This window comes from Gammaproteobacteria bacterium (assembly GCA_021647245.1).
Classification (GTDB): Bacteria; Pseudomonadota; Gammaproteobacteria; order RBG-16-57-12; family RBG-16-57-12; genus JAFLJP01.
Window position 1 is genome coordinate 1 of the sequence record JAKIVC010000024.1, and the last position, 52,593, is coordinate 52,593.

General features: G+C 49.6%; 58 protein-coding genes, 1 tRNA gene and 2 pseudogenes. 40 read left to right on the forward strand and 21 right to left on the reverse strand.

The window, feature by feature from the left end; genetic code table 11:
• The first annotated feature begins 289 nt into the window (after nucleotides 1-289).
• The 15 genes and pseudogenes from L3J94_08175 to L3J94_08245 all read left to right on the forward strand — a co-directional run bounded on the left by L3J94_08175 (nucleotide 290) and on the right by L3J94_08245 (nucleotide 12,574).
• On the forward strand, nucleotides 290-1,702 hold the full coding sequence (locus tag L3J94_08175; protein ID MCF6218717.1) for a form I ribulose bisphosphate carboxylase large subunit: 1,413 nt from the start codon (nucleotides 290-292) through the stop codon (nucleotides 1,700-1,702).
• A 33-nt stretch (nucleotides 1,703-1,735) separates the two neighbouring features.
• Nucleotides 1,736-2,083 (forward strand): ribulose bisphosphate carboxylase small subunit, encoded by a 348-nt coding sequence (locus L3J94_08180; GenBank protein ID MCF6218718.1) that lies wholly within the window; start codon nucleotides 1,736-1,738, stop codon nucleotides 2,081-2,083.
• Nucleotides 2,084-2,170: 87 nt separating this feature from the next.
• The gene (locus L3J94_08185; protein MCF6218719.1) at nucleotides 2,171-4,105 is read left to right on the forward strand and encodes a carboxysome shell protein; all 1,935 of its coding nucleotides are present in this window, start codon (nucleotides 2,171-2,173) and stop codon (nucleotides 4,103-4,105) included.
• Between the two features lie 140 nt (nucleotides 4,106-4,245).
• On the forward strand, nucleotides 4,246-5,718 hold the full coding sequence (locus tag L3J94_08190) for a carboxysome shell carbonic anhydrase (GenBank protein MCF6218720.1): 1,473 nt from the start codon (nucleotides 4,246-4,248) through the stop codon (nucleotides 5,716-5,718).
• Nucleotides 5,718-5,969, forward strand: a complete 252-nt coding sequence (locus L3J94_08195; protein MCF6218721.1) for a carboxysome peptide A — start codon at nucleotides 5,718-5,720, stop codon at nucleotides 5,967-5,969. Before L3J94_08190 ends, L3J94_08195 begins: the two co-directional genes overlap by 1 nt.
• Nucleotides 5,969-6,259 (forward strand): carboxysome peptide B, encoded by a 291-nt coding sequence (locus tag L3J94_08200; protein ID MCF6218722.1) that lies wholly within the window; start codon nucleotides 5,969-5,971, stop codon nucleotides 6,257-6,259. Before L3J94_08195 ends, L3J94_08200 begins: the two co-directional genes overlap by 1 nt.
• 54 nt (nucleotides 6,260-6,313) lie before the next feature.
• Nucleotides 6,314-6,616: a BMC domain-containing protein gene (locus tag L3J94_08205; GenBank protein MCF6218723.1), complete on the forward strand. Its 303-nt coding sequence runs from the start codon at nucleotides 6,314-6,316 to the stop codon at nucleotides 6,614-6,616.
• 43 nt (nucleotides 6,617-6,659) lie between these two features.
• The gene (locus L3J94_08210; protein ID MCF6218724.1) at nucleotides 6,660-6,953 is read left to right on the forward strand and encodes a BMC domain-containing protein; all 294 of its coding nucleotides are present in this window, start codon (nucleotides 6,660-6,662) and stop codon (nucleotides 6,951-6,953) included.
• 103 nt (nucleotides 6,954-7,056) lie between these two features.
• Complete coding sequence (locus tag L3J94_08215; GenBank protein ID MCF6218725.1) at nucleotides 7,057-7,500, forward strand: bacterioferritin; 444 nt, start codon at nucleotides 7,057-7,059, stop codon at nucleotides 7,498-7,500.
• 35 nt (nucleotides 7,501-7,535) lie between these two features.
• Nucleotides 7,536-7,811, forward strand: a complete 276-nt coding sequence (locus L3J94_08220) for a 4a-hydroxytetrahydrobiopterin dehydratase (protein MCF6218726.1) — start codon at nucleotides 7,536-7,538, stop codon at nucleotides 7,809-7,811.
• Nucleotides 7,812-8,256: 445 nt separating this feature from the next.
• The gene (locus L3J94_08225; GenBank protein MCF6218727.1) at nucleotides 8,257-9,297 is read left to right on the forward strand and encodes a sodium-dependent bicarbonate transport family permease; all 1,041 of its coding nucleotides are present in this window, start codon (nucleotides 8,257-8,259) and stop codon (nucleotides 9,295-9,297) included.
• A 37-nt stretch (nucleotides 9,298-9,334) separates the two neighbouring features.
• The gene (locus L3J94_08230) at nucleotides 9,335-9,649 is read left to right on the forward strand and encodes a DUF190 domain-containing protein (GenBank protein ID MCF6218728.1); all 315 of its coding nucleotides are present in this window, start codon (nucleotides 9,335-9,337) and stop codon (nucleotides 9,647-9,649) included.
• A gap of 40 nt (nucleotides 9,650-9,689) precedes the next feature.
• The gene (locus L3J94_08235; GenBank protein ID MCF6218729.1) at nucleotides 9,690-10,724 is read left to right on the forward strand and encodes a LysR family transcriptional regulator; all 1,035 of its coding nucleotides are present in this window, start codon (nucleotides 9,690-9,692) and stop codon (nucleotides 10,722-10,724) included.
• A gap of 32 nt (nucleotides 10,725-10,756) precedes the next feature.
• The gene (locus tag L3J94_08240; protein ID MCF6218730.1) at nucleotides 10,757-11,398 is read left to right on the forward strand and encodes a BMC domain-containing protein; all 642 of its coding nucleotides are present in this window, start codon (nucleotides 10,757-10,759) and stop codon (nucleotides 11,396-11,398) included.
• An 82-nt stretch (nucleotides 11,399-11,480) separates the two neighbouring features.
• A pseudogene (locus L3J94_08245) lies at nucleotides 11,481-12,574 on the forward strand (hypothetical protein).
• A gap of 115 nt (nucleotides 12,575-12,689) precedes the next feature.
• On the opposite strand, the gene L3J94_08250 reads toward L3J94_08245, so the two are convergent.
• Nucleotides 12,690-14,048, reverse strand: coding sequence for an IS1182 family transposase (locus L3J94_08250; protein ID MCF6218731.1), 1,359 nt, complete (start codon nucleotides 14,046-14,048; stop codon nucleotides 12,690-12,692).
• 80 nt (nucleotides 14,049-14,128) lie between these two features.
• Between L3J94_08250 and L3J94_08255 the strand changes: the two genes are divergently transcribed.
• Nucleotides 14,129-15,337, forward strand: coding sequence for a hypothetical protein (locus tag L3J94_08255; GenBank protein ID MCF6218732.1), 1,209 nt, complete (start codon nucleotides 14,129-14,131; stop codon nucleotides 15,335-15,337).
• 30 nt (nucleotides 15,338-15,367) lie between these two features.
• Here L3J94_08255 and L3J94_08260 read toward each other — a convergent pair whose 3' ends face one another.
• Nucleotides 15,368-15,919, reverse strand: a complete 552-nt coding sequence (locus L3J94_08260; GenBank protein MCF6218733.1) for an NUDIX hydrolase — start codon at nucleotides 15,917-15,919, stop codon at nucleotides 15,368-15,370.
• Between the two features lie 221 nt (nucleotides 15,920-16,140).
• Between L3J94_08260 and L3J94_08265 the strand changes: the two genes are divergently transcribed.
• The 4 genes from L3J94_08265 to L3J94_08280 all read left to right on the forward strand — a co-directional run bounded on the left by L3J94_08265 (nucleotide 16,141) and on the right by L3J94_08280 (nucleotide 18,577).
• Nucleotides 16,141-16,938, forward strand: a complete 798-nt coding sequence (locus L3J94_08265; protein ID MCF6218734.1) for a ParA family protein — start codon at nucleotides 16,141-16,143, stop codon at nucleotides 16,936-16,938.
• Nucleotides 16,938-17,639: a chemotaxis protein CheW gene (locus L3J94_08270; protein MCF6218735.1), complete on the forward strand. Its 702-nt coding sequence runs from the start codon at nucleotides 16,938-16,940 to the stop codon at nucleotides 17,637-17,639. Before L3J94_08265 ends, L3J94_08270 begins: the two co-directional genes overlap by 1 nt.
• A 75-nt stretch (nucleotides 17,640-17,714) precedes the next feature.
• The gene (locus L3J94_08275; GenBank protein ID MCF6218736.1) at nucleotides 17,715-18,188 is read left to right on the forward strand and encodes a chemotaxis protein CheW; all 474 of its coding nucleotides are present in this window, start codon (nucleotides 17,715-17,717) and stop codon (nucleotides 18,186-18,188) included.
• Complete coding sequence (locus L3J94_08280) at nucleotides 18,188-18,577, forward strand: DUF2802 domain-containing protein (protein ID MCF6218737.1); 390 nt, start codon at nucleotides 18,188-18,190, stop codon at nucleotides 18,575-18,577. Before L3J94_08275 ends, L3J94_08280 begins: the two co-directional genes overlap by 1 nt.
• On the opposite strand, the gene L3J94_08285 is transcribed toward L3J94_08280, so the two are convergent.
• Nucleotides 18,574-18,777 (reverse strand): EscU/YscU/HrcU family type III secretion system export apparatus switch protein, encoded by a 204-nt coding sequence (locus L3J94_08285; GenBank protein ID MCF6218738.1) that lies wholly within the window; start codon nucleotides 18,775-18,777, stop codon nucleotides 18,574-18,576. The genes L3J94_08280 and L3J94_08285 overlap by 4 nt on opposite strands.
• A 318-nt stretch (nucleotides 18,778-19,095) precedes the next feature.
• Between L3J94_08285 and L3J94_08290 the strand changes: the two genes are divergently transcribed.
• The 4 genes from L3J94_08290 (at nucleotide 19,096) to L3J94_08305 (ending at nucleotide 22,764) form a co-directional block, all read left to right on the forward strand.
• Nucleotides 19,096-19,914: a ferritin-like domain-containing protein gene (locus L3J94_08290; protein ID MCF6218739.1), complete on the forward strand. Its 819-nt coding sequence runs from the start codon at nucleotides 19,096-19,098 to the stop codon at nucleotides 19,912-19,914.
• Nucleotide 19,915: 1 nt separating this feature from the next.
• Complete coding sequence (locus L3J94_08295) at nucleotides 19,916-20,584, forward strand: hypothetical protein (protein MCF6218740.1); 669 nt, start codon at nucleotides 19,916-19,918, stop codon at nucleotides 20,582-20,584.
• A gap of 21 nt (nucleotides 20,585-20,605) precedes the next feature.
• Complete coding sequence (locus L3J94_08300; GenBank protein ID MCF6218741.1) at nucleotides 20,606-21,334, forward strand: 16S rRNA (uracil(1498)-N(3))-methyltransferase; 729 nt, start codon at nucleotides 20,606-20,608, stop codon at nucleotides 21,332-21,334.
• 215 nt (nucleotides 21,335-21,549) lie between these two features.
• Complete coding sequence (locus L3J94_08305) at nucleotides 21,550-22,764, forward strand: patatin-like phospholipase family protein (protein ID MCF6218742.1); 1,215 nt, start codon at nucleotides 21,550-21,552, stop codon at nucleotides 22,762-22,764.
• Here L3J94_08305 and L3J94_08310 read toward each other — a convergent pair.
• On the reverse strand, nucleotides 22,761-23,126 hold the full coding sequence (locus tag L3J94_08310) for a DUF3307 domain-containing protein (GenBank protein ID MCF6218743.1): 366 nt from the start codon (nucleotides 23,124-23,126) through the stop codon (nucleotides 22,761-22,763). The genes L3J94_08305 and L3J94_08310 overlap by 4 nt on opposite strands.
• Before the next feature lie 309 nt (nucleotides 23,127-23,435).
• On the opposite strand from L3J94_08310, the gene L3J94_08315 reads away from it, so the two are divergent.
• Nucleotides 23,436-24,362, forward strand: a complete 927-nt coding sequence (locus L3J94_08315; protein MCF6218744.1) for a PEP-CTERM sorting domain-containing protein — start codon at nucleotides 23,436-23,438, stop codon at nucleotides 24,360-24,362.
• A 314-nt stretch (nucleotides 24,363-24,676) separates the two neighbouring features.
• On the forward strand, nucleotides 24,677-25,603 hold the full coding sequence (locus L3J94_08320) for a PEP-CTERM sorting domain-containing protein (GenBank protein MCF6218745.1): 927 nt from the start codon (nucleotides 24,677-24,679) through the stop codon (nucleotides 25,601-25,603).
• A gap of 60 nt (nucleotides 25,604-25,663) precedes the next feature.
• On the opposite strand, the gene L3J94_08325 is transcribed toward L3J94_08320, so the two are convergent.
• Nucleotides 25,664-26,860: a hypothetical protein gene (locus L3J94_08325; GenBank protein MCF6218746.1), complete on the reverse strand. Its 1,197-nt coding sequence runs from the start codon at nucleotides 26,858-26,860 to the stop codon at nucleotides 25,664-25,666.
• 75 nt (nucleotides 26,861-26,935) lie between these two features.
• Nucleotides 26,936-28,603: a gamma-glutamyltransferase gene (gene ggt, locus L3J94_08330; GenBank protein ID MCF6218747.1), complete on the reverse strand. Its 1,668-nt coding sequence runs from the start codon at nucleotides 28,601-28,603 to the stop codon at nucleotides 26,936-26,938.
• Between the two features lie 118 nt (nucleotides 28,604-28,721).
• Here ggt and L3J94_08335 point away from each other — a divergent pair, with 118 nt between their 5' ends.
• A complete protein-coding gene (locus tag L3J94_08335; protein MCF6218748.1) occupies nucleotides 28,722-29,270 on the forward strand; it encodes a thioredoxin family protein in 549 nt (182 codons plus the stop codon).
• Between the two features lie 57 nt (nucleotides 29,271-29,327).
• Here L3J94_08335 and L3J94_08340 read toward each other — a convergent pair whose 3' ends face one another.
• The gene (locus L3J94_08340; GenBank protein ID MCF6218749.1) at nucleotides 29,328-29,567 is read right to left on the reverse strand and encodes a DUF465 domain-containing protein; all 240 of its coding nucleotides are present in this window, start codon (nucleotides 29,565-29,567) and stop codon (nucleotides 29,328-29,330) included.
• Between the two features lie 141 nt (nucleotides 29,568-29,708).
• Entirely contained in the window at nucleotides 29,709-30,212 is a 504-nt protein-coding gene (greB, locus tag L3J94_08345) for a transcription elongation factor GreB (protein ID MCF6218750.1), read from the reverse strand.
• 78 nt (nucleotides 30,213-30,290) lie between these two features.
• On the opposite strand from greB, the gene L3J94_08350 reads away from it, so the two are divergent.
• Complete coding sequence (locus L3J94_08350) at nucleotides 30,291-31,055, forward strand: Hpt domain-containing protein (GenBank protein MCF6218751.1); 765 nt, start codon at nucleotides 30,291-30,293, stop codon at nucleotides 31,053-31,055.
• 38 nt (nucleotides 31,056-31,093) lie between these two features.
• On the opposite strand, the gene L3J94_08355 is transcribed toward L3J94_08350, so the two are convergent.
• From L3J94_08355 to purE, 3 genes are read right to left on the reverse strand one after another with little or no spacing between them, the layout of a single operon-like run.
• Nucleotides 31,094-31,582, reverse strand: coding sequence for a peptidylprolyl isomerase (locus L3J94_08355; protein MCF6218752.1), 489 nt, complete (start codon nucleotides 31,580-31,582; stop codon nucleotides 31,094-31,096).
• Nucleotides 31,583-31,641: 59 nt separating this feature from the next.
• On the reverse strand, nucleotides 31,642-32,718 hold the full coding sequence (locus tag L3J94_08360; protein MCF6218753.1) for a 5-(carboxyamino)imidazole ribonucleotide synthase: 1,077 nt from the start codon (nucleotides 32,716-32,718) through the stop codon (nucleotides 31,642-31,644).
• Between the two features lie 3 nt (nucleotides 32,719-32,721).
• Nucleotides 32,722-33,228, reverse strand: coding sequence for a 5-(carboxyamino)imidazole ribonucleotide mutase (purE, locus tag L3J94_08365; GenBank protein ID MCF6218754.1), 507 nt, complete (start codon nucleotides 33,226-33,228; stop codon nucleotides 32,722-32,724).
• A gap of 178 nt (nucleotides 33,229-33,406) precedes the next feature.
• Here purE and L3J94_08370 point away from each other — a divergent pair, with 178 nt between their 5' ends.
• Together L3J94_08370 and L3J94_08375 are read left to right on the forward strand one after the other, a co-directional pair.
• Nucleotides 33,407-33,709: a DUF3817 domain-containing protein gene (locus tag L3J94_08370; protein ID MCF6218755.1), complete on the forward strand. Its 303-nt coding sequence runs from the start codon at nucleotides 33,407-33,409 to the stop codon at nucleotides 33,707-33,709.
• Between the two features lie 12 nt (nucleotides 33,710-33,721).
• Nucleotides 33,722-34,501: a methyltransferase domain-containing protein gene (locus tag L3J94_08375; GenBank protein ID MCF6218756.1), complete on the forward strand. Its 780-nt coding sequence runs from the start codon at nucleotides 33,722-33,724 to the stop codon at nucleotides 34,499-34,501.
• 116 nt (nucleotides 34,502-34,617) lie between these two features.
• Here L3J94_08375 and ttcA read toward each other — a convergent pair.
• Nucleotides 34,618-35,460, reverse strand: a pseudogene (ttcA, locus tag L3J94_08380) (tRNA 2-thiocytidine(32) synthetase TtcA).
• 316 nt (nucleotides 35,461-35,776) lie between these two features.
• Here ttcA and L3J94_08385 point away from each other — a divergent pair.
• The 6 genes from L3J94_08385 to L3J94_08410 all read left to right on the forward strand — a co-directional run bounded on the left by L3J94_08385 (nucleotide 35,777) and on the right by L3J94_08410 (nucleotide 40,213).
• Complete coding sequence (locus L3J94_08385; GenBank protein MCF6218757.1) at nucleotides 35,777-36,082, forward strand: hypothetical protein; 306 nt, start codon at nucleotides 35,777-35,779, stop codon at nucleotides 36,080-36,082.
• Between the two features lie 312 nt (nucleotides 36,083-36,394).
• The gene (locus tag L3J94_08390) at nucleotides 36,395-36,826 is read left to right on the forward strand and encodes an NUDIX pyrophosphatase (protein ID MCF6218758.1); all 432 of its coding nucleotides are present in this window, start codon (nucleotides 36,395-36,397) and stop codon (nucleotides 36,824-36,826) included.
• An 18-nt stretch (nucleotides 36,827-36,844) separates the two neighbouring features.
• Entirely contained in the window at nucleotides 36,845-37,921 is a 1,077-nt protein-coding gene (mutY, locus tag L3J94_08395) for an A/G-specific adenine glycosylase (GenBank protein ID MCF6218759.1), read from the forward strand.
• Nucleotides 37,918-38,187 (forward strand): oxidative damage protection protein, encoded by a 270-nt coding sequence (locus L3J94_08400; protein ID MCF6218760.1) that lies wholly within the window; start codon nucleotides 37,918-37,920, stop codon nucleotides 38,185-38,187. The genes mutY and L3J94_08400 overlap by 4 nt, the downstream gene beginning before the upstream one ends.
• Before the next feature lie 93 nt (nucleotides 38,188-38,280).
• Nucleotides 38,281-38,356, forward strand: a tRNA-Phe gene (locus tag L3J94_08405).
• A gap of 594 nt (nucleotides 38,357-38,950) precedes the next feature.
• A complete protein-coding gene (locus L3J94_08410; protein MCF6218761.1) occupies nucleotides 38,951-40,213 on the forward strand; it encodes a transglycosylase SLT domain-containing protein in 1,263 nt (420 codons plus the stop codon).
• A 5-nt stretch (nucleotides 40,214-40,218) separates the two neighbouring features.
• Here the strand turns inward: L3J94_08410 and L3J94_08415 are convergent, their stop codons facing one another.
• Nucleotides 40,219-40,464: a YheU family protein gene (locus L3J94_08415; protein MCF6218762.1), complete on the reverse strand. Its 246-nt coding sequence runs from the start codon at nucleotides 40,462-40,464 to the stop codon at nucleotides 40,219-40,221.
• Between the two features lie 38 nt (nucleotides 40,465-40,502).
• Between L3J94_08415 and L3J94_08420 the strand changes: the two genes are divergently transcribed.
• Nucleotides 40,503-40,928, forward strand: a complete 426-nt coding sequence (locus L3J94_08420; protein ID MCF6218763.1) for a hypothetical protein — start codon at nucleotides 40,503-40,505, stop codon at nucleotides 40,926-40,928.
• Between the two features lies 1 nt (nucleotide 40,929).
• On the opposite strand, the gene L3J94_08425 is transcribed toward L3J94_08420, so the two are convergent.
• The 4 genes from L3J94_08425 to nadC all read right to left on the reverse strand — a co-directional run bounded on the left by L3J94_08425 (nucleotide 40,930) and on the right by nadC (nucleotide 45,082).
• On the reverse strand, nucleotides 40,930-41,478 hold the full coding sequence (locus L3J94_08425; GenBank protein MCF6218764.1) for a hypothetical protein: 549 nt from the start codon (nucleotides 41,476-41,478) through the stop codon (nucleotides 40,930-40,932).
• A 103-nt stretch (nucleotides 41,479-41,581) separates the two neighbouring features.
• On the reverse strand, nucleotides 41,582-43,294 hold the full coding sequence (locus L3J94_08430) for a proline--tRNA ligase (protein MCF6218765.1): 1,713 nt from the start codon (nucleotides 43,292-43,294) through the stop codon (nucleotides 41,582-41,584).
• A gap of 164 nt (nucleotides 43,295-43,458) precedes the next feature.
• A complete protein-coding gene (locus L3J94_08435; GenBank protein MCF6218766.1) occupies nucleotides 43,459-43,914 on the reverse strand; it encodes a hypothetical protein in 456 nt (151 codons plus the stop codon).
• A gap of 322 nt (nucleotides 43,915-44,236) precedes the next feature.
• Nucleotides 44,237-45,082 carry a carboxylating nicotinate-nucleotide diphosphorylase gene (gene nadC, locus L3J94_08440; protein ID MCF6218767.1) on the reverse strand — a complete coding sequence of 282 codons (846 nt, stop codon included), beginning with the start codon at nucleotides 45,080-45,082 and terminating at the stop codon, nucleotides 44,237-44,239.
• 175 nt (nucleotides 45,083-45,257) lie between these two features.
• Between nadC and L3J94_08445 the strand changes: the two genes are divergently transcribed.
• The 3 genes from L3J94_08445 to clpB all read left to right on the forward strand — a co-directional run bounded on the left by L3J94_08445 (nucleotide 45,258) and on the right by clpB (nucleotide 49,242).
• A complete protein-coding gene (locus L3J94_08445; GenBank protein MCF6218768.1) occupies nucleotides 45,258-45,752 on the forward strand; it encodes an ankyrin repeat domain-containing protein in 495 nt (164 codons plus the stop codon).
• 38 nt (nucleotides 45,753-45,790) lie between these two features.
• The gene (locus L3J94_08450) at nucleotides 45,791-46,468 is read left to right on the forward strand and encodes a 1-acyl-sn-glycerol-3-phosphate acyltransferase (protein MCF6218769.1); all 678 of its coding nucleotides are present in this window, start codon (nucleotides 45,791-45,793) and stop codon (nucleotides 46,466-46,468) included.
• Nucleotides 46,469-46,659: 191 nt separating this feature from the next.
• Nucleotides 46,660-49,242: an ATP-dependent chaperone ClpB gene (gene clpB / locus L3J94_08455; GenBank protein MCF6218770.1), complete on the forward strand. Its 2,583-nt coding sequence runs from the start codon at nucleotides 46,660-46,662 to the stop codon at nucleotides 49,240-49,242.
• Here clpB and rnt read toward each other — a convergent pair.
• The 4 genes from rnt to L3J94_08475 all read right to left on the reverse strand — a co-directional run bounded on the left by rnt (nucleotide 49,239) and on the right by L3J94_08475 (nucleotide 51,899).
• Nucleotides 49,239-49,877 (reverse strand): ribonuclease T, encoded by a 639-nt coding sequence (gene rnt, locus L3J94_08460; GenBank protein ID MCF6218771.1) that lies wholly within the window; start codon nucleotides 49,875-49,877, stop codon nucleotides 49,239-49,241. The genes clpB and rnt overlap by 4 nt on opposite strands.
• 10 nt (nucleotides 49,878-49,887) lie before the next feature.
• Nucleotides 49,888-50,919: a dihydroorotase gene (pyrC, locus tag L3J94_08465; protein MCF6218772.1), complete on the reverse strand. Its 1,032-nt coding sequence runs from the start codon at nucleotides 50,917-50,919 to the stop codon at nucleotides 49,888-49,890.
• A gap of 192 nt (nucleotides 50,920-51,111) precedes the next feature.
• Nucleotides 51,112-51,264 carry a hypothetical protein gene (locus L3J94_08470; GenBank protein ID MCF6218773.1) on the reverse strand — a complete coding sequence of 51 codons (153 nt, stop codon included), beginning with the start codon at nucleotides 51,262-51,264 and terminating at the stop codon, nucleotides 51,112-51,114.
• Between the two features lie 2 nt (nucleotides 51,265-51,266).
• Nucleotides 51,267-51,899 (reverse strand): ParA family protein, encoded by a 633-nt coding sequence (locus tag L3J94_08475; GenBank protein ID MCF6218774.1) that lies wholly within the window; start codon nucleotides 51,897-51,899, stop codon nucleotides 51,267-51,269.
• Between the last annotated feature and the right edge of the window lie 694 nt (nucleotides 51,900-52,593).

The window sequence follows — 52,593 nt, forward strand, 5'->3', positions numbered from 1 at the left end:
AAGAACAACGAGGGCGTTATTCTGCTTCTTTAGCTTGAGGGTGGGTGATAATCCACCACCCTCAGGCCAATAAGTGATCACTTTTTGGGGGGGTGATTTGCGGTATTCTTACTTGCAGGATTTAGGTAAGAAGTAAAAAGGTTTGCAAAATAGTGAAGGGATCCTCTGTTTTCTATCCATTGGTGATCGTAGATGAAAAGTATTGAAACTATCGATTGGCATTAGGGTTGAATCGTATATACTCTTGGCTTCGACGAATTCAATCAACCACAGCAGGAGTGAGCTGACTATGGCAAAGAAATATGATGCCGGTGTAAAAGAGTACCGCGATGTGTACTGGGCTGCGGATTATGTTCCGCTTGATACTGATCTTTTGGCATGCTTCAAAGTTACACCCCAAGACGGTGTTCCTAATGAAGAGGCTGCTGCTGCTGTTGCGGCTGAGTCGTCAACAGGTACCTGGAGTACTGTATGGTCAGAGCTGTTGACTGACATGGAGTTCTATAAAGGTCGTGCGTATCGCATTGAAGATGTTCCTGGTGACAAAGAGGCTTTCTACGCGTTCATCGCATATCCTCTCGATCTGTTCGAAGAGGGTTCAGTTGTAAACGTATTGACTTCATTAGTAGGTAACGTATTCGGCTTTAAAGCGATTAAGTTTCTGCGTCTGGAAGATATTCGTTTCCCAATCGCATTTGTTAAGACTTGCCTTGGCCCACCAAGCGGCATCCAGGTGGAGCGTGACAAGTTGAATAAATACGGCCGTCCAATGCTGGGTTGTACTATCAAACCTAAGCTGGGTCTTTCTGCTAAAAACTACGGTCGTGCTGTTTATGAGTGCCTGCGTGGTGGTCTTGATCTGACTAAAGATGATGAGAACGTTAACTCTCAGCCATTCATGCGCTGGCAGAATCGTTTCGAATTCGTTGCGATGGCAGTAGAGAAAGCACAGGCAGAGACCGGTGAAGTTAAGGGTCATTATCTGAATGTTACCGCTAATACACCTGAAGAGATGTATGAGCGTGCTGATTTCGCTAAAGATCTAGGTCAACCCGTTATCATGCATGACTTCCTGACCGGTGGTTTCACTGCTAATGGTGGTTTGGCTGCATGGTGTCGCAAGCACGGTATTCTGCTGCACATTCATCGTGCAATGCATGCGGTAATCGATCGTAATCCTAAGCACGGTATCCACTTCCGCGTTTTGGCTAAATGTCTGCGTCTGTCAGGTGGTGATCATCTGCATACCGGTACGGTTGTTGGTAAGTTGGAAGGTGATCGTGCTTCGACGCTTGGTTATGTTGATCTGTTGCGTGAGTCATTTGTTCCTGAAGATCGTCGTCGTGGTATTTTCTTCGACCAGGACTGGGGCTCAATGCCAGGCGTATTCGCAGTAGCTTCTGGTGGTATCCATGTATGGCACATGCCTGCACTGCTTAACATCTTTGGTGATGACTCTATCCTTCAGTTTGGTGGTGGTACTCAGGGTCACCCATGGGGTAACGCTGCAGGCGCGGCCGCTAACCGTGTTGCTTTGGAAGCGTGTGTTAAAGCGCGTAACGAAGGTCGCGAGTTGGAGAAAGAGTCAAGAGACATCATGGAGGGCGCAGCTCGTAACAGCCCAGAGCTTGCAGTTGCGATGGAGACTTGGAAAGAGATCAAGTTTGAGTTCGAAACTATGGACAAGCTGGACCTTAACTGAGTTTGTCACGTCATCAAAGATTAGGAGAAAGTAATGATTTCAAATAACACTATGGGTGATTATCGTACTACCCAGACTCTGGAAACTTTTTCTTTCCTGCCACCGCTGACGCAGCAGGAAGTTCATGACCAGATTGCTTATATGATCGCTGAAGGTTTGACCCCTGCGATTGAGCACGAGGATCCATCAAAAGCGACTAGCTACTACTGGACCATGTGGAAACTACCGTTCTTCGGTGAAAAAGATTTGAATGCGGTAGTTGCCGAGCTTGAATCTTGTCATCGTACATACCCTGATCACCATGTACGTCTGATCGGTTATGACAGCTACACCCAAAGTCAGGGTGTCTGCTTTGTCGTATACCGTGGTAAGACGTGGTAAGGCGTGGTTGATGGATTGGCAGTAGTGCTAACGTGTTAGTTAGTTGCTGCCAATCAGGGTTTGTCAGTAAAAGATGGGGTAATAGTAATGGCCATTAAAGATTTATCAGGACGTAATGCCGCCAAAGCCCGTCGCGATGCGCAACTTAACGGCACAGCGACACTGCCGGCTAAGGCCAGCTCGAGCACTGCTCCACGGGTTCGCCCAAAGAGAAGTGTAAGTGCTGATAGCCAGCCTTCGGTCACTGTGACAGCCAAGCCAGCTATTAGTAACGCACCTCGTGCCAAAGTGAAGACAGCGAGTGCCGGTCGTGAGGCATCACGCGCACGCCGTCACGCGATGTCTTCTCGTGGTAAAAGTGGCGTTGCCAGTAGTGATCGTCAGCGTGTTTTGGATGTTGCGCGCACTGCTCGTAATAGTGCTCAAGCTCAAGATTGCGGTTGTGGCTGCAAAGGTAAAGGCGATTGTGGTGATGCCAGTGTTGCGATTAATACGGCGTCAGCGGTATCGACAGCAAAAGCATCGGCAACACCACGCCGTAGTCGCCATGATGTCAAGGTGGTAACGCCGAGTAGCGCAGGTCGTATCAATTCAAAGATGCGCCGCGATGCGATGGCCGCACATGGTAAAACAGGTGTGGATAGCTTTCGTAAAGGTGTTAGTTCAGCGCAGATGGTGCGCAAACAAAACCCAGATATCACCGGTCGTGAGTTGGCGCGTACAGTGCGTACTCAGCGAAGCGCAAATGGTGGTAGTCAAAGTGCGGTGCGCTCAACAGGTCGCCGTCGTCCAGAACGCCCTGGGAAAGACGTGAGTGGTACTGTTGTATCGCACAGCGAAAAAACCACGGGTGATGAGACGGGGCTTTGTCGTTCAGTTACCGGTACAGATTACTTCTCAAGTGAGGTTTTTACTGAGTTTTGTCAAGACGAGGCGCCCAATGTGCCGCGTAAAGTCGAAGCCAGTGAGAATTTGAGTGGTGGTATGATTACCGCGAGTGGCAAGGTGGGTCTTAGTGAAAAGGTGACAGGTAATGACCGTGGTAGTTGTAATGCGGTGACCGGTATTGAGTATGTGGGTCGTGAGCAGTATGACAACTTTTGCAGCAGTAAGCCTGAGCCAGGCAGTGCAAAAGTGAGTTTTTCACAGACTACACGTGGTCAGATTGTATCGGGCTCTAAGCCGGCAAGATCAGAGCGGGTTAGTGGCAACGAAGCAGGTTCATGCGAAGTTGTTACCGGTACACCCTATACCGGTACTGAGCATTATCAAAAGTACTGTGATACGGGTGCTGTCAAGCAAGTTGAGCTGCGCACTGTGCCTCCTGCGGCGGCTAATGCCGGGCGTGATATTACCGGTGTTCAGCCTGGTATCACTAGTTTGACGGGTGCTGGCAAAGGGGTCTGTAGCGAAGTGAGTGGTACGGCATACCTTGGTGCTGAGCAGCAAGTTGCAGCTTGTGGCGTGTCACCGGCGGCAGTAAATGAACCAGACTTTCCGCAGCCATTATCTGATGCCCCTTGGGGTGCGTTCAGTGTGGTTGCTCCCGCTCAGGCGAGTCAGCCTGTTCAGGAGAGTCGACCAACAGCGAAGCCGGAGACAGTTACCGGTATGCGTTATGAGCAAGGCCGCGTGAGTGGTACTTTCTCTCTTGGTGAGGGCAAAGTTACTGGAACGGAACAGTTTCGTTTCGGTAGTCAAAAGAGTCGCAATGAGACAGTGGCTGCCAGTGCGAAGGTTGCACCGGTGGCAGATGTCGTCTCAAAAGTGACGGGTGAAGGTCTTGATGCAGGTTTGAAAATAACCGGCAATGATTGGAACCGAGGTGATCAAGTGACAGGGACGGAGGGTAGGTCTGCGGCTAAGCGCAACCCTACACGACGAGGCCCTGTTAGTGCGATGCCTTCTTCAGAGCCTAAGCGTAATGAAGATGTTGATCGTAATGATATCAATGTTACCGGCGGAAGCGGCAGCACAGAAAGTGGTGCCTTGGTAACGCTATCAGGCGGAGCCCGAGGGTAATCGTAAAGCGATCTATAGTGTCGAGTGGTGAGGTGCGGTTTGTACCTTACCCCTCAACTCTTAAATAAAATGATGTTTAACAAGAATTTTGGGTAGGCGGGTTGAGAATGTTCAACAAAAAGACAAATAGCAGGCGTCCAATGCAACGGCAACAGCCGATGCAACGGAATGCGCGGCCCTTGGGCCACGCGGCAGCCAGTGGCGGTTTGTCGAGTAATGCACCGCACCCGTTTACCCGCAGTGCTGAAAATAGCCGTCTGTTTGCATATGAACAGCAGGTGAAGCAGGCTTTTTCAGGTATTGAACCTTTTTTGCAGCGTCTTTCTGCGATGCAGCACGAGGCTGATTTTGAAGTGCGTGCTCAACAGCTTGCGAGTAGTGAGCTTGGATTTGAATTGCCGGTAACACTGCTGGTTGATAGCTGGATTAAACCACTGGATATTGGCCAGCTCTACACATGGTGCGTCTTTGAGACCTTCCGTGGCATGTCAGATGATTTTTTTGATAGCAAGCCGTTGGCCGATGGTGACGATGCAGAGTTTCAGGCATTTTTAGAACAGTGTGGTTTTCACACTCTAGATGTTTCACCCTGTGCTGATGGTCGTTTGGCCCACGTTATTCGCTATGTGTTGCGCTTGCCATATAAAGCAGTTCGCCGTAAATCATATGCGGGTGCCATGTTTGATGTTGATGATAGCTTGCAAAAGTGGAGCGAGACGGAGATGCGTCGCTACCGTGAAGGGTATCCGAATCAGGCTGACGCACCGACACGCTATCTAAAAGTTGCCGTCTATCACCACAGTTCAAGTCAACCCGATTGTGAAGGGTGTGCAGCACATGGTAGTGATACTCAGCGAGCGGCAGATGCCGCGTTGGAGCGCCTAAAGGATTTCCGCCAAGGTGTTGAAAATAGTTTTTGCTGTGGGGCATCAATTGATTTGCTGTTGATTGGTCTGGATACGGACAATGACGTGATTCGCCTGCATCTACCCGATGCCGATGGTGAAATAGATGCTTCGGGTTATATTGATGCGGCTGAGCTGCATCAGGCAACAAAAAATTCTTCGGCGAGCAGTGCTGAGGCGGTGGTTGGCGAGTACCTGAAAAAACAGTGTAGCTCGTTGCCCAGCGATGGCATGGTGCAGTTGGCAGCACATCTACTCTGTGGCAATTTGTCGCAAATTGATTATGTACGCCAGTACCACAATGGTTGTTACCAGGATATTGGGCATCAAGAGTGTTTCATCGGTATGGGAATCGGTTTTGAAGAGGTACAGCTGCGTAACCTGACTTACTTCGCTTACCTGCAAACGGTAGAAGAAGGGGCTAAGGATATGGATGTGGGTATCAAAATCTTCACCGGGTTGAATGCCAATCGGGGTTTGCCGATTCCTGTGGTGATTCGCTATGACTATCACAGCCATGTGCCCGGCGCGAAAGCGCGGGCTGAGGCGCGTTGCCACCAGCTGGATACAGCACTACGCAGTCGTTTTAGTGAATACGTTGAACGTGGTCTGCTGCATACGTTGTTGATGGTGCGGGATTGCAGTAACGATGCTAAAGCAGAGACGGTTGGTAGCTCTCTAAAACTAAATGAACAGGTAGCTCACTAGTGAAAATTTGTAAGGTTGAAAAACCCCTGGTGGCGACAAATCGCATCCCTGGCATGGAACACAAGCATCTGCAAGTTGTGTTGGATGGAAGCACCCGTATGGTCGCTGTGGATGCGGTGGGTTGTAATCCGGGTGATTGGGTGATCTGTGTAGGCAGTTCTGCTGCTCGTGAAGCGGCTGGAAGTAAAGAGTATCCGAGTGATCTGACTATTGTTGGTATTATCGATTATTGGGGTGAGGCCGAGGACTGATGGAAATTTTGCAAGTGACGGGCTCACTGGTTTGTACTTTACGTCACCCGGGGCTTTATCAAAATAGCTTGCGGGTGTTGCGAAGCAGCAGTGGCAAGTTACAGGTTGCAGTAGATACCTGCGGTTGCCGGGATGGTAACTGGGTGTTTGTAGTGAGTGGTTCTGCCGCACGTTATGCATGTGGTGACCCGACACTGATGACTGATCTGACGATTGGTGGGATTATCGATTTTTGGGATGAAGAAACAGGACAGACGGAGCCGTCTGCCGAAGGTGGCGCTCTAAGTTAGGGCGCGAGAATTTTAAATTAACAAGTAACGATTTACCAAGACGGAGATAGAGCAATGAGCGAAAACAATTATGGTATTGCACTGGGCATGATTGAAACACGTGGTTTGGTTCCTGCTATTGAAGCAGCAGACGCAATGACTAAGGCTGCTGAAGTACGCCTGATCGGACGTGAGTTCGTTGGCGGTGGTTACGTGACTATTCTGGTTCGTGGTGAGACTGGCGCTGTTAATGCTGCTGTCCGTGCGGGTGCTGATGCCTGTGAGCGTGTAGGCGATGGCCTAGTTGCTGCTCACATCATTGCGCGTCCACACAAAGAAGTTGAGCCTGTACTGAGCATGAGCATGAACGCTAGCTAAACCCTGTAACTTTAAATTTTTTGATTAATGAAGGAGTATCACCATGGCAAATGAAACATATGGTATTGCACTGGGCATGATTGAGACCCGTGGTTTAGTTCCTGCTATCGAAGCAGCGGACGCAATGACTAAAGCGGCAGAAGTACGTCTGATCGGACGTGAGTTTGTTGGTGGCGGTTATGTGACTATCTTGGTTCGTGGCGAAACAGGTGCTGTTAATGCGGCTGTTCGTGCAGGCGCTGATGCCTGTGAGCGTGTTGGTGATGGCCTTGTGGCAGCACACATCATTGCACGTCCGCACAAAGAAGTTGAGCCGGTACTTGGTAGCAACAAGTAAAAAGGCAATACGACGATGAGTCAGGGTATGACTGGAAGTTCTCCCTCTTTTTTACTCCAGTCACACCCGACTCAAAATCGCTTATAGAGAGGTGTCTAACATTATGACACAGGATCCAGTCGTTCTCGGATATCTGGGACGCGGACTAAGCTTTGAGTTGTCTGCGGTACAGCAGTATATGTCGCTGGCAAAGCTATTAGAGCTACGTGGTATGCCTCAGGCCGGGAAGAAGTTCCGACATGAAGCAATGACTGAAATGGAGCATGTAGAGCGCCTGATTGGTCGAATGCTGGCTTTGGGGGTTTCGCCCAACACCAGTTGTCTAAAACGCCCGCGCCTTAACGGTGCGCTACCAGAGCTGATTAAACATATCGGTGACCTGGAGGGTGAGATTATCAATTTTTATGAACAGGCCGTGCTCTATTGCAGCCAACGCCAGGATCATGAAAACCGAATTTTTTTTGCAGCGTTGCTCAAAGATGAGCAGCAACATGCTACTGAGCTTAATAGCTGGTGGCAGAGCATCATGGAAGAGAAATCCATTTAGCATATAGATTAGTGAGTTGATCGAGGAGAGACACCATGGGCTTGAATTGGAGTTTGCGAAAAAACCCAGTACGCCTTGAATGCCGTGTTGAGTTTTCTGATTATGATGAGACTCGTGACTTTCTTGATCGTGCTGCGGAGTTAGCGGAAAAGCAAGGATACTATCCTGATATGAGCTTTGGCCGGACTCATGTCTCAATAACACTCAGTCCGCAGGATGACTCAGGCATTATCAGTGATGAGTTGAAAGGCTATGCCGATTTGATGGACGAGTTAGTCTCCACTGAGCAGACTGTCGACGAAACCAAGTGATTAATGGCAAAAGGATAACAAAATGACTGTTAATGAAAAAAAAGAGGGTGGCTCAAAAAGTACCACAGTAGCCGCAAAACCGGTGGCTACAAAATCCCCCACAGTTGCCAAGCCGCAGCCTAAAAAGGCAACTCCAACTACCCGTGCTAAGTCGAAACCATCAACAGCTACGGTTGCGCCCAAGAAACCCCAGGCAAAAAAGCCGACCCCCGCAGCGGCCAAAAAGTCGTCTGCCACAAGAACTGTTGCTCGCTCTAAGGTGCAGAGTTCAGAAAGCCCAGATTCAATGTCTATTTCTAGCCGAGTTTGGCCTGATTAAAATAGCTAATGTGTCGTTGCGCTGATCATTCATATGTCTGGTTTTATTTATAACGAAACCATAACTGTCCTGAGACAATGTAGGTTGTTTTGGCACCACCTAACGGTGAGTGTAAGGAGCTAAAAAATGTCGAATCTGAGCAATTTACTGTTACCCGCAGTACTGTTTTTTGCGCTTGGTGTCATCGCTAGACTAATCAAGTCAGATCTTAAATTCCCCCCTGATCTAGCAAAGGTTCTCTCTATTTACCTGTTGATGGCGATAGGTCTACACGGTGGTTACGAATTGGCCAAGGCCGATTTAGTGATAGCGATGAACTCCATTATGTGGGCGCTTATTTTGGGCTTTACCTTGCCAATAATTGGCTATCTGGCACTGGTGATGACACGTAAAGTTAATCCACTGGATGCCGCTGCCATCTCAGCTCATTACGGCTCAGTGAGTGCAGGCACCTTCCTTACCGCTATCGCCTATCTTGATAATGTCGGCGTAACCTACGAGACCTACCCTTTAATCATGCTGGCGGTAATGGAGTCGCCTGCGATTGTTGTGGGTTTGATTCTTGCCGCCAAAGCGCGCCATAGCATCGCTGCTCGTGAAAAAGCGCCCACCTCAGGTGGAGGTGCTGATCTTACAACTACTACTGTGGCCACTGACAGTCCGGGTGGAAAGTTTAGCGATTTACTCCGTGAGGCCTTCACCAATGGCAGTGTCGTGGTGCTGATAGGCTCCATGGTCATTGGTGCGATCTCTACTCCAAGTGGCATGCAGCAGCTTTTCCCTTTCATCGATGAGATCTTCATGGGTGTACTCTGCTTGTTCTTGTTTGATATGGGAATGGTCGCAGCACGTCGTATTGGCGACTTTCGTCAGGTCGGGTGGTTGTTGGCTTTGTTTGGGGTTGTCATGCCACTTTTTGGTGGTGTCATAGGTGCCTATGTTGGCCACGCCATTCTCGATTTCAGTGTGGGTGGCGCAACGTTGGTCGCGGTACTGGGTGCCAGTGCATCTTATATTGCGGTGCCACCCGCTATGCGGTTGGCAATACCAGAGGCTAACCCATCATTTTATCTCACCCTCTCACTGGGAATAACCTTCCCCTTTAATGTGATAGTGGGTATACCAATTTATCACAGCTTGGTACAGGCGATGGCAGCAGCCGGTTGAGGCTGCTTTACTCAAGAGAATAACAAGAGGCGATCTAATGATAACGTTGTACCCTGAAAAACTGTTGAGCATCATCACCAATGACTCGATGCAGGAGCGCTTGGAGTGCATGTTCAAGAAATATGGCATTTCCGGCTTTACCGTTCTGCAAGCAACTGGGGAAGGCTCCTCAGGAATGGAGTCAGCAATGTCCGGCTTCGATGGCAATATTCTGGTAAAAGTAATTGTCACTGAGAGTCAGCTGCAAGTCCTGCTCGAGAGCGTTGAGCGTAAGCTGCGAAAAGGTTACCACCTTACGGTTTTTGTCTCTGATGTTCAGGTCATGACACCTGAAAAATTTGCGCAAAATTAAAGTAGTATCAGGAGATAAAGTAGCTGGCCGGGAACAGAAGATGACTGAACAGAGTGGTTCCAGATCTAAAAATGGGTTGCCAGATTACCTGATTCGCCATACAACTTTCAGGCAGATGCAAATTTTTGAAGCGGTCGCACGCTTGGGCAGTTTTACCCGAGCGGCTGAAGAGCTGTTTTTGACACAGCCGACCGTTTCGACTCAGCTTAAAAAAATGACCGATGTGATGGGGTTGCCATTACTGGATCAATCTTCTCGCCAAATCAAGCCAACGGAGGCGGGGGAAGAGCTGTATCGTGCGGTACGGAAGATATTTGATTCCTTATCTGATCTTGATACGCGGATCGCGGCACTCAAGGGGCTACAGCATGGTCGCTTGCGCTTAGGGGTTATCACTACTGCCAAGTATTTTGCCCCAGAGATACTGGGAGATTTCTGGCGTGAGTACCCTGGTGTGGATATCTCGCTAAAAGTGACCAACCGCAACCGTATCATTGAACGCATTCAAAATAATGAGGATGATCTCTATATTTTGGGGCAACCACCGGATAAAGAGTTTAATCTTGCGGCTTATCCATTTGCACCTAACCCGATGGTCGTGATTGCGGGAAAGGAACACCCCCTCTTTCAGGCGTCTAATATCTCCATTGAGCGCTTGTCTGAAGAGCCTTTTATCTCTCGTGAAGTTGGCTCAGGTATCCGTGATACCACTATGAAACGGTTTTCTGAGCATGGGCTTGCACCCAATATTCGCATGGACTTGGGCAGTAATGAAGCGATTAAACATGCAGTCATTGGCGGTTTAGGGGTGGCTATTCTCTCCCTACACACACTGGTGCTGGATGGGGCAGATGGCCCATTAGGGGTGCTCGATGTTGAGGGTTTTCCCATCGAGAGGAAGTGGTATCTTGCACACCCGAAAGATAAAGAGCTCTCTCCCATGGCAAAGACTTTTCTCGACTTTGCCAGAGCGAGTGAACCCGTTATCAGCGAGCGCATGCGGAGCTTGTATGCGCAGTTTTCTGCTCGCCACAAGAGCATGGCGATTCTAAATAATAGAGCTAAGCAGAAATAATATTTTAAATTTCGAGGCGATAGAAGCGCAATATGATCAAGTTACGAACCTACATATTTATTGATTCGCTACAGCCTCAGCTAGCCGTCTATCTTGGCACTGTTTCCCAAGGCTTCTTGCCAGTACCCGGTGATGCCTGTCTGTGGCTTGAGGTTGCGCCCGGTATGGCCGTGCATAGACTCACCGATGTGGCGCTTAAATCTACCCGTGTCCATTTAGGCCAGCAGGTTGTTGAGCGTGCTTTCGGTTCGATGATTTTTCACCATCGTGACCAGAGTGATGTTATCGAGGCGGGCAGTGCGGTTTTAAACCTGCTTAAAACCACCGAAGATCAACGTCAAAAATGTCGTGTTGCCTGGAGTGAGGTAGTACGTTCGATTACACCTGATCACGCGGTTCTGATTAATCGTCAAGATCGTAAAGGGTCGATGATTTTGCCGGGTCAAAGTTTGTTTATTTTAGAAACCGAACCGGCTGGGTATATTGTTTATGCAGCTAATGAGGCAGAGAAAGCTGCAAATATTACACTGGTTGATTGTCGCGCAGTGGGCGCTTTTGGTCGACTTACTCTTGCGGGAAAAGAGGCTGATATTGATGCGGCGGCCCACGCTGCAGTGGCTGCTGTACAACGTCTCTCCGGTGTTGTAGCCCACGCGCAAGTTCACCATCACTAATTTGACCTAGATCAAGGTTGCTTTAGGCCACTGTGGTTGACTGTTCTACCTCTCTATAAAAATCTGTAGGGCGTACGTGCATATGAATAAAGCACCACAGAATGGACTAAAAGGCCTCAAGCATTGGCGTTACGACCTGCTGGCAGGTCTACAAGTTGCGCTGGTCTCACTGCCTCTCTCGCTGGGTATCGCTATCGCTTCGGGTGCCCCCCCGGTCACCGGTCTTATCTCCGCTATTATCGCCGGCTTTATTTTTCCTTTTTTAGGGGGCGCTTATGTCACCATTAGCGGTCCTGCGGCCGGGCTGGCTCCCGCGCTATTAGCCGGTATGCTGCTGCTGGGTGGTGGTGATCTGGCGGTGGGTTATCCGCTGTTGTTGGTGGCTATCTGCCTGACCGGTCTGTTGCAAATTATATTGGCTTTTTTAAGACAGGCCGCTACGCAATTTTCCTTCCTGTTACCGTGGTTGAGGCGATGCTCGCAGCCATTGGTCTGATGATTATTATCAAACAGATACCCTCTTTGATGGGCGCCGTTTCGCCCGCATCACAAAGCATGTTGGAGACAATCAGTAAACTACCTTTGGCGCTTCCTCAGCTGGAGTGGAGTATCTTCTTTATTGGTGCTCTGAGCCTATTCTTGATGTTTTATCTGAATGCCTCGCGTCACGACTGGATGCGTAAAATCCCACCGCCGTTATTTGTTGCCTGTCTTGGTATCGGCTTGGGTTATCTTTTCAATCTTGATGGTCGATTTTTGATTACTATGCCGGAAAATCTACTGGAAGGTGGGATTACATTCCCCGCTTTTGACGAGGTATTGAACCGCCCTGAGTTGTGGTGGAGTGTATTACTGGTGGTAATTACGCTGACGCTGATTGATGGCGTTGAATCACTGGCAACTATCAAGGCGGTAGATAAAATTGACCCTTTTCAGCGTAAGTCAGATGCCAATATTACCTTGCGCACCATGGGCATCTCCAATTCACTCTCCAGCATTTTTGGTGGCTTAACGATCATCCCAGGTGGTGTCAAAAGCCGCGTTAATATCGATGCTGGCGGGCGTACATTGTGGGCAAATTTTTATAACGCCATTTTTCTGCTTATTTTCCTGTTTGTGGCTATCGATGTGATTGCTAGCAGCCTGTCGGGCTTGCGCCTGACAGGCACCTTTTAAAATGATTGTGCGCGCCAGCATGTTTTTTGGCCGTTGACGACCTCCAGAATGGCCTGTTCGGATTCATGCAGGCCGTCTTTCGGCCCTTGTGTACCGATTAAAGGGCAAATGACCCTCACAGTGCCATTCTCAGCACATTCATGCGCTTCACATTCCACGCTAGGGTCGCTAACGTCCATTCGCCCGTCACCTTGTCCAGACCTCGCATCGAGAACTGCCGCAACCCCATCACCTGTTTGATGATGCCGAACACCGGTTCCACTGTTTGCTTTCTCAATGCGTACAGGGCTCGCCCTGATTCGGTTTTCAGTTGATGCTTCATCAGCGCCACCGGATCTTCCGTTTTTGGCGTTGGGTCGTCAGGGGCAAATCGGTCAAACACAGATAGATTGTGATGGTCTCGTGCCACGGCCAGTGAGGGCTGGATGTTGTCCCCTAAACACGCCTTTACATTCGCCTCGCTAAAATACCCTGTATCAGCCAGCAGGTCAGTTACCGTGCCCAACGCTTCGGGCAGAGAACATAGCTTGGTCAGGGCGGGTGCTATCTGTTGTTTGTCATTTGTCGCCTGCGTCATGTGTGAACTGACAACAAGCATCGTATCGACGTCCACACTGGCCTGTGCGTTGTAGCACTGTTCGAAGCCGCCACCGGACACCGGCATAATGCGTGATTCTTCATCGGTTAAATTTACCTGGTCTTTATCCCGAGGGCCGGGAAGCGGTGGCTTAGGCTCCCGACCCCGGGGTTTTTTTCCTGTGTCCCTCTGAGCCTGCCGTTTGGCTTGTTTTTCCTGATATTCGGCCTGTTCACGTTCAAAACGTTCTTGCGCCCGCGCCTCTATCTTCCTTTTCGCCTCAGCCAAGACTTTGAGCCGTGTTTCGCGCCGGGAAATCTCCGCGGGAACGTCCATGCCATCCGCCACAGGCGTTTGATCTGCCGCTTCCGCCTGTGCAGTGAGAGCGCTAACTTCTGCTTTGAGTTGCGCTTCGATTTTTTTCGCGTGCGCGTAGGAAAGCGCCTTATGTTTGCTGGCGTTCGCTTTTACTTTGGTGCCATCCAGAGCGATCCGCCCCAGCTTCATGAGCTTCATCTCACGCGCCAACAGCAGGACCTGAACAAACAAAGCTTCAAGCTGGGGTAAAAACCGGCGGCGAAACGTGGCTATCGTGTCGTGATCCGGGTGCGTATTAGCCGCCAGATAGCGAAATGCAATCGAGTCGTGGGTGGCGCGCTCAATCTTGCGGCTGGAGAAAACGCCGGTGGCGTAACCGTAGATCAGCAAACTGAGCAGTACGCCTGGATGATGGGCCGGTGAGCCTCGTCCCGCATACTGCCGAGTAAGTTCAGACAGGTCGAGTTGGTCAACCACTTCGACGACAAAGCGTGCCATGTGATCTTCAGGAAGCCAATCCTGCATAGAGGGAGGAAACAAATAGTCTGTCTCTCGATCAGCAGTTATAAAATTCCCCATCACTTTGCTCCTATCTCTCCCAGCGTGGCCATCATTATCTCACTTCGATACAATTAGGTTAAGTCCGACAGGCTGCTAGGGTGCCTCTGGCTGCAATCGCTGCAATTCTGATCTATGTTGGTTGGAAATTATGTGAATACAAAGTATTCACCAAAACCTATGCTATTGGCCGTGATCAGATTGTAATTTTCGTTATCACGGTGCTCGCTATTTTAGCGACAGATCTGCTGTCTGGAATTTTAATGGGTGTTGCGGCTGAGGTGTTGATGCTGCTCTATCTGCTGACACCATCCTTTCGTGCCGTATTGACAGGGCGACTAGGGCTGGGGCAATCTTTCTCATTGGTGTGGGGCAATCTTCGAGGACTGTTTTGTGACCCAGTAATTTCCGTTGTCCAGAAAGAGCGTGATGGCGAGCAACACTATGAGGTGACATTATCATCCGTTGTCTGCTTCAATCTGATACACCTTGATAAGCTGCTTGCCAACCTCCCTCGGCAGGCGGGTGTGACGCTGATTATTACTGAGTCTGGTCGTATTATAGATCATACGGGTATGGAGTATCTTCATCAGTTCCAGGGTGAGTGTATGCGCGATAAGCGATATTTTGAGCTGTTGGGGCTGGAAAACTTTTTCCAATTCACCACTCACTCACTTTCAGCCCGTATGCAGGATTCAATACTGCTCAAGGAGGAGAGGAAACGCTCAGAACGTGAAATTCAGATGGAAAAGTTTGCACAACAGTGGGGGCTTAAGCTAGAGCTGGGTACGGTCACAATTCATAATGAGTACGACTTTATCTATCTGCGTCGGGGTTCAGACAAACAGGAGAGTAATGTGATGTCAGGTAGTGTCCACGGTTATGATGTTCGATTGGCCGACTACAGTCATACGGCCGCACCAGACTACTATTCAAAACATTGGCACACCACGATCACTTCACAGTGCCCTGTTTCAGGTGTTGCTGATTTTGTTATTACCCCTGGCCACTATCTGCGACGTTATCTGGCTGATTATCGTGAAATAGAGTTGGCAGGGGAGAGTGCTCTTCCTGCTAACTATCGACTTTACGCTAAAGAAGGAGACGACCCCTCACCCTGTATCTCTTCTGGATTACTCGCTTTTTTACAAAGTAATGAGGGGTTCTATCTGGAGGTTAGAAAGGGCAAGATACTGGCTTTCAATCGAAATAAAGAGCGGCTCAATGCAGCGGAAATGGAGCAGCTGTTTGCGCTGGTAGAGGCGTTAAACGGGGCCTGTGGCGAGGCGTTGAGTCAAGGCGAAGAGTAAGCGGAAGCGATAACCTGTCCGCTCACTCGATTATGCTTGCATGCGCCGAATTTTCTGTACCATGCGATGGAGTGAGCGCGCATGGTTAAAGTGAGAAACCCGGTCGAGTGGTATCCAGCCAATCTGATGGGACTCATCGTTACCCGGAATGGGTATTGAATCATCAATCTCCAGCAAAAAACGGATATCAAAGTGTTGGTGGCGCTCATCATGTGCATTGGGGTGAATGGTATGCACATCCACATCAAAAATATCATCACTCACCAGTCGTATATTCTCCATATCAACACCGGACTCCTCCGATGTCTCCTTCAATGCCACGCGAATAATATCGTGATCCCCATCGGCATGCCCACCGGGTTGAAACCATCGATCGAGTTTACGGTGGTGCAGCATGAGAGCGTGGGTTCGTGAAGGGTTAACCACCCAAGCTGAACCCGTCACGTGGCCTGCACTTAGGCTGCGGTCAAAACAGTTCTGATGTTGTGCGACAAAACGACGGGAACGTGCCACCATGGCAGCCTCTTCCATAAAGGGTGTTTTGTAGTCAGTGAGTAGCTGCAGAAGTTGTTGTCTATGCATGGTAATAAATATCTACATCGATGAAAGAATTGGCCGCTAGAAGAATAACTGTTTTTTTTAATATACGCGAATCTGAGCTGGCTTTAATCTTCTAATTTTCTCTATTTTAAGCCGAAAATCTGGAGGGCTCAACAGAGTTTATTGTCGAGTTTAATGTGGTTTGGCGTGATACATGCATCATATTTTAGGGTGTGTAAAATTTTTGACGCGAGGGGGCTTGATTGAACATATGGGCGGTTGCCAATCAGAAGGGGGGGGTGGGTAAAACAACCAGCACTGTCTCCCTGGCAGGGCTCCTTTCCGCCAAGGGGTACCGCACCTTGGTGGTTGACATGGACCCCCACGGCTCGTTAACAGTCTATTTTGGACATGACCCGGATACTATAGAGATGAGTGTCTACTCGCTGTTTCAAGTGCCTAATATTGCCACCAGCGATATGCCTAGGCGCGTGATAAAACAGACACGTTTTGAAGGTCTTGATCTACTGCCCGCCTCGACGGCTATGGCAACACTTGACCGCCAATTGGGAACACAGGATGGTAAAGGGCTGGTGCTGCTTAGGGCGCTACAACAGTTGGCTGACAGCTATGACTATGTTTTGATCGACTGCCCACCGATTTTAGGGGTTTTGATGGTTAATGCCATGGCAGCCTGTCAGAGCTTGTTGATTCCGGTGCAGACGGAGTTTTTGGCGCTTAAGGGGTTAGAGAGAATGATGCGTACTACCGCGATGATTACACGAGCACGCAGAGCCCCGCTGGGGTTACACATCGTTCCCACTATGTTTGATCGACGCACCCGCGCTTCTCATGAGGCACTCAAGCAGCTACAAAAAGATTACCCTGAGCAGCTATGGGACGCCGTGATACCCATCGATACCCAGTTTCGTGAAGCGAGCCGCAAAGGGGTGCCGCTACCCATTATGCGAGCAAATAGCCGAGGCTCAATTGCTTATCGTGAGCTATTGACCTGGCTGCAGAATATCTATCCAGCTGACAGCAGAACAGCCGAGTCGTGATGGCACAATTTGAGGATGAAAACGATTTTAATGCGCTGGTAGAGCAGAAGCAGGCGTTAAGCAGTTATCTGGATGCACTGTTCAGAGAGGTGCCAGTGATTGAGTCTGAGCCGACAGCTACCCCGGTATCGGATGAGGTTGTTGTGGTTGCTAAAGCAGTCGCAACGGATCTGCCTAAAGAGCCTGCCGCGGCACCCACGGAGGAGGTGACTGCTCAGGCGGCTGCAAATGAAGAACCAGTGCCCGCATATTTCCAGCCTACGGCACCGTTTCAGGTGCTGTTTTTTAATCTTGGTAAGTTGAATCTTGCCGTACCATTGGAGCATCTCTCAGGTGTTTTGAAAGTTGGCGATGAGAAGGTTACTCCGGTTCCCGGCTACGCGGAGTGGCACCTTGGTTTGATGAAGTACCACGGCGCAATGGTGAGCGTTGTTGATACGGCAAGGTTGATTATGCCTGCTCACCGCCAGGAAGTTGTGCAGGATCAGCGTAAATACCGCTATTTTATCCTACTGGGCGATCGCCGCTGGGGGTTGGGTTGTCACGCTATAGCCGAAGTAGTTAAGCTTGATCCCGATGAGGTGAAGTGGCGTAAAAATCGTACCCTTCAGCCATGGTTGGCGGGTACAGTCATCAATAAAATGTGCGCATTGATTGATGTTGATGGTTTCCTTAAACTTCTATCTAAAGGTCGCTTATAAAGCTTTGTTATTGATTGACGATACAATCAACCTTAGAAGTAGAAAGAATTCATCCTAAGTATGGGGATAAAGTAGATGAGCGAAAGTGCAACGATGGGCAACGATGCTAACCGTTGGGTCACCTTTAGGCTTGAGAGTGAGACCTACGGAATTAATGTGATGCAGGTGCAAGAGGTGCTGCGTGTCTCCGAAATTGCACCGGTACCGGGTGCCGCTGATTATGTGATCGGCATTATCAACCTGCGGGGGAATGTGGTTACCGTGGTTGATACCCGTCGCCGCTTTGGTATGGTTGAAAAAGAGGTTGATGATCTCTCGCGTATTATCATTATTGAAACAGAAGAGCAGGTAGTGGGTATTCTGGTTGATAGTGTTGCAGAAGTGGTTGAAATACCCGCATCTGAAATTGAAACGGCACCCAATGTTGGCACCGAAGAGAGTGCTAAATATATCCTTGGGGTCACCAGTCGTGAGAACGAGCTGCTGATTCTTGTTGATCTGAATAAATTTCTCAGTGAAGAGGAGTGGAATGAGGTGGGTCAGTTTTAATGACAGAGTGGTCTGTAGTCGTGCTGCTGATGGTACTCGCTGCTTTGCTGGTCACAGTTTTTGTGGTCACACAAAAGCAGCAAAAACAACTGCAACAGCAGTTGCGCCAACAGCGTTCAGAGTGCGAGCAGTTGCAGTCGCAATTTAAACTCTTGGTGAGTGGTGCCCAGGGAATGGGCGAGAGAATCCACTCTGTGGAGCATGCTCTTTCGACTTCAAAAAGAGCCGCTACGCAAAGCAGCCTGGCTACGAGCGGGGATGTCTCGGTACGCCAGGCAATTGAACTGGCCCGAAAAGGCGCGACAGTGGATGAGTTAGTTGATATTTGCGGTTTATCTCGTGGCGAGGCTGAGCTGATGAGTACCATTCATAATATAGAGGCTCGTTAATGGCCACTAGCAGGCCTTCTATCACTGAGCCAATAAGCAAAGTCAATCATTTCCGCAACGGAGAGGTAGAGATCCTCAGGAATTTCATCTCCCAAGTTCAATGCAAGCAGTAGCTCTACCAGATAGGCATTTTCCACTAACGGAATATCACTTCTCTTTGCTAACCCAATAATCTGCCCAGCAAGCTCCCCGTGCCCTATTGCACTGACGGTAGGTGTGTGTTGCTGGTCGCAGCTGAGTGCTATTGCGCTGCGGATTTTTCACTTTTTTCATGTCTCTTAATGAAGTTTTTCGTTATCATGATGGTCACGACTCAGTGTATTCATCTTTCACCTCAACGCGGGGTTATTTTCGTACCCAACCGGTCACATATGCCCTGTATGATCCCTCTTTCCGTGCGAAGATGCTTCGATTTTAGGTAAAAAATAGTTACTCATAATTAAAGGGAATAACGTTCGATGAAACAGGGAAGAGATAAACGGGGACAAGCCGCTCCTAAGCTCATATAATAATGCGTTATGAATGAATCAGTTGAAAAAGTTGCCCCCTCACTCTTTACTGAGGCTCGTCGCTGCCTGGATGCGAGCAACCTAGAAGAGAAAGCCAGCCTTACCCAGCAACTGGCAGCGGCTTGGCGGAGTGGAGAACTCTCGTTGCGGGAGGAGCAGCCACCACAAATAGCCGTCACGGCGGGTCATCCGCAGAACCCTCAACTGGTTGCCCCCCGAGACCTTCCCAAGCGTTCGTTTTATACTCCCGTGGGCCGGGCGGCACTTTTTCACTCTATTGCTCACATCGAATTTAATGCGATTAACCTTGCGCTAGATGCTGTCTATCGCTTTCGTGGTATGCCAGAAGCGTTCTATGGCGACTGGCTAAAGGTTGCCGAAGAGGAGGCTTATCACTTTGGGTTAATTCGGGCCCACCTGCAGCAGTTGGGTTATGAGTACGGTGACTTTGCAGCACACAATGGCTTGTGGGAGAGTGCTCAGCAAACGGCATATGATGTGATGGTGCGAATGGCCTTGGTGCCGCGTGTTTTGGAGGCGAGGGGCTTGGATGTTGCACCCGCAATCATGGAGCGCCTAGCGCGTACTGGGGATGACGAGGCGGTTGACATTTTAAAAATAATTCAACGTGATGAGATCGGCCACGTTGAAATTGGCAGCCACTGGTTTCACTATTGCTGCTCAGAGAGGGGGCTGGACTCCGAGGCAACTTTTTTCGATTTGATTAATCAGTATATGAAGGGTGTTTTAAAAGGGCCGTTTAATATTGAAGCACGTATTAAGGCTGGTTTCAGTGCCAGTGAATTAAATAAACTTCAGGGAGTTTAATGTGAATAGGTGGTTTAAAGTTTTGTTGCTGGCACTATGTGGTTTGGGAGTGACAGCATGCAGTACAACAATCAGTAAAGTCTCTGATGCGCGTGGCACACTGCTCGATTTTAATGAAAGAGTTGGTGAGTATCGTACCAACCTTGTCTATATGGTTCATGCGGACCTGGTGAGAGTCGATTATGGCGATAGCGGTAGCTACACACTTTTTGATCGCCGAACAAAAACGATCTATGACATTAATGACCGGGAGCAGACGGTTGCGGTGATCAAGGGTACTAAGCCGATTTTGAGCGAGCAAGCGCTGGGTGTCACCATCGTTGAGAGTGATAGCGGTTTGGTTGGTGATGGCTCTAGCACACACTTCCTCTTCAAGCGGGGTGATGAAGTTTGCCTTAATGTGGTTGGCTTAAGTGACTTTTTGCCCGCAGTTGAAGTGGCAATGGATGAAATGGCCGCGGTACGTGCCAATGATCCGCGCTTGGCGGATATTGATCCTCAGAGTTGTGAGTACATAGTACGTGTATTTGCCAACTCGAAAACGGCGGTACTGGGGATGCCCGTGCGTCAGTGGAGTAACAGTGGTTACAGTAAATTCTTGAAAACCTATCAAGTTCAACTAGATCTTACTGAAAACACCGAGTGGTACAAACTTCCCGAGTGGTATTGAATCTGATTGAGCAGGCAGATTATGCGCATCCCTCGTTTCTACATTGATGAGCCACTGAAAAATGGCCTCAAAGTCGAGTTGCCGGGTGCGGTTGCTAACCACTGTGTAAGGGTATTGCGGCTGAAGCTAGGCGCTCGATTAACCCTTTTTAATGGGCGGGGTGGCGAGTTTGGCGCGCATCTGGTTTTAGTGGAGAAGCGCCGTGCAACAGTCTTGTTGGATGAGTGGCGTGAGCGAGAAGCAGAGTCTCCTCTGCATGTGGAAATTGCGCAATGTATCTCCCGGGGCGAGCGCATGGACTATACCGTTCAAAAGGTAGTTGAGCTGGGCGCAAGTGCCATCACCCCGATAGTCGCTGAGCGCACCGTAGTTAACCTGAAGGGAGAACGCGCCGAAAAACGCCGACGGCACTGGCAGGGCGTGGTGGTAGCGGCCTGTGAGCAGTCGGGGCGCAATCGGATTCCAGAGGTGCGGCCGCTGACTCACTTCAAACAGTGGGTCAGCCAACCCCGTGAAGGATTGAAGTTGGTATTGCACCACCGCGCAACGCAGGATATGCGCAGTATGGTACATCCGGAAAAGGGAGTGACACTGCTGATTGGCCCTGAGGGCGGCTTGAGTGAGCAGGAGATTGCGCTGGCGGAGCAGGCAGGGTTTGTATCCGTCTGTTTGGGGCCACGGGTACTGCGAACAGAGACCGCAGCACTGAGTACGCTCTCATTGCTGCAACTGTTATGGGGCGATTTCTGATTTTCTACAATATACTATACCTTCTCCAGTTGTACAGACTGGCCCACATTAATATTTCGAGACCTCTTCACAAGTCAATGCACTGATAAAAAAACCTAAACCACCAGACAAGTGAGATTGTGCATAATTTATGAATTATCCGGGCTAAACGACCGACTTAGTATGCATACAGCTTCGGATACTACGCTAGTGCCTGCTGCGATACGGGAGTCACAATGAAACTAGGTCGATTCTACAAAAGTGAAAAGAGCGGTGTCCGACCTGAAAAAATCGGACTGGTGCTGGCGGGAGGTGGTGCGCGAGCAGCCTATCAGGTGGGTGTCTTGAAAGGGATCGCCGAGTTTGTTCCGGTGGGTGAGTCTAACCCGTTTCCCATTATCAGTGGCACCTCCGCCGGAGCGATTAACGGCGCGGCACTGGCGATCTATGCACCACATTTCCATGGCGCTGTCCGCAGGCTCTGCTCTGTGTGGGAGAACTTCCATGTCTCTCATGTCTTCCGCTCAGACCCCGCAGGGATGTTACAAAATGGTAGCTTATGGATGTTGGCGATGTTGCTGGGTGGTTTGGGTAAGCATAATCCGCAAGCGTTGTTGAATCGGCAGCCACTTCATGAATTATTATCAAAAAGATTACCTTGTGCGCGTATTCAAAAATCGATTGATGATGGTTTTTTAGATGCTTTTGGAGTGAGTTGCTCTGGTTACAGTAGTGGCCAGTCGGTGACTTTCTTCCAGGGGCGAGAAGATATTAGTGCCTGGCAGCGGGTTCGGCGGGTGGGTACGCGCTCGGTGATTACCACTGAACACCTTATGGCTTCATCCGCATTGCCCTTTATTTTTCGGCCTGAAAAAATTCATCGTGAATATTACGGTGATGGCTCGATGCGCCAAATGGCACCACTAAGCCCGGCACTGCATATGGGGGCCGAGCGTCTTTTGGTGATTGGGGTGCGGCTGGATGATGGTCAGCAACCCGAGCGAACGGTAGATGCCGTGATTCCCACTGTAGCACAAGTGGCGGGCCATGCACTTAACAGCATTTTTCTTGACTCACTGGATGCTGATCTTGAGCGGCTGCACCGCATCAATAAAACTGTGGAGCTGATTCCCCGCCGCAAAGGGAGTGAAACATCGTTGCGCCGAGTTGAAAGCCTGGTCATTTCACCTAGCCGTCACTTGAGTGAAATTGCAGAAGAGTATGCGGCACTACTGCCTAGGTCGGTTGCTTACTTTTTTCGTGGTATCGGTGTTTACAAAAAAGATGGTTCCGATTTTTTAAGTTATCTGCTATTTGAGCGGGAGTATTGCCAGGCGCTCATTGAGCTGGGCTACCACGATGCCATGGCGCAGCGTGAAAATATTGTCAGTTTTCTGAATGATAAGGAGTATCAGACCCCCGTGGAAGAGGCTGAGGGTACTGATTTTTAAGAGAGTACTGCACTCGGTGTATAGGCTAACGCGGCACAATAGATCACTTTGCAGAGCAGGTGCAACGCCTGGTCTTGATGAAAGCTCAGCTTTCCTTCGCACTTTAGAAAATCGATAATGGTATGCAGTAAGGTTTCAATGAAACCCAATAACAAACTCTCGGTTACCAGTAAAACAATTCCGCCGTGAATCAATGTATGCGCCCCCAGCCAGTATTGCCAAGGTGGGAAGTGTTTGCCTTTGCGCTTATGGATCGCGCCATGGCGGCTTTTAGCTGCCGCCATCACATCACCCTGCAAAACAAAGTCTGCCAGGGCATGGCCTGCAATCAGTAAAAAAAACAGTGTAAGGAATTCCGTCATGGCAGTGCTTGTTCGTCAGTGTTGTCGCTTAAAGTCTTAATGGTTAGCGGAGGCTGTTACACAACTTTAGCATGACCGGGGCATTTATCGGTTTTACAGATTAAAAATAGAGTCAGGGGTCTCATTTTCGCCTATTTGTCGATTTTTTTTACAGTTGACGGCGGTGTATGATTTACCTGTTATTTAAGTCATTAAAAACAAATAGTTATGAGTTTTTGTTTTGTGGTATGTATTTTGCTTGCTTTATGGTCGTATTTATATTTTTTTGAACCATGTTTAAGTAAAAAACAATAAATGGAGAGTTTTCATATGAAAAATGGTATTTGGGCTGCGCCCTTTCAGAAAAATGCACTATCAGCAGCGGTCTGCCTCGGGTTGATTGCGGCGGCATCCAATGCGCAGGCGACTATTCTTACCGCAGGTGCAACGGTTGATCTTGATATAGCAACCACGGTGAGTACCACCGGTACCGATCCGGTACATGTTAATGTCTCTGAATATTTATATGATGCTAACGGTGGCGGCTATGCTTCTGGCTGGGGTAATGACAGTGGCAGTATGTTCTCCAGTGCCAGTGGTAATGGATTCTTTTCTGCCGAGGGTCATATTCAGCAGAGTGTGGAGTTCACCAACAACAGCGGTGTAGCACAGAGCTACTCTTTCGATTTCACCATCAATAATGGCGCCTTGAGTGCTTATGCATATGATACGTTGGTTGGCGGTGAGTATGTGCAGGCGGGTAATACCGTTGCGATTCAATTAAACGGCGTGGATATTTATACCAGTAATGCAACCTTGCTAACGGATGCGAGTGGCTCCGACCTGACAACAAGCGGTGCGGTGCTGGGTAGTTATACTGCTGGGTCTAGTTCGTATAGCTGGGGAACCTACACCGGTACGCTTGATCTGGGGATTTTTAACCCGGGTGAGAGCTTTTTGCTTGAATACGATATATTCACCTTTGCCGAGAGTAATGTTGCTGGGTTGATTGCTACTGACTGCGGTTTTGATGGTCCCGAACAGGACTGGTGGGCAGAGGAGTGTGGTAGTTGGTTTGTAACCTCTGGCGGTTCACGTTTCGGTGATCCCAACGGTATCAATGGCATGCCGATCACAAACAATACTGTAACCGGCAACCCGCCGGCATCGGTTCCTGAGCCAGGTTTGCTGTTCTTGTTGGGCGGCGGTGTTGCGGGCCTTGCTTTTGCAAGAAGAAACCGCGCGCGTAAGGGCTAGTTTTTACCGCTGCTTTGGCATGTTGGCCTCTTTAAATAGAGGTGGCTGGTAGCGGGATTTAAAAGTCTGAAAATAAAAAAGGCACTTAGCGGTGCCTTTTTTATTGGCTGAGCAGCCCGCTGTGGGTAGATAAATTTACCTTTAAGGGTATCAATTTGTCGATATTTTTTACGATTGATTTGATGGCGTTAATTACATTATTTTTTTTGATATAAAAAACAAATGCTTGTGCTGTCTGTTTTTAATGGCCTATATCTTGCTTTGTTATTCAATAAGCATTTGTGGTTAAAGAGCGATATTTAAGGAGTTACTGTATGAAGAGTTCAATCTGGGCTGCGCCCTTTCAGAAAAATGCACTATCAGCGGCTGTCTGCCTTGGATTGATTGCGATGGTACCTGCTGCACAGGCAACCATTTTGACCGCCAGCGCTACCGTTGAATTGCAATCATCTGCTCCGCTAACGGATATGGCAACAGGCCCCTCATCAGTGAGTGTCTATAGCAACGGTGCTGATAGCACAGGCTACGCTTATGGTGCGGCTTGGGGCAATGACAGTGGTGATATGTTTTCCCGTGCCAGTGGTAATGGGTTCTTTTCTGCTGAGAGTCATATTCAGCAGGCAGTGGAATTTACTAATGACAGCGGTACTGCACAGAGCTACTCTTTCGACTTCACCATTAACAGTGGCAGTTTGTGGGCACAAAATTATGCCACTTTTGGCGCTGGTGAGTACGTGCAGGCGGGTAATGCGGTTGCGATTAAGTTAAACGGTGTAAATGTTTTTACCAGTGATGCAACACTATTGAATAGCGAGGGTGGCATCAATCTCTCTACGAACGGTGTGGCACTGGGTAGTTACGTCGCCGGTTCAAATAACTATGGCTGGGGGACTTACACCGGTACGCTGGATCTGGGAATCTTTAATGCGGGTGATACCTTTCTGCTTGAATATGATATTTTCACTTTTACAGACAGTAACGTAGCGACGCTATCCAATTGTGAGGATGGCTATGGCGGATGGGGTGAGGAGATTGGCGGAGATAATGAAATATCATGTTGGTTCAACTCTGATGGCTCTTCACGCTTTGGTGATCCCAATGGCATCAATGGTATGCCGATCACAAGCCATACTGTAACCGGCACCCCGGCATCGGTTCCTGAGCCAGGTTTGCTGTTTCTGCTGGGTGGTGGCGTTGCAGGACTTGCGTTTGCTCGTAGAAATAGAGCACGTAAGGGGTAATTTTTTCGCGGCACCGGTATGTTGACTATATAATAAAAAAGGCACCATCTGGTGCCTTTTTTATTGGCTGAGCAGTGCTTCGCAGGCGAAGACTATTTCATCCAGTTGTTGTTGCGGATCAAACCCTTTGTAGTGCTCTGCAAATTGTTCTGCCTGCTTTTGGCAGGCCTCATCGTTGAGAGTGGATCTGATCTGCTCAGCGAAATCGGGCTGTTTAGCTCCTCTGGGGTCGATAGAGTGGGCTAGTTTGAAATGGCTTAATTTGCCGGCTAACAGCAGTTGTTCTAGCTGGGTAGGCAGTAGTAGCAGTGGTATGCCCATCAATAAACAGGCGGCTACCGTTCCATGTCCCGCATGAGATATGACCAGATCAGCTTTTCCGGCAAGGCTTTTTATGCGAACGGGCTCTGCTGAAAATTGAATATTGTTGGCGCTGTAGTGATCGGTAACGGCACCCTCCACCCCTGAGCAGTGAACAATAAAATTTGCATCGACACGGCTTAAGCTTGATAGCAGCGTATCCAGCAGTTTGTAGCGGTTATTGATGTAAACAAATATATTTTTTCGGCCATTTTGTGGCCAATCGGCTTCCACTCCACGGCTATCGGTAAAGCGGGGGCCCCAGTAAGCATCCATACTGCGCTGTTCATAGTGATCAAGTTCTGGCAGTGTGCATAAAAAACTCTCCTCCACATCAAACAGCTGGTGCAAATAATCCAGTTCCGTCGTATCAAAGTGGCGCAATACGTCATTTATGATATCTAATACGCTCTTTTCCAGGTGGAGCAAAAAATCTGGCTGGGTGTTGAGCCAGGGTGTGATTGGTGGGAGTGGATAAATTGGGGGAGGTGAAGAGAAACCGGTGCCTGAAAGTGCGACGGGTAATTTGAGTGTTTTCGCTGCAATTAAAGCGGTGGGCGAGTGGTCCGCGATGATTAGCTCGGTAGTGTATTCACTAAATCGCTCTCGCCACTGCTGGACTAGCGGCAGTAGAGAGTCTGTAGAGTCGTATCCGCAGCGGCTGAGAATGTCAGCATAGCTGATAGTGGGTGAATGATACTTTTTTGTCGGTATCCAGTGGGGGGCTTGCTGCGAGTTGACTACAGAGGTATCCAGAAATTTATCGGCACTGCGGGTGTCACGCAGTAGTGCCGAGAGGGTGTGCCCTCTGCGGGTTAAGGATTGTGCCAGTGGCGCGATGGAGGCCAAATGGCCATAGCCAGCACCGAGCTCCCAGCAAAATGTGATATTGGGCATGTTGAAGTAGACTCTTTAAGTAAGTATGAAGGGAGTGGTATCGCTCGAGGGTATCCAATATTCACTCTATCTTGTTTATTGAATTTGCGCCGAGCCAATACCTCTGGGGTCACTTGCCGCTGTCACTTTGTCTGTTTTTTTATCCCACAAAATAGCTTGCATCCCCCCATATTGATGGTTGAGTTGCTTCATTTCGTGTCCGCGTGCTTGCAGGTCGCGGATCAGTTCATTACTGAGTGCACCGGGTTCATACTGGATCTGGTCGGGTAGATATTGATGGTGAAAGCGCGGGCGACTCACCCACGCATCAACTGAGCTATTTTCTGCAAATTCTAGTGTTGCCAGTAGTAGCATGCTGATAATGCGACTGCCGCCGGGGGTGCCTAAAATGGCCACACGTTCCGCTGTTTCCAGAAAACTCGGGGTCATGCTGGAGAGTGGGCGTTTACCGGCTTCGATGGCATTGGCTTCGGCACCGACGAGGCCGTAGGCGTTGGGTGTGCCCGGTTTGCTGGAGAAGTCATCCATCTCATCATTCAATAAAACCCCGGTGCCAGGAGGTACAAAGCCGGAGCCAAAGGGATAGTTGATACTCATCGTTGCCGAAACGCGATTACCCTGTGTGTCAATGATTGAGAAGTGAGTGGTATCACGTCCCTCTTCATAATCATCCATGGCTCCTGGCAGTAGTTTGCTGGGGGTGGCTTGACTGGGGTGAATGGCGGCACGCAGCCCGGCGGCGTACTGTTTGCTGGTGAGTAGTTGCTGGGGGACTTCAATAAAATCACCATCACCCAAGTACTCGGCACGATCACGGTAGGCGCGCCGCATCGCCTCCACTATGAGATGAGTGCGTTGAGCACCATCCATGCTATCCAGCGGGTAACCCTCCAGAATGTTCAGCATGGTGGATAAAACAATGCCACCGGATGAGGGCAGTGCCGCTGAAGTGAGGGTAATGTTGCGGTACTGGCTACGAATCGGCTCTCGTACAATCAGTGTGTAATTTTCCAGATCTTGATGTGTCCAGATCCCCCCCGCCTGCTGAACACCGTCAATAAGTCGTTTGGCGACATCACCTTGGTAAAAGCCTTTAGCCCCCAGTGTTGCAATGGCTTTAAGGGTGTTGGCAAGGTCGGGTTGCTTGAGGATAAAATGATCGGTGGGTGGTTGATTTTTCTCAAGGAAGGTGGCGGCCGCAGCGGGTGAATCTTGTAACGCTTTGAGGCGGAATTTAGCCATTCTTTGGTAAGGCTTGTCGATGTTAAACCCATGCTCTGCATAACGGATAGCCGCTGAGAGTGACTGGCTAAGGGGGAGCTTTCCATATTGGTTAGCAAGGTACTCCATGGCTGCCGGTGTGCCGGGAATCCCGGCCGCCAGCGGGCCATTCATGGAGAGGTTGGGGATCACCTCACCTTGCGCATCCAGATACATATTGCGGTGTGCTTTACCGGGAGCCATTTCACGCCCATCAATCATCCACGCTCTGTTCTGTTGGGCATCATGAATCAACCAAAAGCCACCGCCGCCTAAACCCGAGCCGGTGGGTTCTACGACCGCTAGCGCGGCAGTTACCGCTACCGCCGCATCAAATGCATTCCCCCCCTGCTCAAGAATCTCTATGCCTGCTTGAGTAGCCAGTGGGTGGGCACTGGCAACCGCTGCCTGGGGTGGGCTCGCTTGAGCGAGGCAGAGGCCGCTGGCAAAAAATAGAGTGATAAGGCTTAGGGTGCGTTGCATGGCATTTCCTGGTTTATGTTGTGGTAGATAACACGGTAGTTTATGGCTCTTTCTGCTATTTGGGTGGCAGAGTTATTTGGCCTGTATTCATCCAGCTCTGTACAATAGATTCTCACACGTGAGTTGCGTTGTACTCAACCGTTATGTTGTCAGTCAGCTAATGGTCGCGGTAACTTATAAGGGGATGGTATTGAAGCGATTAGTGAAATGGATGCTCTGGGGTGTCGTCCTGCATGGCTTGCTATCCGTTGCGACTGCGGCGCAGCCACCGGACTGGAACGATGCCGCGATTGAGTGGAATGGTTACACCCAGGGCATGAAGATTGCGAAACAGAATAATAGACCGGTCATGATGATTTTTTATGCTGATTGGTGCCCTACCTGCCACGCTTATAAAAACATCTTTTACAAGCCATCGGTGATCTCTTTAGCTAAAAAACTGGTAATGATTAAGGTGAATGTGGATCAATATCCTCAGCTCAGTCAGCAGTTTGAATATGACGGTAGCTATGTGCCACGCACTTTTGTGATGAGTGGCGACGGGGTGTTGTTCGATGCCTTGTATTCAGAAAAACGCTATAAATATTTTATCAAATCACAGGATGTTGAGCGTTTTGAAAAATTGATGGCGGCGGCTTTGGCGCAGGCGGGTCAAAAGAGCCGCTAACGCACACTTCAAGTGCTGAAAGCACACACCATCAAAGAATATTTAGTCTCTAATGCGCTATTTTATCAGCAGGTTATATATTTCGTCCTTGAGTGCCAGGCACTGCTTCTTTTTATTCTCAGTATATTCATCAGAGGGTGTTTCGATCTGCTGTTCGATACGATAAATCTCTTTAGCTACCGCCTCATATTCCGATACCAATTTGGAAAAGTGCATATTGCTGGATTTTAATTGGTGGATCTTATCTTTGAATTTTGGAAATTCAGCGGCAAGGTCAGAGTGGTGTTCACCAAACATGGTGTGCTCCTTTTAGTTAGCATTATGAATTGTGTTTAGGTTGTGTCTCTCTACCTTTAAAGTATGGACCTATCTGCTCTGTTTTGACAGGCGTTAAATGAGTTTATGGATGCTTTTTAATGCAATATAAAGGTGTGCTTTTTACGCGGTTTCGGGGTAGTTTATTCCAACCACATAGAGCTGTTTTTCTCCTTGGGGTGTGGTGACGTTTATCTCATCATCTAGGCACTTTTTTAACAGGGCACGGGCCATGGGAGAATCTACACTAATACGGCCAGATGCGGGGTCAATCTCATCGGGCCCAACAATTTGATAGCGTACCTGTTCTCCGTCAAGATCTTCCACGCTGACCCATGCACCAAAGAATATTCGATTTTTGTCAGCAGGGGTGTGGTGCACAACGGTAAGTGCAGGCAGGCGCTGTTGTAAGTAGCGGATACGCCGGTCAATACCGCGTAGCTCTTTTTTGCGATAGATGTACTCGGCGTTTTCAGAGCGGTCTCCCTCGGCAGCGGCAGCAGCCAGGGCCACCGTAACATCGGCGCGCCGTTTCCAAATGGATTTCAACTCGTCCTGTAATACTCGGTAGCCTGCGGGGGTGATGTAGAGAGATGTTTTTTGCATGGGTGGTCGGTATCGAGGCATGGCTTTAGCTCTGTTCTCAGGTGGTTTGAAAAAGCTGAGTGGTTATTTTACGGCAATACAGATAATAATGGGTGAATTATGGGCTCCACTGCAAATGTATTAGAGAAACTTAAGCAAAATTTCATCAGTGAACTGCCCGAAAAAATCGATGCTATCGAAGAGCATATTCTTGCTTGCAGCGAGGGTGATGATTTTGAGGCAAGCTTTCAGGAGGCTTATCGGAAAACCCACTCACTCAAAGGGATTGGTGGAACGTTTGGTGTGCCCGTTATTACATCGATATGCCACCAGTTAGAAGATGTTTTAACGCTATGGGATAAAGAGTCTCTTGGCATGGCGGGGCCACATCAAAGCCGCTGCTTGGATTATGTCGACCTGCTTCGCCAATCACACGAAGTGCTGCGGGAAGGCGGGGGTGATTTTGAGGCTGTTCGCGAGCACCTGCGTCAGTTTCAAAAAGAGGACTGTAAAAATAAACTGCGGGTGCTGTTAGTCGATGGCTCTCGCACTACCCGTGAAATCTGTAAAAAAACCATCGCCCCCTATCATGTCGAAATTGTTGAAATGTCGGATGGTTATGAGGCGTTGGGACGATTATTGAATGAACATTTTGATGTGCTGATTGCCAGTAAAGAGATTGGCTTGCTGAGTGGCCAGATGTTGATATCCATTGTCTCTGGGCTAGCCCTGGATAAGCGTGATATGAAAACGATTATGATTACCTCTTCTAACAAAAACCTCCACTCAACACATCAAGCGACCCCCACCTTGGTGGTGAAAAAAGGGGTTGCGATGATTGGCGAGCTGGAGGCTCAGTTTGATGCTATTTCTAATCGCAAGTAAACGAGTTGAGAAGGCGCACTCCCAGTTGAAGCGGCGGTTTAGTGATCGTGCGAACAGTCGCCACTATGAACATGTCCGTGGGAGATCTCCTCCTCAGTCGCTTCACGAATATCGATCACATTAACTGCAAAATTAAGCGCGGTACCCGCAAGCGGGTGATTGCCATCGACGGTGACCGTTTTATCATCAATTTCAGTTACCGTGACCACAACCATTTGCCCTTCAGCTGACTGAGCGTGAAATTGCATACCCACCGTAATCTCTTGATCGGTTTCAAACATCTCACAGGGCACTTTCTGTATTAACTCTTTGAGGTGCTCGCCATACCCTTGCTCTGGCTCAACGTGAACAGTTAATTCATCACCCGTATTTTTTCCTGCTAGCGCATTCTCCAGGCCGGGCACGATGTTACTGGCGCCATGAAGGTAGGTGAAGTCACCACGCCCCTCCGAGCTATCCAGTACAGTGCCCTGGTCATTGGTCAGGGTGTAGTCGAGGGTGACCGCACAGTTGTCAGTGATTTTCATAAGTGGATCCTTTTGTTCAGTGGAGAGGTTTACAGGGTTGATTAATAGGGGCAGTCACACTAAAGCTGCGATTGCAGCGCTTCAAACTGTTGATCAAAGTGTAGCTTATCCTCACAGCAGAGGTTGATGTGGCCAATTTTACGCCCATCGCGTGCTGCTTTGTCATACAGGTGCAGGTGTACGTCTGGTAGGGATAGTATGCTATTAATGTTCGGTAGCTCGCCGATTATGTTTAGCATGGCGATATGCCCTAGTGGGCGGGTGCTACCCAGTGGCAGGCCGCACACCGCACGCAGGTGATTCTCAAACTGGCAACATACCGCACCATCTTGTGTCCAGTGTCCCGAGTTGTGTACCCGAGGGGCAAACTCGTTAGCCAGCAAGTGATCACCCACCTGAAACAGTTCCAAAGCCAGAACCCCCACGTAATTCATCTCATTAAGTAGCTTGTTAACATGCCGTTCCGCTAGCGCCTGTAGTGGGTCATTCTGCCGGATAATTGAAGTGTGTAAAACACCTTTTTTATGGTTGTTTTCGGTCAGTGGATAGCAGCTTGTCTCACCCGTACGGCTGCGTACCGCAATGATGGAAAACTCTCGGTCAAAGGGGACGAACCCCTCCACAATGGCGGGTTTTCCCGCAATGGCTTGCCACCCCTTTGGAATATCAGCCGCACTGTCTAACCGTGCTTGCCCTTTGCCATCGTACCCCTCACGACGGGTTTTAAGGATGGCGGGAAAGCCGAGGCTCTCCATGGCCTGCTCCAGGTCATCCAGTGTGTTCACTCTGTTATAGGGTGCCGTGGGGATGTTAAGGTGATTGAAAATCCTTTTCTCATTGAGGCGATCTTGAGTGACAGCCAGCGCTTTGGCGGGGGGGTAGCAGGGGATCTTGTTTGAAAGCAGGGTGACACTATCGGCGGGTATGTTTTCGAACTCAAAAGTGACCACGTCGGCTTTATCGGCCAGCTCTGATAGCAGGCGTTCATCATCATAAGCACCCAGCAGCTGTTCGGTCACCGCTGCGGAGCAGGCATCTTTTGCGGGTTCGAGAGTGATAAATTTCAGACCTAACGGGTGGCCTGCCAATGCCAGCATACGTGCCAGTTGTCCACCGCCCAAAATACCCACAACCATGGTTTATACCTCGCGGGGATCAGCGTTGTTCAGTACGTTCTCGGTCTGTCTGGCACGAAACTGCTCTAGCGCTTCACGGAAAGGGGGGTATTTATTGCCCAGGATGGATGCAGAGAGCAAGCCAGCATTAATCGCACCGGCACGGCCAATGGCCAGTGTGCCAACCGGAATCCCGCCAGGCATTTGAGCGATAGAGAGTAGCGAATCCATACCGTTGAGTGCTTTGGATTGTACCGGCACACCCAATACAGGTAATGAAGTCTTGGCCGCAACCATGCCGGGCAGGTGTGCTGCGCCGCCGGCCCCGGCAATAATCACTTCAATACCGCGACCTATCGCCTCTTCAGCATAACTGAACAGCTTGTCGGGGGTGCGATGCGCCGAAACCACATCCACTTCATAAGGGATATTCAGCTGTTCCAGCGTATCCGCTGCATTTTTCATGGTATCCCAGTCAGAAGTTGAACCCATGATGATGCCGACCAGCGGCTTTTTTTCTGTTGATGCCATTGTCATACCCTGCAAATGCTGTTGCCAATGGATGGCGGTTGAATTGACCATTGTACACCAGAAACGAGATGATCGGCAGGGGCTATCCGGGGATTAGGGTGATGGGTTGCTTAACAGCTAAAACCTTGGTAAAAAGCAGATATAGAACGGTGTAGAGTTATTCGATAAGGGGTTAGGTATGAAACTGTTTCGCGCTGTCAGTTTGATTGAAGGGTGCTCATTTCTTTTGTTGCTGTTTATTGCCATGCCAATGAAATACTATTTTGGTATGCCAGAGGCTGTTTCGTTAGCCGGCATGGTTCATGGCATTCTGTTTGTTGTATACACAATGCTCTCGCTTTCGCTGGCACAAAAGTATGGCTGGAGCACGGGTGAGTGGAGCGTGGTGTTGATTGCCGGCATGTTTCCGTTTGGATTTTTGATGATTGATGGTCGCCTTAAACGCGCCGGCAAGGCCGAGCTGGTTACTGATGCCGCATAACCACCCCCTGTAATGAGCAAGCGGGATCGTAACTTTGATCAGCTGGCGGGGCGCTTTAAGAAAAATATTTACGGCAGTGATAAAGGTAAAATTCGACTTGCGGTGTTATGGCAGCACCTGATAACGCAAATGCCGCAGCTGGTGGATGGCCCCCGGTTGCGTATTCTTGATGCCGGCTGTGGCCTAGGCTTGTTTGCGCTGCGCCTTGCTGAGCTTGGCCACGAGCTGGTGCTGTGTGATATCTCTGCCGATCTGCTGGGGCAGGCGCGTGATGGATTTGCGGAGCAGCAAAAAGACGCCGTTGTTGAATTCCACCACCGGTCACTGTTTGAAATGGCAACACAGGATAAGCGGCAATATGATCTGGTACTTTGCCACGCCGTATTGGAGTGGTTGGCAGAGCCACAACGCAGCATTCCCGCATTTCAACAACTGGTAAAACCGGGCGGGCACCTCTCATTAATGTTCTACAATATCAACTCACTCATCTACCGAAACCTGGTGCGTGGCAATCTGCGCAAGGTGAAGTCGGGCCACTTCTCAGGTGAAATAAACAGCCTCACACCGCAAAACCCACTCGACCCCACCGAAGTCTATGGGTGGTTTGACCATAGCCCGTTTACAATACGTGACCGTGCCGGTGTTCGCGTTTTTTACGACTATATGGAAAAGCGGGTAAAAGAGCGTCTGCCAGTTGCAGCGATTATCGAAATGGAGCTGGCCCATAGTCGCCAAGAGCCCTACCTTTCGTTAGGGCGCTATATTCACCTGCTGGCACAGCACCCCGTCTAACGATACCTTCCGACTCAATAAATATCTGAGCGCTCTTTTTTGGGGTTAGGACGGGCTTATTTTAGCGCTTTTAATGGCTGAACCACGATCGGTTCCACTCTATTTTCGCTACCGATAATCTCCTCGCTATCGAAAGCAATATCACCCTCTTCAAACGGCATCTGCTGCGTTTTTAGGCCGATAAAGTCATACATTGCAGAGTCCATGAGGTGCGATGACTTGATGTTTTTTATTGCGGTAAACATGGTCTCTATTCGCCCCGGGTGACTTTTGTCCCACCCCTGTAGCATTCCTTTAATAACCTGCCGCTGTAGGTTGGGCTGTGAGCCGCAGAGGTTACAGGGGATAATCGGATACTCCTGTATTTCAGCATAGCGGATAATATCTTTTTCTCGGCAGTAGGCGAGGGGGCGAATGATGATGTGCTGGCCATTGTCACTCACTAGCTTGGGTGGCATCGCTTTTAGTTTTCCGCCATAGAAAAGGTTTAAAAACAGTGTTTCGAGAATATCATCACGGTGGTGCCCCAGTGCTATTTTGGTGGCCCCCAGCTCGCTTGCGGTGCGGTAGAGAATGCCTCGGCGCAGCCGTGAGCAGAGTGAGCAGGTGGTTTTCCCTTCGGGTATCTTCTCCTTAACAATGGAGTAGGTATCCTCTTCAACGATTTTGTACTCCACACCCAGGGAGTCGAGATAGTTTGGCAGGATCTCTTCTGGGAATTCGGGTTGTTTCTGATCAAGGTTGACAGCAACAATATCAAAATGGATGGGGGCTATTTTCTGGAAATAACGCAAAATATCGAGCATGGTAAAGCTATCCTTTCCACCCGAAAGGCACACCATGATCTTATCGCCCTCTTCGATCATGTTAAAGTCAGTAATCGCATTGCCCGCTTCTCTGCGTAGGCGTTTTTGAAGTTTATTGGCGCTGTAGCGTTGCTTGCCTGATAGTTGTTGCACGACCTGCTCCCGGCAAATGGCGTTGAAAATGAACGGTTGCTGATAATACACTAATAAAGAGAGCGTGTTTCGCAGAAGAGAGTAAACGCGAATAATTTATAAATCATGCACAATTTCACTTGTTTGTGGGTTTTGCATGGGATATTTACTCTGCCGCTCGTAATCATAAATATGGGTATTTTTCCGAAAATTTCCCTGTAAAATCAAAAATATGAGTAATTTTTTATAAAATTTATGGGATATCCGAGTAAAGAACCCACTTTGTAGCACGCTATAAAGGGTTCCAATTAAATAACGTGAGGGAGCAGGAGTCGAGATGAGTGAAGATTTTGATAAGCCAAAGTGGGATGTAGCCTTGGAAGCGTTGATCAACGAAGAGTTTGAGAAGCGTAAGCGACCGCTGACTATCAAAGACCTGCAAGGTATGGCCCTCCTACATGCGATTCGTTTTGATGATATTTTAGATACTCTAATGATTATGTGCATTGAGGGAGATTGGCGTTACCAAAATACCCAGGGCGAGGTACAGCTGATCAAACAAGAAGATTACGATGAGCTATTCAAAAGTGGTCGTACCACGGATGAAGGGGTGGCGGGCTATAATGGCCGTTGGTTAAAATAGCGCCAGCGCTTTGCACGAAAAATAGCTCTCGCTCCAGCAAGGCGAAAATGAGACGTATAAAGCTCTCAACGCAACTGTTACGGTGCGTTTATTTTTCGCGTCCCCTCTCAATACTTATAAATCGACCACTGGCCTCCCATGTCAGTGGTTTTTTTATGCTTGAGGTTTTCCCTTAGTGCAGTGAACCTCTCCTCGCCCCCGCTAGCCACTGGATTATTATTTTTTATTAAAAAATCAACCAATTGCTGGCGTTTTGCTGCAAACACTCGCAAAATGGGGTTATCTGTTTTGTATTTGAGTGAGGCTATCTTAATGGGGTATATGGAAAAGCGAGAAGTTGTGACGGCTTTTTTGCGTTATGAGAACCGTATTTTACTGTTAAAACGCAGTGACAAAGTGGAGACCTACCCAGGTTTTTGGTCCGGGGTGAGTGGTTACCTTGGCGAAGACGCTATGAATCAGGCTCGTCAGGAGATTAGTGAAGAGACTGGCCTGGCAGATGAACAGCTCAGCTTTGTTTGTGGTGGTGAGCCACTTGATGTACCCGCCCCGGAGCTAGACACTTGCTGGCAAGTACACCCGTTTCTGTTTGATATTGCTGATCCGGACCTGGTAACGCTCAACTGGGAAAGCGAAACTTTTCGTTGGGTTAAAGCCGAAGATATTCACGGTATGGAGACCGTTCCGCTGTTGCTTAAAACCCTTGCGCGCTGTCTGGAACGTGAGCGTGGCCGTCGCCATTAAATCCTGAGAGCACTCTGATTGGACAGCGCCGATACCCCGTTCAGCCAGGCGATATTAGCTTGGTATGACCAGCATGGTCGCAAATCTCTGCCTTGGCACCACAATGTCTCCGCCTATGGTGTATGGGTTTCTGAGATCATGTTGCAGCAGACTCAAGTCGCCACGGTTATCCCCTATTATCAGCGCTTTATGGCGCAATTTTCCGACGTGGAGTGCCTCGCCAATGCCGAGCTGGATGCTGTCCTGCACCAGTGGAGCGGCTTGGGCTACTACGCCCGTGGGCGCAATCTACACAAAGCGGCTCAATTGATTAGAGACGACCATGGGGGGCGCTTTCCAACCCAGTTTGAATCGTTGCTTAAACTGCCCGGAATAGGGCGCTCTACTGCCGGGGCCATTCTGGCTTTTTCAACGGGCACGCGCCATGCAATCTTGGATGGCAATGTAAAGCGGGTGCTTTGTCGCTATCACGCAGTTGATGGCTGGCCGGGGCAGGCCGCGACTGCTAAGCAGCTTTGGCAATTGGCTGATCAGCACACCCCCCACACCCGTATTGCCGAATATACCCAGGCGATTATGGATTTTGGCGCGAGCTGCTGCACTCGTCACAACCCTGGCTGTGCATCTTGCCCCTTGCAATCACAATGTATAGCATCTCTTCAAGAGAGCGTGGCGCAATATCCAACGCCTAAACCACGAAAAAAACTCCCGATTCGATCTGTTGATATGCTGCTGCTGATGAATGAACGGGGGGATGTTCTGTTGCAACAGCGCCCTCCCACGGGCATTTGGGGCGGCTTATGGAGCTTGCCAGAGCTGCCTGAGGGTGCGTCGATGAGTGACTGGTGCCATCACCAGCTGGGTTATCAGGTTGGGCGAGTGGCGGCGGGGGATATTGTCCGCCACACTTTTAGCCACTTTCATCTAGATATCCGCCCCCTCTACTTGCGGGTAGTGGCCGTGGCTAATGTAGTGATGGAATCAGGGGAGGGAGTCTGGTATAACTCACAGAATCCTGATCAGCGGGGCTTGGCTGCGCCGATACAGCGATTAATAAAACAGATCCCTCCTCAGATAAAAGAGAGAATATTATGAGCCGTATGGTGCAGTGTATAAAATTGGGTAAAGAGGCTGAAGGCCTTGCGCGTCCAACTTATCCGGGAGAGCTGGGTAAAAAGATTTTTGAAAATGTATCGAAAGAGGCTTGGGGCGAGTGGCTAAAGCAGCAGACCATGCTGTTAAACGAATACCGCCTGACCCCCATTGACCCAAAACATCGTGCGTTTTTAGAGGAGCAGATGGAGAAGTTTTTCTTTGATGATGGTGATGTCACACCTGGCGAATTTACCCCGCCGAAATAGATCAAAAATTCGGCAACTTAGTGTAAATACAATACATTTTAATATTGTACTTGACGCGACTAGGCTTAAGCGGTTTAATACGCAGCAAATAGAGCCCGGGTAGCTCAGTCGGTAGAGCAGTGGACTGAAAATCCTCGTGTCGGCAGTTCGATTCTGTCCCCGGGCACCACAATTTAGAGAAAGCCAGAGCCGCTTAGGTTCTGGCTTTTTTGCGTCTGTGCTGTAATAAGTTGAGTTGGTATGCAATTGATTGAGGGAAGTCTGATTAACTTTCGGAATGCAAAAACTTTATCGTTTCAGGCCAGGTTATAGGTAACAGAGGTGAAGGGTTTAAATTTAAGATCTGCGGCAGAGTGGTGGTGTCGATTTCCCGATAAAAATTGAGAGCATAAAAGGCTCGCACGCTGAAATTACCGGTACTATAGAGGTCGCTCAGTTAGCAACCGCCACACTGCTAACCACCATTGGTATTGTGAACGCTAAATGCCCTGTTCTTAGGTGTGACCTTGATGCTGCTTTTGATGTGAGCGGTTTTGATCGGCTGGATGTTGGTCTCTCGATTGAATTTGATGGTGATGGAAACCACCCTAAAAGGCATTATAGTTGTTAACATGTTGCTTTATCATTTATGGTTTTTGATTCCTACCGCTCCCTCGCCGCTGCTAATCGTTTAATAAAACCCCTCTCTTTGTCAGGGGAGGTTGGGAGGAGCCGTTAACCCGGCGGTGGTCACGGATGATTTATTTTTGGAGTGTTTGAAATAATGAGTATCTTCTGTTTCATAAGAGCTAAGGCAGGCTGTTTTCTGTTCTGTTCACTGCTTTTTTTGGTTTTCTCTGCTTCCTCTTTAGCTTCCAGTGAAGATGAGTTTGATGCTTTTGTAGCGCAGCAAGCGCAAGAGGTTGAGTTGGAGCAGCAGGCGTTTTTGCAATATCAACAAGCGTTGGAGGCGGGGTTTGACGCTTATCAAAAAGCGTATCAACAGGAGTTTGAGGCGTATAGCCGTGAAATCACTCAACAGTGGGGTGAATTTTTAGAGTTAGGGCCAAAAACCTGGGTGAGTTATGTGGAAAATAATCAGGTGCGTCGGGTAGCTGATTTTGAGCAGGGGCGTGCCGAATTGACTCTGCTGCTTGGGGCGGGTGATACGGCGGATGGTGTTGAGCAACGAATCAATGGGCTTGTTCATCAGTGGCTTAATAGTACCGAAGCCGATGCGTACCAGGCGGATCAACTGTCCCAGCGCATTGAACAGCGTTTGCAGAATCACTCCTCTGTGGTTAAAACAGCGCAGCCCGGTGAGCAGCGTATTTTTGCACTGGAGGATATAACTGCGGCGGGCCTTGATAGCTCACCTTACGTTAAGGTGAGCCAACCAGTCAGCGCACCCGTTCAGTGGGAGATTACTAAAACCATGAATGGCGAAAAAGCGGTAGTAACCGCTAGCTTTGTGATTCCTCATTCGGTACGAAAAAAGGCTAACCGCTTTTCTGAAGAGGTGACGGCGGCGGCGGTAAGAGAGCGGCTGCCACCGGAGTTGATTTTAGCCGTGATCGAGACGGAGAGCAGTTTTAACCCCATGGCCCGTTCACACATTCCCGCTTATGGCCTTATGCAGATTGTACCGAGGTCAGCGGGTAAAGATGCTTCACGCTATCTCTATGGTGAGTCGAAATTACTGGCTCCCTCCTACCTCTATAAAATTGATAAAAATATTGGTGTCGGTTCAGCTTACCTGCATATTCTTTATTATCGTTACATGAGAAAGGTGACGGATCCCATCAGCCGCCTCTATTGTGTTATTGCAGCGTATAACACCGGCGCAAGTAATGTGGGTACTGCTTTTATCGGTAGAAAGAGCTTCTCGAAGGCGGTGGATACCATTAACGGTATGACATCAGACGAGGTGTACCAAGTGCTGATAAACGAGCTTGCTTATGAAGAGACCCGAAAATATTTAGCCAAGGTCACCCGTCGAATGAAAAAATACGTTAAGGAAGCGTCGAGCGAGTCTGATCAGATTTAGCGGGGTTATGGCTCATGGTGCGGTGGGTCGCTTCGTTGTTGCATCTCCTGCTTGGAAATAATGGTGCAACTTTCGTGTAACTCGCTGTAGAGGATGAAGGCTTCGCCTTGTGCTATCTGCGCGATCACCTGTTTAACTTTGCTCTGTTGTGAAATCTCATTTTCACCATAGTCGGTGCCCTCGCGGCTGACAAATTCATCAGCAAGGGCGTGGAGCGTATCGGCAGAAAGTTGTTGGTGGGGGATAATCATGGTCTGTTATTTTAACATAAAATTTGCTGTCATTTAGGATGAGAGCTAATCGGCCCGAAATGATTGCGGGTGATCCATCACAGCGTTCTCGCTGGTGGCTGGTGATTTTATGCTACCTGCTGTTGCTGCTGCTATTTGAGCCAGCGCTTGATCATTTTCTGAAAGTGATGGTATTTGAGCCTACTCCGGAAGGTGTCGCGGCGCTGAATGAGAAAAAGCTTCTATTGGCCACTTGGGGCTTTGTATTGCTGCGCTCGATCCCTTTGCTGCTGTTTATCTGGCTGGGTTGGCAGGTTGTACGCAGCAGGCGCTTGCCTTCGCCCGGGTTGAGACTCCCTTTTTCTGTGCTGTTGATTAGCGGGCAGCGGGCACAATTGATCGGTATGGTGATGGTTGCAGTGGCGCTGTTATCACTATTAAGAGAGCTGGGCCTTTTGGCCTCCGTGCTCAATACGCCTGGCTGAGCTACGGTATGACGTTGTGGCAGCGCATGCAGTTGTTGGTGGGTGGGAAGGCGACTTTGCCATGACAGACACCACACTTATTTCCGGTAAGAATGTCTGACATACTGATCTCGGTGGCATTGGCTTGCTCTTCAAAGAGCCCGCTATGGCAGCTATTGCAATCCATCTGGCTGGTGTGCTTGGCGTGAGAAAATCTCACGTTGGGCATATCGCCGGTATTGGTGCGGATAATGTCGAGGTCAAATATCTCACTCTCTTCGGTGCCGAGCCGGTTGGCCCGTGCCACCAGTTGCCCTGCTTCCAGTGTTTTAACCCAGTCAATAACGCCTACCGTATCGCGGGGGAAGTCTTTCATTGCGGTGGTGGGGTGCTGAAAGATATTAATGGCATCATTTTCAGGGTCATGGATGCCATCTTCAATGAAAGGGGTTGTTTCGCCATGAATCTGGAAGTTTTTAACCTCGGCATGTGCCGTGATGCTGACCCCAAGGAGAAGCAGCACGGTTAAGCTGAGGTTAAATGACAGTTTTGTTTTTTTATGTGTGGCCATGACTACTCTCACGTGGTCGCTTCGCTACGAAGTCTTAATGTTACCGAATGCTTGAATAGAAACAAGAGTTAGTTGCTACTCCTGATGCCTACACCTCAAATTATCAGGCGGATAGCTGGCTTAACAGCTGGTGTGTGATCTCTTCCAGGCTAACATCACGACTCTCGCTATCTTGTCGTGCCTTGTATTCAACGGTGCCTGCTTTTAAGCCTCGCTCGCTAATGACAACGCGATGGGGGATGCCTATGAGATCCATGTTTGCAAACATTACGCCGGGTCGCTCTTTACGATCATCCAGTAACACATCAATTCCAGATTTCATCAATGCCGAGTAGAGCTGCTCGACACTCTCTTGTACCAAGGCTGATTTTTGCATATTGATGGGGACAATGCCCACCTGAAAAGGGGCGATTGACTCGGGCCAGATAATACCTCTGTCATCGTTGTTTTGCTCAATTGTCGCCGCGACGATGCGTGAAACGCCCATGCCGTAACAGCCCATGAGTGGCGTGGTGGCTTTGCCCTTCTCATCCAGCACCGATGCCTTGAGCGCTTGGGTATATTTATCACCCAACTGAAAAATATGCCCCACCTCAATACCGCGTTTAATGATCAGCTTGCCTTTACCGTCGGGGCTGGCATCGCCTTCGGTTACATTTCGCAGATCCGCTACCATGGGCTCAGCCAAGTCACGCCCCCAGTTTACGCCACTCAGATGTTTTCCATCTTGGTTGGCACCACAGACAAAATCAGCTGACTGAGCGGCACTGTGATCAGCAATCAGTGTAATTTTCAAGCCAACAGGCCCCAGTGAGCCACGACTGCAATTTGCCGCCTGTTTGATCTCTTGATCCGATGCTAGGGTGAATGGGCTGGCGACTTGTGACAGTTTTTCTGCCTTTATCTCATTGAGTGTATGATCACCGCGCACCACTAAAGCGACAACTTCGCCCTCCTCAGCACCTTTCACCAGCAAGGTTTTGATGATTTGAGTGGCGGGTATTTTCAGTAAAGCAGCGATTTCATCGATGCTCTGGCTGTGGGGTGTCTCAACGGTGTTCATGGGGTGTGTGGCGGCGGCACGCTCAGCTGTCGGTGCAACCGCTTCGGCCATCTCAATGTTGGCGGCGTAGTCACTGTCGCTGCTAAAGGCGATATCATCCTCTCCTGACTCCGCTAATACGTGGAACTCATGGGAGACTGAGCCGCCAATGGCTCCCGTATCTGCCAATACGGCACGGAAGTTGAGGCCGATCCGCTCGAATATACGGCAGTAAGCGCTATGCATTAGCTCATAAGTCTCTTGTAGTGATTTAGAGTCGACATGGAAGGAGTAGGCATCTTTCATCAGAAACTCACGGGCACGCATTACCCCAAAGCGCGGGCGGCGTTCATCGCGGAATTTTATTTGCAACTGATAAAAAATAGCTGGCAGCTGTTTGTAGCTATGCAGCTCACTGCGTAGCAGGTCCGTAATCACCTCTTCGTGGGTGGGGCCAAAGCAGAAGTCACGCTGGTGGCGATCTTGAAGGCGCAACATTTCGCCGCCCATCTCATCCCAGCGCCCTGATTCCTGCCAGAGTTCAGCCGGTTGTATCGTGGGCATGAGCAGCTCTTGGGCGGCAACGCCATTCATCTCTTCGCGGATGATGGCCTCTACTTTTCGTAATACTCTTAGCCCCATGGGTAGCCAGGTGTAGAGGCCTGAGGCGAGCTTTCGAATCATGCCTGCTCGTAGCATTAGCTGGTGGCTGATAACTTCAGCTTCAGCAGGGTTCTCTTTGAGTGTGGCAAGCAAAAATTTGGAAGCGCGCATAGATTGGTCTGATTACCTTTAAATGAAGTTTTTCAGTTGTTAGCGGTAGATTATAGCCCAGAGAGGGGTGTTGTCTGGATAAAAGCGGGCCGCTGTTGTACAAACGCCCTTTTGTCAGGGAGACAAAAGGGCGCTCTGAACAAGTCGAGGCGTTTTATACTGACTTACTCAACAACACTCACCTGATCGACAAAGATGATCTCATCGAAGGTTTTGCGGAGTGACTTACTGGTGAAGTTGCTCATCGGTGCGCCGCCAGCCCAAGCGATGGTGTCACCGGTTTTAACATTGACCGGAGAGGCCGCTATCCAGGTGTTTTTACCATTGAACTCGATCTCCATGTAGGTATAACCTGCGGCGTGGGTCACGCTGATAACCTCTGCCTGATATTGATGGGCTGGTGCCGCTTGTGAGGGGGTGTGCCCCGGCATGGCTGGGTGATCTGCCGAATGACCACTGTGGTCGCCCATGGGCGGGTGAGCGGGTGCCGGTGTCGCAGGTGCAGCCTGTTGTGTTGGCGGCTGTGTGGCTGGGTCTGCGGTTGTTTCTTCGGCCTGCTCAGAACAGCCTGCGAGTAATACCAGGCAAGAGATTGCAATAATGCTTACAGTTTTTTTCACCAATCTTCTCCAAAAGATGAGTTATTGATCATTAGAGTCTTTTTGCTAGATTTTACTCTTCGCATAAATATCTCTACGAGGTTCTTTATCCCGGATATTTCATAAACGTGTGCAAAGACCGCTTAGGGTATTGGTTTTACAGGTAAGCTTCCGAAAGATATCCGTATGAGTGATTGCGGACGACAGAGGGAATATTTCCTGTGGAATCAATAGACAAGTGAGACTGTACATAGTTTATGAATTATTCGGGTTATATACAATGCGTACTAAAATTTAACACGATTATGATATCAGCGCATTACAAAATGGCTTAAGGGTGCCTCTATGGCTCATGAAAGCGCATCGAAAGATCGACCGCATTGATGTTTTTGGTAAGTAGTCCAACCGAGATAAAATCCACGCCGGTGCGGGCAATGCCCTGCACCGTTTCGAGGTTGACACCGCCGGATGCCTCCAAGTGGCAGCGCTGGGCCGTAATTGAGACGGCTTTTTGCATTGTGGCAATATCCATGTTGTCGAGCATGATGGTATCGGCATTGCTCTCAATCGCCTGTTGCAGCTCGCCAAGGCTCTCCACTTCAACTTCAACCTTAATGCCTGGGGAGAGGTGACGCGCTTGCGCGACAGCGGCTGCAATGGAACCGGCAGCCATGATGTGGTTCTCTTTGATCAGAATCATATCGTAGAGGCCAATGCGGTGATTGTGGCCACCGCCGCAGGTCACCGCATATTTTTGTGCTAAACGTAAACCGGGGATGGTTTTTCGTGTGTCGAGAATCTTACACGCTGTATCGGTAATCGCGCTAACGTACTGTTGTGTCAAGGTGGCGGTGGCGGAGAGGGTTTGCAAAAAATTCAATGCGCAGCGTTCGCCACTGAGAATGCTGCGGGCAGCCCCGTGCAGTGTACAGAGCGGTTGGTTGATCTTCACCCGCTCGCCATCGGTGGCGTGCCAGGTGATTTGTACCTGCGGATCAAGCTGTAAAAAGGTTTCATCAAACCAGGCGCAGCCACTGAGGGTGGCGTTATCCCGGCTGATAACCGTTGCCGAGCACTGCTGTTGTGCCGGTATCAGCGCGGCTGTTAAGTCGCCACTGCCGATATCCTCACGCAGGGCACGGTTCACATCATCGTAAACAGTGCTGGGCAGGGGGGCGGGCTTAGGCATCTTTAGGCTTCACTTTGACTTCTATTTGCCGCACACAATAATGATACATGACGGGCATGGCAAGTTTTTAAAGCGGCTTATTGCTCACTAAAAGAGGTTTGCGGTTGATCGGGATTAGGGTATTACTATTGCCTGTCTATGTTTATGTGGTTAAAAAACTGAGGGTCAAGGGGCTGTGTTAATAAAAACGATGGGTATACTGTTGGCAATGTTCGCTATTTTGATGGTTAGTACCGCTACTCAGGCAGTTGAGCCGGAAGCCGAAATATTTGCCGCAGCGACTCAAGGTAGGCTCGCTGAGGTGAGGCAGTTAATTTTGGACGGTACGCCTGTGGACGGTGTTAACGCCCAGGGGCGCACCCCAGTGATGGGCGCGGCCTTTTATGGGAATCTGCAAATGGCCGAATTGCTGCTCGCTGAGGGGGTGGACATTGCTCGGGCTGATAATCAAGGGATGACGGTGTTGATGCTGGCCGCTCAGTCGGGTAATCCTGAGCTGATCCGGCTGCTGGTTGCCAACGGTGCTGATATGACAGCTGAAAATAGCGCCGGACAGACCGCAGAGCAAGTAGCCAAAATGCGCGGGCAGGCGACGGTCGTTGCTCTACTTGAGGCGTTAAAGAGTGCGGCCAGTGAGGCGGCGGATAATAAAAGTAACAAGAAGAAGTAACCCGTAACCTATTGCCCGGATAATGAAGTAGCCAGCGTATGTTTTATCTTTTCTGTTTCGTCACACTCAGCCTGTTGCTAGCGGTTTTTTTTCTGGCTCGCCAGCGGGCTATTGTCGACTGGCAACACCCTTGGTTAAACTGGATGGATGGTCTTAATCGCCTCTATTGCCACCGCTTTCACCGCATACATAACCAGATGATTACGCTGCCGGAGCAGGGCGCAGCTATTGTGGTGGCTAACCATATTTCGGGGCTGGATCCACTGCTGTTGTTGGCGACGAGTACCCGGCGGCTGCGTTTTTTGATTGCATCAGAGGAGTATGAGCGTTTCGGCTTTACCTGGCTCTATCGTTTGGGGGGCTGTATTCCAGTGGACCGTCAGGGTCGACCCGAAATTGCCTTTAAATCTGCATTGCGTGCCTTGGCTGAAGGGGAGGTGGTGGCGCTCTTCCCCCAGGGGCGTATACAGCATCCGCATGAGAGCATGACACGGCTGAAAAGTGGTGCGGTGCGCCTAGCCTATCTGAGTGGTGCACCAATAACACCACTGCATATTCAAGGGGTACGGGGTGCCGGTGATGTTTTTCTGCCGCTGTTTCTGCGTGGACGTGTTGTGATTCAGCAGTATCCATCGGTTGAGGCGACAAGAGAGCAGCGAAAAGCTGTTTTGCAGCGCATTACTGACTGTATCAGTGGAGCCACTCCCAGTCATTAAACACTCAAATACTTCACCCGGCATCTACTCCAATAGATTCTGTTTTCCGATCATGTTTTCCTTGCTGGAATGAAGGCTGTTTTTCGCGCAAAGTTCTCCATTCGTATATAAAAATATCAATACACCTTGAAGTCCTCTGAACGAACCCTATTAAGGGATTAATCAAGAGTAAATGTTGAGGAATAGAACACATGAGAACGGATAAATTCACCACTAAATTTCAGATGGCTTTGGGTGATGCGCAGAGTCTGGCTGTCGGTGCTGACAATCAATATATCGAGCCGCTGCACTTGATGGTAGCGCTACTGGATCAGGAGGGTGGCGCGACGCGAAACCTGCTGTTGAAATGTGATGTTAATGTGAATCTACTGCGTTCGGCACTGGGTGACGCGATAGATCGCCTGCCGCAGGTGCAGGGTACTCAGGGGGAGGTTCATCTCTCGAGTGATTTAGCACGTCTGCTCAATGTGTGCGACAAGCTGGCACAGCAACGTAAAGATCAATACATCTCCAGTGAGCTATTTGTATTGGCTGCGGTGGAGGATAAGAGCCGTGTCGGCGAGCTTTTGCGGAAAAATGGAGCCACCAAGCGGGGTGTTGAGCAGGCGATTGATGATATGCGCGGTGGTGAAAGTGTTAATGATCCCAATGCGGAAGAGCAGCGCCAAGCGCTGGAAAAATTTACGGTAGATCTCACCCAGCTTGCAGAGCAGGGTAAGCTGGATCCGGTGATTGGTCGTGATGATGAAATTCGTCGCACCATTCAGGTTTTGCAGCGCCGCACCAAAAACAATCCGGTGCTGATTGGTGAGCCAGGAGTGGGTAAAACCGCAATTGTTGAAGGCTTGGCTCAGCGCATTGTTAATGGCGAAGTGCCAGAAGGGATTAAAGGCAAGCGGCTGTTATCTCTGGACATGGGGGCGTTGATTGCGGGTGCTAAATTCCGTGGCGAGTTTGAAGAGCGCCTTAAGGGCGTGATGAGTGATCTATCCAAAAGTGAGGGGCAGGTGATTCTCTTCATCGATGAGCTGCACACCATGGTGGGTGCAGGTAAGGCAGAAGGGTCGATGGATGCCGGTAATATGCTGAAACCAGCACTGGCGCGGGGTGAGCTGCACTGCATCGGCGCAACGACGCTGAATGAATATCGTGAGCATGTGGAGAAAGATGCCGCGCTGGAGCGGCGTTTCCAGAAGGTATTGATCAATGAGCCTTCAGTGGAAGATACCATTGCCATTTTGCGGGGCCTCAAGGGAAAATATGAAGTGCATCACGGGGTTGAGATTACCGATCCGGCGATTGTGGCTGCGGCCAGCCTTTCGTACCGCTATATTTCTGACCGCAAACTGCCTGACAAGGCGATTGACTTGGTTGATGAGGCGGGTAGCCGTATTCGCATGGAGATCGACTCCAAACCTGAGAATATGGATCGCCTGGAGCGCCGCTTAATTCAACTTAAAATAGAGCACGAAGCGCTGGTTAAGGAGAGTGATAACGCCTCTAAACGCCGCCTTGCGGATGTTAAGCAGGAGATCATTAAGCTTTCTCGTGAGTTCTCGGAACTGGAAGAGATTTGGAAAGCAGAAAAAGTGGCGTTGCAGGGAACCCAGCACATCAAAGAGGCGTTGGAACATGCGCGAATCGAGCTGGAGACAGCGCACCGTGCCGGTGATCTGACGCGCATGTCGGAGTTACAATATGGGCGCATTCCCGAGCTGGAAAAACAGCTGGAGATGGCGGCTCAAACAGAGACGCGTGATACCAAACTGATTCGTAACAAAGTAACGGATGAGGAGATTGCCGAAGTTGTCTCCAAATGGACAGGGATTCCTGTTTCCAAAATGCTAGAGGGTGAGCGAGAAAAGCTGTTGAGCATGGAGGATAATCTACGCAACCGTGTGGTGGGTCAACAGGAGGCACTCAAAGCGGTCTCTGATGCTATACGCCGGTCGCGTGCCGGGCTCTCAGATCCCAATCGACCCAACGGCTCTTTTCTATTTTTAGGGCCAACCGGGGTGGGTAAAACCGAACTCTGCAAAGCACTTGCCGACTTCCTGTTTGATACTGAAGAGGCGTTGGTGCGTATCGATATGTCTGAGTTCATGGAGAAACATTCGGTTGCGCGCCTGATTGGTGCGCCTCCTGGGTATGTAGGGTATGAAGCAGGTGGCTATTTGACCGAAGCGGTACGCCGTCGACCCTATTCCGTGTTACTGCTGGATGAGGTGGAGAAGGCGCACCCGGATGTTTTCAACATCCTGTTACAGGTGCTGGATGATGGTCGACTAACCGATGGACACGGACGCACGGTAGACTTTCGTAACACCGTCATTGTGATGACCTCCAACCTAGGCAGTGCGCGGATTCAAGCGTTTGCCGGTGAGAAAAATTACGATGAGATGAAAGAGGCAGTAATGGAAGAGGTGTCGCAACATTTTCGCCCCGAGTTTATCAACCGTGTCGATGAAGTGGTGGTGTTCCATCCGCTGGCTAAAGAGCAGATTAAGTCGATTGCTGATATTCAGGTCGACTACCTGCGTCAACGTCTGGCTGATCGTGATATCGCCTTGAAGCTGAGCGATGCGGCGCTGAGCAATCTGGCAGATGCTGGTTTTGATCCAGTCTATGGTGCACGGCCACTGAAGCGTGCTATTCAGCGCTATATTGAAAACCCGCTGGCGCAGCAGATCTTAAAAGGTGAATTTGTTGAAGGTGATACCATCGAAGTGGACTTCAGGGAGGGTGAAATGCACTTTGAAAAGGCAGTCACCTAGTTCATATCAATGGCGAAGTTTTCAAAACTGCGTGAGAGTGTATCCCAGCGGTTAATGATAGTGCAAAACAGCTCTGCGGTGCGCTCGGTATCATAGAGTGCACCGTGGGCCTGGCTATCATCCCATGAGAGCCCTGCGGCCTGTACCGCTCTGGCCAACACTGTCTGACCATAAGCGAGCCCGCCTAAGGTGGCGGTATCAAACGTACCAAAATCATGAAATGGGTTGCGCTTTATATTGTTACGAGCCACTGCGGCCCTGAGAAAGTTCAGATCAAAAGCGGGGTTATGCCCCACCAATATGGCACGGCTACAGCCGCTGTTTTTCACCTCTTTACGCACCATCGTAAAAAGCTTCTCGATGGCATCATTTTCATGGATCGCATTACGAAACGGGTGGTAAGGGTCAATACCTGTAACATCCAGTGAGGCCTGCTCAATATTCGCCCCTTCAAATGGATTAACATGACAGTGGATGCTCTCTTTCAGATGAATATCACCGCCATCATCCATATCCAGTGTGACGGCAGCAATCTCTAAAAGCGCATCCGTCTGATGGTTGAACCCACCTGTTTCTACATCCACAACAACCGGTAAAAAACCACGAAATCGCTGAGTAATCGCTGATTTTGACATATTTTCCCTTTTACACTACTTGCCAGTTAACGGTTTTACCTGCCCGAAATGGCACAATAGTGCTCCCTGTCAATGGCAACACTTGCGCCATTTGCCAGCTGTTTTTTTGTAAAGTGATCGTGTCACTGTTGCGGGGAAGGCCGTAGAAGTCCGGCCCGTAATGGCTGGCAAATCCCTCCAGCTGTTTGAGTGCATCGGCTTGCTCAAAAATTTCGGCGTACCACTCAATGGCCGCCGGCGCGGTAAAGATGCCAGCGCAACCACAACTGTTCTCTTTATTCTCTTTGCTGTGTGGTGCACTGTCGGTGCCAAGGAAAAACTTGCCAGACCCGCTGGTCGCAGCCTCAACCAATGCAATACGATGCCGCTCTCGTTTGAGAACGGGTAGGCAGTAGTGATGGGGTTTAATGCCACCCACCAGCATGTCATTACGATTCAGTAGCAGATGTTGCACGGTGATAGTGGCGGCTACGTTTTCTCCAGCGTGGCGAACAAAGTCAGCTGCATCGGCAGTGGTAATGTGCTCAAACACCACCTTGAGCTTGGGCATCCGTACAATCAAAGGCTGTAATACGTGATCAATGAAGCGTGCTTCACGATCAAAAATATCAATTTCAGCGGCCGTCATCTCACCGTGAACCAGTAGCGGAATACCACACTCAGCCATCATCTCCAGTGCCGGGTAGATATTGGCAATATCGGTAACACCGCTATCTGAATGAGTGGTCGCCCCCGCAGGATAGAGCTTACAGCCGTAGATCAGTCCACACTGTTGTGCCGCAATAATATCTTCCGGGCGGGTGTTATCGGTGAGATAAAGCACCATTAACGGTTGAAACGAGCTGCCTTCCGGTAGCGCCTGTAAAATGCGCTCACGATAGCGCAACGCCTGCTGCGTATCGGTTACCGGTGGCATGAGATTGGGCATAATGATTGCGCGGCCAAAAACACGCGCCGTGTGTGGAACAGTATCATTAAGCACCGCACCATCGCGAAGGTGCAGGTGCCAGTCATCTGGGCGGGTGATGGTTAGTCTGTCCACAAGGTTCCTTTAAGGCTGTTTGGTTGATGCGACAAGAAAACAAGCTTTTGATGCGCTAGAGAAACTGAAGAGTTGCCCCATAAAATGCTTGAAATTTAAACGCCCTTTATGAGGCTTTGACGCGCTAACTAACGGGTGCTAACAACGCGATGTCAGTCAATTATGCGCTCATTTATTTTAATTTAGAAGGCGCTAATCCGGCCAGGTACGCTTGGAGGGCAGTGGTGGCGGTGTTGCCTCTGGTGTGGCGGGTTGGGTTGTTGCCGTGGTTTTTCTTTTTTTCGGCTCTGCTTGTTGTGTTTTGATCTGACGCACACTATTGGCCAGTTTGTCTTGTAGCTTCATGGTTATAAAAGCTCCTCTATGATGGATTCAATTTCCTGGGCGGCAGCCTTGCCTTGTTTGCCAAGGCAGAAGACGCTGGCACCTTCAATGGCGGAGGTTCGGTAAATTGCGCGGCGGCGCAAGCCCCTCTTGAGTGAGGGTATGTCGAACTCATCCAGTGCTTGTTGCATTGCGCGGGAGAGCGCACTGCGTGGCTCTTGCTGATTGATGACCAAATAGGCCTGTAGCTTGGGGTTGCCCAGTTTAGCCTGCTCTACGGTATCGGCCAGTCGCACGCTAGCCCACAGATCTATGGGGGAGGGTAGAACGGGTATCAGCAAAGTGTTGGCGGCCTGCATCGCGTGCCTGACGGTTTCGCCCTCAAGGGTAGGAGGGCAGTCGATGACAATGTATTGATAGTCTTGGCGAAAGCGGTTGATTTCGTGAGCCAAATTGCCCGCAATGGAGATGACAGAGACCGGGAAGGGGCGGTTTTCGGGGGCCAGTCCGGTCCACTGTCCTGCTGATCTTTGTGGGTCGGCATCGATAATAAGGGTGCGGCCACGTTGTGCCAATCCGGCGGCAAAGTTCATGCTTAGGGTTGTTTTTCCGGTACCCCCTTTTTGATTGGAAATTGAAAATACTTTTGCGGACATACCCTCTACCCATTTTTGTCTGTGGTAGCGAGTTTAGCATGAGCTTTGCTGTTGGGGGCACCTCTAAATAACTCATGAATGCACATCTTGAGCTTAAAGCCTGCCGCTTGTGCATTGCAACGCCTCGCAATAGCCCGCTACAAGGTGTAGTTGAGCTAGCTCGAGAGAGGGTGCCATGGATGGTTGTCTACTCGTCTTGGCCAGCCTTCGAGGGCGGTGGCTTGAGGGAACGATTTGAAACCCAGTACGGCTGCACAGCGCTCCGTCATTTTAAAGGTAGCGGATATCGCGCAGGCAAAAGATGTTTTTATGCAGCATAAACGGGCAGTGATGAAGTTGTTCATGGTATCGAGTTCTTAGTGTCAAGTGGTCATAAGCCTTGAGTTGTGCGCCCATTGGGTATTGCCGCTTATCATCATGCAGCTAGAACGCAGTGGTGGCAGTGGAGCTAACCACTACAAATCACATAGAGCCAATAAATTTGGCGGCCATTCGGTTTCTCTCAGAATGCTTCTTTATATGTTGGGCTATTTTAACCTATCTTGGGTGGCTAAGTCCGACAGCCTCCTAGTACTCCTCCAAGGTGATATTGCCTAATACGGAATTGCCATCATCAATTAACACTTGTCATGAGTGATGCACGGATAAAGTTGCTTCAGTTTTATTCGTGCATCTTCTGTCGTAAAGCGCCAAT

Excerpts from the sequence above, each read along its gene's own strand:
- L3J94_08175 (MCF6218717.1), top strand. The coding sequence starts at position 290 with ATGGCAAAGAAATATGATGCCGGTGTAAAAGAGTACCGCGATGTGTAC.
- L3J94_08180 (MCF6218718.1), top strand. The coding sequence starts at position 1,736 with ATGATTTCAAATAACACTATGGGTGATTATCGTACTACCCAGACTCTG.
- L3J94_08185 (MCF6218719.1), top strand. The coding sequence starts at position 2,171 with ATGGCCATTAAAGATTTATCAGGACGTAATGCCGCCAAAGCCCGTCGC.
- L3J94_08190 (MCF6218720.1), top strand. The coding sequence starts at position 4,246 with ATGCAACGGCAACAGCCGATGCAACGGAATGCGCGGCCCTTGGGCCAC.
- L3J94_08200 (MCF6218722.1), top strand. The coding sequence starts at position 5,969 with ATGGAAATTTTGCAAGTGACGGGCTCACTGGTTTGTACTTTACGTCAC.
- L3J94_08205 (MCF6218723.1), top strand. The coding sequence starts at position 6,314 with ATGAGCGAAAACAATTATGGTATTGCACTGGGCATGATTGAAACACGT.
- L3J94_08210 (MCF6218724.1), top strand. The coding sequence starts at position 6,660 with ATGGCAAATGAAACATATGGTATTGCACTGGGCATGATTGAGACCCGT.
- L3J94_08215 (MCF6218725.1), top strand. The coding sequence starts at position 7,057 with ATGACACAGGATCCAGTCGTTCTCGGATATCTGGGACGCGGACTAAGC.
- L3J94_08220 (MCF6218726.1), top strand. The coding sequence starts at position 7,536 with ATGGGCTTGAATTGGAGTTTGCGAAAAAACCCAGTACGCCTTGAATGC.
- L3J94_08225 (MCF6218727.1), top strand. The coding sequence starts at position 8,257 with ATGTCGAATCTGAGCAATTTACTGTTACCCGCAGTACTGTTTTTTGCG.
- L3J94_08230 (MCF6218728.1), top strand. The coding sequence starts at position 9,335 with ATGATAACGTTGTACCCTGAAAAACTGTTGAGCATCATCACCAATGAC.
- L3J94_08235 (MCF6218729.1), top strand. The coding sequence starts at position 9,690 with ATGACTGAACAGAGTGGTTCCAGATCTAAAAATGGGTTGCCAGATTAC.
- L3J94_08240 (MCF6218730.1), top strand. The coding sequence starts at position 10,757 with ATGATCAAGTTACGAACCTACATATTTATTGATTCGCTACAGCCTCAG.
- L3J94_08250 (MCF6218731.1), bottom strand. The coding sequence starts at position 14,048 with ATGGGGAATTTTATAACTGCTGATCGAGAGACAGACTATTTGTTTCCT.
- L3J94_08260 (MCF6218733.1), bottom strand. The coding sequence starts at position 15,919 with ATGCATAGACAACAACTTCTGCAGCTACTCACTGACTACAAAACACCC.
- L3J94_08270 (MCF6218735.1), top strand. The coding sequence starts at position 16,938 with ATGGCACAATTTGAGGATGAAAACGATTTTAATGCGCTGGTAGAGCAG.
- L3J94_08275 (MCF6218736.1), top strand. The coding sequence starts at position 17,715 with ATGAGCGAAAGTGCAACGATGGGCAACGATGCTAACCGTTGGGTCACC.
- L3J94_08280 (MCF6218737.1), top strand. The coding sequence starts at position 18,188 with ATGACAGAGTGGTCTGTAGTCGTGCTGCTGATGGTACTCGCTGCTTTG.
- L3J94_08290 (MCF6218739.1), top strand. The coding sequence starts at position 19,096 with ATGAATGAATCAGTTGAAAAAGTTGCCCCCTCACTCTTTACTGAGGCT.
- L3J94_08300 (MCF6218741.1), top strand. The coding sequence starts at position 20,606 with ATGCGCATCCCTCGTTTCTACATTGATGAGCCACTGAAAAATGGCCTC.
- L3J94_08305 (MCF6218742.1), top strand. The coding sequence starts at position 21,550 with ATGAAACTAGGTCGATTCTACAAAAGTGAAAAGAGCGGTGTCCGACCT.
- L3J94_08310 (MCF6218743.1), bottom strand. The coding sequence starts at position 23,126 with ATGACGGAATTCCTTACACTGTTTTTTTTACTGATTGCAGGCCATGCC.
- L3J94_08315 (MCF6218744.1), top strand. The coding sequence starts at position 23,436 with ATGAAAAATGGTATTTGGGCTGCGCCCTTTCAGAAAAATGCACTATCA.
- L3J94_08320 (MCF6218745.1), top strand. The coding sequence starts at position 24,677 with ATGAAGAGTTCAATCTGGGCTGCGCCCTTTCAGAAAAATGCACTATCA.
- L3J94_08325 (MCF6218746.1), bottom strand. The coding sequence starts at position 26,860 with ATGCCCAATATCACATTTTGCTGGGAGCTCGGTGCTGGCTATGGCCAT.
- ggt (MCF6218747.1), bottom strand. The coding sequence starts at position 28,603 with ATGCAACGCACCCTAAGCCTTATCACTCTATTTTTTGCCAGCGGCCTC.
- L3J94_08340 (MCF6218749.1), bottom strand. The coding sequence starts at position 29,567 with ATGTTTGGTGAACACCACTCTGACCTTGCCGCTGAATTTCCAAAATTC.
- greB (MCF6218750.1), bottom strand. The coding sequence starts at position 30,212 with ATGCCTCGATACCGACCACCCATGCAAAAAACATCTCTCTACATCACC.
- L3J94_08350 (MCF6218751.1), top strand. The coding sequence starts at position 30,291 with ATGGGCTCCACTGCAAATGTATTAGAGAAACTTAAGCAAAATTTCATC.
- L3J94_08355 (MCF6218752.1), bottom strand. The coding sequence starts at position 31,582 with ATGAAAATCACTGACAACTGTGCGGTCACCCTCGACTACACCCTGACC.
- L3J94_08360 (MCF6218753.1), bottom strand. The coding sequence starts at position 32,718 with ATGGTTGTGGGTATTTTGGGCGGTGGACAACTGGCACGTATGCTGGCA.
- purE (MCF6218754.1), bottom strand. The coding sequence starts at position 33,228 with ATGGCATCAACAGAAAAAAAGCCGCTGGTCGGCATCATCATGGGTTCA.
- L3J94_08370 (MCF6218755.1), top strand. The coding sequence starts at position 33,407 with ATGAAACTGTTTCGCGCTGTCAGTTTGATTGAAGGGTGCTCATTTCTT.
- L3J94_08375 (MCF6218756.1), top strand. The coding sequence starts at position 33,722 with ATGAGCAAGCGGGATCGTAACTTTGATCAGCTGGCGGGGCGCTTTAAG.
- L3J94_08385 (MCF6218757.1), top strand. The coding sequence starts at position 35,777 with ATGAGTGAAGATTTTGATAAGCCAAAGTGGGATGTAGCCTTGGAAGCG.
- L3J94_08390 (MCF6218758.1), top strand. The coding sequence starts at position 36,395 with ATGGGGTATATGGAAAAGCGAGAAGTTGTGACGGCTTTTTTGCGTTAT.
- L3J94_08400 (MCF6218760.1), top strand. The coding sequence starts at position 37,918 with ATGAGCCGTATGGTGCAGTGTATAAAATTGGGTAAAGAGGCTGAAGGC.
- L3J94_08410 (MCF6218761.1), top strand. The coding sequence starts at position 38,951 with ATGAGTATCTTCTGTTTCATAAGAGCTAAGGCAGGCTGTTTTCTGTTC.
- L3J94_08415 (MCF6218762.1), bottom strand. The coding sequence starts at position 40,464 with ATGATTATCCCCCACCAACAACTTTCTGCCGATACGCTCCACGCCCTT.
- L3J94_08420 (MCF6218763.1), top strand. The coding sequence starts at position 40,503 with ATGAGAGCTAATCGGCCCGAAATGATTGCGGGTGATCCATCACAGCGT.
- L3J94_08425 (MCF6218764.1), bottom strand. The coding sequence starts at position 41,478 with ATGGCCACACATAAAAAAACAAAACTGTCATTTAACCTCAGCTTAACC.
- L3J94_08430 (MCF6218765.1), bottom strand. The coding sequence starts at position 43,294 with ATGCGCGCTTCCAAATTTTTGCTTGCCACACTCAAAGAGAACCCTGCT.
- nadC (MCF6218767.1), bottom strand. The coding sequence starts at position 45,082 with ATGCCTAAGCCCGCCCCCCTGCCCAGCACTGTTTACGATGATGTGAAC.
- L3J94_08450 (MCF6218769.1), top strand. The coding sequence starts at position 45,791 with ATGTTTTATCTTTTCTGTTTCGTCACACTCAGCCTGTTGCTAGCGGTT.
- clpB (MCF6218770.1), top strand. The coding sequence starts at position 46,660 with ATGAGAACGGATAAATTCACCACTAAATTTCAGATGGCTTTGGGTGAT.
- rnt (MCF6218771.1), bottom strand. The coding sequence starts at position 49,877 with ATGTCAAAATCAGCGATTACTCAGCGATTTCGTGGTTTTTTACCGGTT.
- L3J94_08470 (MCF6218773.1), bottom strand. The coding sequence starts at position 51,264 with ATGAAGCTACAAGACAAACTGGCCAATAGTGTGCGTCAGATCAAAACA.
- L3J94_08475 (MCF6218774.1), bottom strand. The coding sequence starts at position 51,899 with ATGTCCGCAAAAGTATTTTCAATTTCCAATCAAAAAGGGGGTACCGGA.